Origin of the sequence: Rothia sp. HMSC073B08 (genome assembly GCF_001812975.1) — a bacterium.
In the GTDB taxonomy this organism is placed as follows: Bacteria; Actinomycetota; Actinomycetes; order Actinomycetales; family Micrococcaceae; genus Rothia; species Rothia mucilaginosa.
Genome location: NZ_KV811078.1, coordinates 35,417 through 80,614, shown reverse-complemented (window position 1 = coordinate 80,614; position 45,198 = coordinate 35,417). Strand labels below are relative to the sequence as shown.

Genomic DNA, 45,198 nt, shown 5'->3' with positions numbered 1-45,198 from the left:
CGGTCACCCACACTCAACTCGGAAGAGCCACTAATCCGATAGGAAGCCGACACAGTAGATCCGCCGTATTCGCTACGACCCGGGAAATACACGCCAAAGCACCCTCGTTGAAACAACTCTTCCGGCTGAGAAATATCTTTATCTACCTCAAGACCCCATTCCCAGCGCTGAGCTTGAATAAACGCACCGTCATCTTCTCCAAGGGATGCGTTTCCCTTCATCTCCCCTTGGTAGACACCACAAAAATACTCAGTGCTCTCCGTTGAGGCACCACGCGCACGAACCACCTTCAGACCCGAGTCTTCACGCACTGTCAGTGATGGTGCAGCCGGGTACCCCTCAGGAGAATGGCTTGTCAATCCCATAGAACCCGGCTGCCAACGGCTCATCTGCACCATGTATTCTTGCGATCCACTCAGCTGTTCAAGCTCAACCACAATCTGCTGACCCGAAGGAATTTTAGACAGCCACTGCCCTGTATCACGGTGAATATGGGGACGAATTACCTCATATAAGGCTGACTCTTCTTGATTCCCCATCAGTTCTACCGACGGAAGCGCATGCACCCCTACAAAAGGGCCCGAAAAGGGAAGAAGCTGAAACCACAGAATGACATTATCTGCACCATTAGTCGGCACCCATGCTTCACGAAGCGGGGCAACAGTGCATCCATCTATTTGCTGGGGAGACCCAACAGAGCCCTGAATACCCCATGCCGTGCTCTGAGGTGCTGCGAAGAAACTTACCAGGGCAAATGACGAAAGCCGGCACACATGCCGGCGTGACAGTTCAGACATGATAGTCCTTAAATTAAGTTGAGTGATGACAATAGTGTGTGGCGTTTACGCTTCGTCGACGCTCTATACACCACACTCCTTCAACCCTACTCTGAAAATTCACCGTTTCGAGTATTCACAAGCAAATATTTCATTCTCGTGAAAAAATATATATCAATATAAACTTGAAGTTTATTAAAATCTCACTTTAAACTTGAATATTTATGTAACTAGAACTTTAGAAATATCTTTAAAATCTGAACTTTCAGAAATATTACAAGCCCCACCGCGCAAAGTACTTGTTGAAATCGACCTCTACAAAGCCCTGGGCAACAACTCCGAGCACAACAAAAGGGGGCGTGCCCACCGCCTCCAGCACGTACGAAAACTCGCACGAACCAGACGCAGGGAACACGCCCCCTACAAAACCGGGTGCACCTAACGGTGCGGCAGCTTAGTGACCCTCAGCTGCAAAACGGTCGATAGCCTCCTGGACCATCTTCTCAGCAGCAGCCAGGTCTTCCCAGCCCTCGCCCTTAACCCACTTGCCGGGCTCCAGGTCCTTGTAACGCTCGAAGAAGTGCTGAATCTCAGCCTTCAGCTGCTCGGGAACATCAGCCAGGGACTTGATGTGGTCGTAACGCTTGTCGGTGGGAACGCACAGAACCTTAGCGTCGCCGCCAGCCTCATCGGTCATGTTGAACACTGCGACCGGGCGGGACTCAACCAGCACGCCGGGAACAACGTCAACATCCAGGATCAGCATTGCGTCCAGCGGGTCGCCGTCCTCACCGAGGGTGTTCTCGAAGTAGCCGTAAGCGGTGGGGTACTGCATGGAGGTGAACAGCACACGGTCCAGGCGCAGGCGGCCGGTCTCGTGGTCCACTTCGTACTTCACGCGGGAGCCGCGGGGAATTTCAATAGTGACGTCGAGTTCCATCGGAACCTTCTTTCTCGTGAGTTAGAGTCACTTTCGCGGCGACTTTGGCGCGCAAGGTGCGAAAGTTAGGTGTTGAACTCACCCATTGTAACCCGTTCACCCACACCGAAACCGCGTATTCGGCGCCAAAACCAGCGTAATTTACCACGCTCACACCACAGTTAACGTTCCGCCTAGTCCCGCGCCCGCCAGCGCACCCCGCCGCCACACCCGGCCGCCGTGCCGGGCGCCCCAGATAGGGTTTGTGAAGGGCAGCAGGAGCGTTGCATGAGCATCCCAGCACCGGCGCGTAAATTCGATAGGCACCCCATCTGCCCGCTATGCTCAAAAGATGCCTTCCAACAAGCACAACGCCCAGACCACCACCCTCACCCGCCGCGCCGCGCTCACCCTCGGCGGCATGCTCCTCCTCACCGCCTGCGGATCCGCCGCAACCGAACAGAAACGCCCCGAAGGTTCCGCAAGCCCCACCGGCAGCGCAACCGGCAGCCCCGACGGCACCGCCGAGGCGACCGCCTCCGCAACCCCCAGCGCCACCCCGACCCTCGCACCCGCACTACCCGAAGCGGAACTGGAACAGCTACGTGCCGCCCTCACCGCGCTCTTCGCGGACGGCACCTACCCGCAGTACAGTCTGCTCGTCACCGGCATGGACGGCAACCTGCCCAGCATCAAGGCAACCACCGCACCCGCCGACCTGTACGCCACCAACGCCGACACCGCGCGCGTGCCCGCCTCCACTTTTAAGGTGCTGACCCTGTTCGCGCTCAACCACTACGCGAACCTGCAGGCACGCCTGCGCACCCGCGTCACCCGCGACGCCGCCGGACTGTACCTCATGGCAGGCGGCGACACCCTGCTCGGTGCGGGCGCCTCCAACCCGAAGCAGATTGTCGGACGCGCAGGCCTCACCACCCTCGCCGAGCTGACCGTGAAGGCGCTTCTTCAGGGCGAGAAGCCGACCGCGGCGCTGCCCGTCTACCTTGACGGCACCTTCTTCACCGGCCCCGGCGTAAACCCCGGCTGGGATGACGCCGACGTGGCGTCCGGCCAAATCACGCCCATTCACCCGATTGCACTCGAATCGCACACGGTGCCGGGCAAGTCCACCGCAAGAAACCCGGTACGCCCGGACGATGCGGCGGTTGCCGCCCAGCAGGCGTTCGTGGATGCGCTCAACACCGCCGGCAAGGAATCCGGCATGAGCTTCACCCTCGCAGAGCGCCGCACCGCCCCCGCGGAAGCAACCGAAATCGCCGCGGTCGAATCGGCAACCCTGCTGGAGCAGGCACAGCACATGATGCTCGAATCCGATAACGCCCTGGCTGAGGTGCTTGGCCGTTGCGCCGCCATTGCCGCAGGTAAGGAAGGTAGCGGCGAGGCGGCACAGCAGACCGTGCGCCAGGCACTCGTGGATGCCGGCGTGAACATTGAAAACCTGGTGCAGGCAGACGTGTGCGGCATGTCGCTGACGGACCGCGTGACCGCCCGAACCCTCGTGCAGGTCGTGGCTCTGCTGAATGCTGATGAGCATGCGGAGCAGCTGATGAGCACGTTCCCGGTCGCGGGCGTGAGCGGCACTCTGTCCGGTCGTTTTGGTGCGGCGAACGCCGTGCACGCGCGCACTTTTGTACAGGCGAAGACCGGCACCCTGTACACGGTATCTTCGCTGTGCGGTGTGGCAACCCGACCCGACGGCACCCGCCTGATTTTCGTGATTATTCTGAACGATCTGGGCGGCTCGGATGCACTGCCCGCCGCGAAGGAACGCGTGGACGCGGCGGCGGCGGCGATTGCGAACCGTTCGACCGCGCCGAGTGCTTCTGTTGCTCCCTCTGCGGTAGCGCCGAGCGCTTCGGCGGCAGTTTCTACCGCGGCTGCGGCGGGTGCAGCCTCCTAGCGTGTATGCCCGGATAGCCCCGAAAGCCCCCTGAATCACCCCGTGCAGGTTGATTTTCTGTAGTGTTTCACGTGAAACCTGAAAATCAACCTCTCGGGGCGAGGGGGCACGGGGTGCCGATAGACTCCTCAACCGGGACTCGCGCCCGCTCCCTACGGCGGGGTTTCACTCCCGCCCTATTTCTCTCTCCTCCAGCAGAAAAGTCACCATGGACCTTACCTTCACCCTCGCTGATCTGACCGCCACCTCCACCTGCGAGTTGCGGCTCTACACCGAGCTTCGGGAGCGTGCGCAGAAGCAGTCTGCCCACCCGACCCCCGAGAAGTCCGAGCGCGCCCACGAAGTGTACCGCGAGTGCCTGCAAGTACTAACCGAAGGTGGCATGGTCGGCAGTGGAGTAGTCAGCGGTGAAGTAGTCGGCGGTGAGCACTCGGGCGGCACACCGCGCCCGGTGCCCCTGGTGGCGACCTCCGCGGCGGGACTGACCTACACGGTGGAGCTCGACCGTCTGGAGTACTCGCCTGAGAACAGCACCGCCGAGAGCAATACCGCCCGAATCGTCTGCACCCCGCATCTGAGTGAGGCGGCGCATCGGGCGCTATTGCGCGGTGCCCTGGCGGCTCACCTGCTGACCGCTAGTGCAACCGCGAGCACCGAGAATGCCGAGAATGTGAGGCGCCTCGACCTTCATCTGGAGCACGGCGCAAATGAGTACTGCGCGGGGTCCGAATCGGAACCCTCTGAGCACCACTCCCCCGTTCCTCAACCTCATCGGGTTGATTCGTCGCGTATTCTGCCGCTGATTCGCCTGCAGGAGCAGCGCCTCCTGCTGCTCACCGAGGCGCTGAACGAGGGTGTAGAACCGGCGGAACTTGCCGAGCGCATCCCCTATTTTCTGACCTGCGACGAGTGCCCGGCGTGCCTGAACGCGGCGGCATCTCTTGCCCTCGCGACCGAAGCCCCGGAACTCGTCACCGAAGACGCCGTTGAAGACACTGCCGAAGACCCCGAGACTGAGGAGCCTCCGGTCATGTACCGGGTACCCGCCGCGATGGAGAACGACAGCGAACAGTACCGCCTGCAGTGCCTGCTGGATGCCCAGCTCGCCTCCCTGGAGGAGCACGCGGCGGAGCACGGCTGGGGTGCCGGCGAGCTTGAGGCGGCGATGCTGCTGTCCATGACGAACTACCACCGCCGTGAGCGCGCCCCGTTCTGGCGGGAGCACATTCGCCGCCTGGAGGACGGCCCGACGGCGTGGGTGGCGAGCCGCGATTACGCGTACCTTGATCGAGTGCAGGTGCTTTCGGTGGAGCATGCGCATGCTCTTCTGAACACCCCCGCAGACCTGGAGGCGCTTGCCGCCGCCATGAAGGAGCCCACCGAGGTTGAAGACGCCCCCGGCTGGTATCGTGTGCGCGGCGCGCAGGTGCGCCTGTTGCGTGCGCGAATTGATGCTGACCCGAGCCTGGTGATTGCGCCCTCTGACCGTGCGGTTTTTTGTGCGTATGATGCGGGTTTGAGCCCGCAGATTGCGCTGGACCGTATGGAGTCGCAGGTGAATTATTTCCGTGCGTCGAATCCGGGTGAGCGTGTGCCCGCCGAGTTGGCGGCGACGGGCTTCTTTGGCATGCGTGTGCTGGCTGTGGCGCAGGGTGGTTTCGGTGCCGGATCCGAAGGCTCCGAAGAGGTAGCAGAAGAGTCGACCGGTGAGTTCCTGGAGGTGCTTCTGCAGGAGCGCATCCGCGTGAAGGATGAGCCGCACCGTGCCCTGCCTTCGGGTATTGGTCCTGGCGATCCGGTGTCTACGGCGACGATTGAGGCAGCTTTGCAGGCCGATGTGCACGGGCTGCTTTTCGATGGTGCGCTCATGCCCAACGACCCCGTGCTTAATGGCCCCGTGCCCGGCGAGGGTTCCGAAGCTTCCAGCGAGTCCGCCGAGACCTCTGACCCGCCCCGCGCCCTGCCGAGCGTACTCGATGCGGCGGCTTCGCTGACGGGGGTGAAGAGCGCCTCCGCGGATTTGCTGTTCCGCCGCGCACCGCGCCTCAAGAGGAGCGCATCTAACGCCAAAAATGCAGAAAATCTACCCCGTGAGGTTGATTTTTCCGGCTCTAACCTGCCCACGGTGGATGCCGTGCACGCGGCGGTTCGCGCTCTCGACCATTCCTATGTGGCGGTTCAGGGCCCTCCGGGTGCGGGTAAGACCTTCCTCGCCTCGCATGTGATTGCGTGCCTGGTGGCGGAGGGCGCGAAGGTGGGCGTGGTGGCTCAGTCGCATGCGGTGATTGAGAACCTCATGGCGGCGTGCTGTGCCCGCGATGGTTTTGATGTTTCGCGTGCGGTGCGTCTGCGCGGCAAGTCGGTGACTCCGGACGCCCCGTGGTCTGAGGTGTCTGATTCTGAGCTGGTGGAGCTGATTTCTGGTGCGGGCGGCCTGCTGTTTGGCGGCACGGTGTGGGATTACGTGAGTGAGCGTCGTGTGCCTGCCGAGTCGCTGGATGTTCTGGTGGTTGATGAGGCGGGCCAGTTCTCTCTGACGAATACGGTGGCGGCGGCTCGTGCGGCGCGTTCGGTGCTGCTGTTGGGCGATCCGCAGCAGTTGCCGCAGGTGTCGACGGGTGTGCACCCGTACCCGGTGGATGCTTCGGCGCTGGGCTGGTTGTCTGATGGGGCGGCGGCGCTGGATCCTCGTTTTGGCTATTTCTTGGGTGAGTCGTGGCGCATGGATTCGGCATTGTGCGAGCGGGTTTCGTGGCTGTCGTATGATGGCGCATTGGCGAGCGCGGCGGCGACGGCTGGTCGCGCCCTGCAGGGTGTTGCGCCGGGTGTGGTGTCGTATCCGGTGGAGCATGCGGGTTGTTCGGTGCGTTCTGTGCAGGAGGCGCAGGCGGTGGTGGATTGCGTGCGCGAGTTGTTGGGTCGTGAGTGGGTTCCGGCGGCTGGTGCTGAGCCGCGCCCGTTGGCGGCGGAGGATTGCATTGTGGTGGCGGCGTATAACGCGCAGGTTGATTGTGTGCGTGAGGCGCTGATTGCTGCTGGTTTGGCGGATTCTTCGGGTGCTGGCGTGCGTGTGGGCACGGTGGATAAGTTCCAAGGTCAGGAGGCTGCGGTGGTGTTGGTGTCGTTGGCATCGTCGCGGGTTGATTCTGGGCGCGGTGCCGGGTTTGTGCTGTCGCCGAATCGTTTGAATGTGGCTGTGTCGCGCGGTCAGTGGCAGGCGGTGTTGGTGCATTCGCCGTGGGTGGCGCGTTCGGTGCCGCAGGATGTCGAGGAGGTACTGGCTCTGTCGGGCTTCGCGGGCCTGGTGGAGTAGCACCCCCAGTGCGGCCCTTATTCTGCGCTCTTCTACACTCCCCCGCCAGCTACGTTGCGGGTCTGACTGTAACAGGGTCTGGCGGAGCCTGGTTGCGGGTGTCTTTGGTGTGCCCAGAATCGGGTTTAGCTGAGGTTCAGCCGAGGTTTAGTTGGGCGGAAACACCAAGAATGAATTATAGTCAAACTAACCCTAATGTCAATACTCAAAATGAGGAAAGTTTTTCAACTAGCGTTCATGTATATGATTCACATCTCTTATAGAATCTAAAGTATCGCGCGACACACTTCTTGTGCGGGGGCTCCCGATGAGCCGCCCCGTGCATCCTCAACCACCCCGTGATGACCGGCGGGCACAGGCAAAAACAGACGAATACAGGCAGGCGCAGCCGACTGTCTGGGTATTCACTCATACGATTGCGCGCTACGAATTGCGCACAATGAACTACGCACGACGGATTGCACGCCGCGCGACACCATAAACCCCATCGTGGAGGTCCCCCATGAGTGTCAACACCGAGCTACTCAAGAATAGAGATTTTCGAAATACTCTCTTCGCCATTGGAGCCAACCAGCTCTCAGACTCGATGAGTTATATCACCACGCCCATCATTATTTTGGCGCTGACCGGCTCCCCCGAGGCCGCGAGTATCACCCTCTTCGTCGCGGGTGTTCTCGCCACCTGCGCCGGAGCAGTATCTGGAACGTGGGTCGACAGAATCGGCCCCTCAAAGTGCCTGGCGCTGTCCTGTATTGGCCAGTCACTGTCCTGGGTGGCGATTCTTCTCTACCTCGTTTTCAACGTCACCAACATTTACGTTTTGGTGATCACGATTTCTCTCGCCGCCATCATTTCCACCTTCGACTACCCGAGCGAGCAGTCCATCATCACCCGTGTAGTCCCCAAGGAACACCTGGGGTACGCCTCCGGTATGGGCGAGACGCGTGAGTCCACCGCTAACCTGCTGGGCGGCCCGGTCGCCGGCATCATTATCGGCTTCTCGACCGTGCTCATGACCGCAGTTCACGCGGTCATCAACCTGCTGGCATTCATCGTCGCACCCAAGAGCTACGGCGCTAGTCGGCAGCCCGCGGAAGAGGAGGAAGGGGAGAAAACCAGCTTCTGGCAGGACTCAAAAGCCGGTTTCGAGTACATCCTGAAGAACAAGGTGCTGGTGTCCATTGCGTTCGTTTCAACGCTTGCAAACTTTGGAACGGTCGGTATTCCGCTCACCTTCATCTACTACTACACCCTGGAGGGCGCACACCCGCTCTTCATCGGCATCTTTGCGAGCGCCTTCGGCGTGGGCGTGCTGCTCGGCTCGTTCCTGGTCGGCCCGCTGACCGAGAAGTTTGCGCTCGGCCCGCTCGGTATCACCTCCCTGGCCATCATGTCGGCCTGCTACCTATTGTTGCCGGTGGTTCATTCGATGCTGTGGGCGGTGTGCCTGCTGATTGTGCTGGCGGGCATTGTGCTCCCCTCCTTCAATTCGAGCATCATTGCGTACATCAACGCATCCACCCCGGAACACATGATCGGTCGCGTGCACTCGGTGCAGGGCATCCCGAACATGGCGCTGACCCCGCTGGCTGTTCTGCTGGCAGGCTTCCTCATTGTTGATTGGGGTATTACGTACACGGCGCTGTTCTACGCGGTGTTCATTTTCCTGTCGCTGGTGGTGATGGTATTCCAGAAGCCGCTGCGTCAGCTGCCCCATATCTCGCAGGTAACGAACGCACAGTAGTTCCGCGGTAGCCCCGTCTATCAACTCCACTCAACGCCCCCGAAAGCGAATAATTCAACGTGCACTTGCATGAAAATTATTTTCCTTTCGGGGGTGTTCTACGTCCTTTCGAGGATTTCTGCACACAGTGCATTCTCACGATAATTCCCCTTATCAATGCGCATTTTTAGGGGTTTAAATGTTGCCGGTATTACGGCGAACCTTACGCCGCTTGTTGAAGGTTTTACGGCATAATAGGAAGGTGTTCGTTCTAACCTTTATTCAACGTTCCGCACAGCACTCACTCACTGCACTGTCGGACGAACTCGCAAAGCTCAACCCGCGTGTTGCCTTCGCCCAGACATACCCTGACGAAATTCAGGGCGCCTTCGACCGCGCCAGCGACGCACTCCACGCGGCGCTCATTGCCGCGCGCGATAACGGCTTCTGGGTCGGCATCGGAATCGGCGAGCTCAACATCCCCCGATTCGCAGGCGCACTCGGTGCCGTCAGCACCACCGACTGCACCGGCGACGCCCTCGAATTCTCACGCCTCGCCGTCGAAGAAGCACAAGGAGGCGCACCCGTACGCTGCATCAGCGTCAGCGCTGACAACCGCCACCTCGCCGACCTCGCCGCAGGCTCCGCACGCCTGCTCTACCGCGTATGTGCCGACCGCACCGACGCCGAATGGCGCGTAGTAAACCTGCTTGTACCCGGCGTGCGCGGCCAGCAGAAGGCCGCCGCAACCGCACTCGGCATCACCACCCAGGCAGTCAGCCGCACCCTCGTCCGCTCCCTCTGGCACGAGGAGCAGGCGGCACGCGGTGCGCTCATCGAACTGCTGACCCGTATTGACCGTTCGCGCCGCCGCGCCACCTAACCGCCGCCGCGCATCCCTCATTCTTTCGCGCCTGCCAGCCTTTCGTACCTGGTACCTGCCAGCCTTCTGTACCTGCCGGCGCGGAACCGAACACCTGATCCCGCCCGTGATGGTCGCCCCCTGCCAGGGGTGAACTATCCGGGCGGGACGCTTTTTAAGCCCGCGCTGAATACCCTGTAGCTCGACGGGCAAAACCAGAGAAAAGGTAAACTTATCTTTATGCCTCTTTCAGAACTTTCCGTCAGCACCCAGAACTACCTCAAGGAAATCTGGAGCCTCGAAGAATGGACCAAAACCCCTGCCACCGCATCCGCCCTGGCAGAACGCATGGGCCTGCGCATTTCTTCGGTATCTGACGGCCTCAAGCGCCTCGCCGCCGCCGACCTGATCGAGCATCAGCCCTACGGCGCTATTGAGCTCACTGAAACCGGCCGCTCCTACGCGCTGGCAATGATCCGCCGCCACCGCCTCATTGAGACGTTCCTCGTGGAGACCCTCGGCTACACCTGGGACCGTGTGCACGACGAGGCGGAGGTTCTGGAGCACGCGGTATCCGACTTCATGGTGGACCGCATCGACACCCTGCTGGGGCACCCGACCCGCGACCCGCACGGCGACCCGATCCCGGATTCTTCGGGGCATATTAGTTTTCCGCAGACCGTGCCGCTGAGCCAGTGCGAACCCGGCGAAACAGTCGTGCTCGAACGCATTAACGATGACGACCCGCGCCTGCTGCGCTACCTGCAGGGCCACGGCTTTGTGCCCGGCGTGCGCCTACACATTGAGGAGGGTGCGCCCTTCTCGGAGGCGGTGAACGTGAGCGTGGTCGGTGCCGGTTCCGGCAACCTGCACGAGACGGACGCGGCCGGTGCGGTGAAGCCCGGCGGTACCATTATTCCGTTGGGTGCGGAGGCGACCGCCTCCCTGTTCGTGTCCCGCACGGTGCGCTAGATACAGGGCGGTAGCGGCACCCTAGAATTTCAGAAAATAGCGCTAGGCGGAGGTCCCATGAAGGGCCTCCGCCTAGCGCTGTATTGAGTTAGTTTTAGGAAGCTGAGGGCTCAGTTTTCGTTGCGGCAGTGCTGAGTCGGCGGGCGCGCATCCTGCCCAGCAGACCGTAGCGCGGGGCGAATACGTACGCCAGGGCGAACAGTATGCCCTGCGTGACGACCACGGCACCACCGGGGGATACGTCCGCGTAGTAGCTGGCGTACAAGCCGGTCAGCGTGCCCACCAGGGAGACTCCCACGCTCACCGCGAGCATCGGCACGAACCGGTCCGTGATGAGGCGCGCGGTGGAGCCGGGGATGACGAGCATCGCCACGACCAGCACCACACCCACGATCTGCAGTGCCACCACGGAGGTTAGCGCCAGCATAATGAGCAGCAGCGCGCCGAGCAGACGCGGACGCAACCCCACCGCCTGCGCAAAGCCCGGGTCGAAGGCGTACAGCACGAAGTCGCGGCGCTTGACCAGCAGCACGGCGGCAACAATCACCGCGAGGATGGCGACCTGCCAGACGTCCGACCAGGACACGCCCAGCACGTTACCGAAGAGAATATGGTTCAGGTCGGTATTCGACGGCGTAACCGAAATCAGCACCAGACCGAACGCAAACATGGTCGTGAACACGATGCCGATCGCGGCGTCCTCGCGCACGCGGCCGCTGCGCCGCACCCCGCCGATAAGAGTTACCGCCACGAGGGCGGCAACCACCGCACCCACTGCGAAGGGCGCACCAAAAATATAGGCGAGCACCACACCGGGTAGCACCGCGTGCGAAATGGCATCCCCCATAAGTGACCAGCCGAGCAGCACGAGCCAGCAGGAGAGCAGAGCGCAGACGGCGGCGGCAAGCACGGTGACCACGAATGCGCGGAGCATGAAGGGCAGGGTCAGCGGCTCCACCAGAAAGTTGAGGATGTCCATTTAGTTCTTCCCTTCCGCAGAGCTGTTCGTAGTAGTGCCGGAGGTAGCCGCGCCGGGGGCAGCGGCACCGGTAGCGACCGACGCGCCGGCGTCCACTTCCATGCCGAAGGCACGCACCAGGTTCTCGGGGGCGAGCACCTTCTCGGGGGTGTCGTGCATCAGAATATCGCCGCGTAGCAGTAGCGCCTCGTCGGCGAACTGGCGCAGGCTCGCCAAGTCGTGCGTGGAAACCAGCACGGTCGCGCCCTCGTCACGCAGCTGTTCGATGACCTGAATGAGCATCGCTTCGCTACGCTTGTCCACGCCGGCGAAAGGCTCATCCAGCAGCAGCAGCTGGGCGCCCTGAGCGATAGCGCGTGCCACGAAGGCGCGCTTACGCTGACCGCCCGAAAGCGCCCCAATCTGACGGTCGGCAAGGTCGGTCAGTTCCACGCGGGCGAGCGCCTCATCCACGGCGGCACGGTCTGCGGCACGCAGGCGGCGGGTGATGCCGAGGTTGCGGTAGCGTCCCATGCTGACCACCTCGCGCACGGAGATGGGGAAGGTCCAGTCGATTTCTTCGCTCTGCGGCACGTAGCTGACGAGCCCGGCGCGGTGATGGTGCGCGTTCTTGCCGCGGCTGCCACGGTTACCGCCGACGGGCTGCCCGTCGAGGGTGATGCTGCCGGCGTGCATGGGTACGACCCCCATGATGGCTTTGAAAAGGGTGGATTTGCCGGAGCCGTTCATGCCGATCAGGCCGCAGATACGCCCGGTGTCCAGGGTGAAGGATGCGCCAGTGAGGGCGCGGACTGGCCCGTAGTTCACGTGCACATTTTCGCAGCTGAGAAGAGTGCTCATTCCTTGTGTTCTTTCTGGTGGTCACCGTATGCGTGGGGCGGGTGTACTTGCTTGCGTGTTGCTGAGTGGGTGCTGTGTGAGCGAGTGTTAACGGCGTGGGAGGAGCGGAGCCAAGAAGGCGACGCCCCTCCTATCCTATCGGGGGTTTGGGGTTTACCCAGGGTTTTCGATGCCGGGGTTGGCCCGGGTTTATGCCGGGTTTATTCGGGGTTTATGCCGGGTTTAGGAGTTGCCCTTGAGGCCCGCAACGATGGTACGTGCGTCGTAGCGGATCATGTCCAGGTAGGTGGGCACGGGGCCGTTCGCTTCGGAGAGCGAGTCCACGTAGAGCACGCCGCCGAATCGTGCGCCGGTGGCGTCTGCGACCTGGCGCATCGGGTTGTCAGAGACGGTGGATTCGCAGAACACAGCGGGCACCTGGTTCTCGCGCACGTAATCGATCGCGGAGGAAATCTGCGAGGGGGTCGCCTGCTGTTCGGAGTTGACCGCCCAAATGTACTTTTCCTTCAGGCCCGCGTCTGCCGCCAGGTAGGAGAAGGCGCCTTCGCAGGTGACGAGTGCGCGCTGGTTCTCGGGCAGGGTGGAGATTTCCTTGACGAGCTCGTCACGCACGCCCTGTAGCTGCTTCTTGTAGGCTTCGCCGCGGGTCTTGTAGTCGGCGGCGTGGGCCGGGTCGAGGGCGCTAAATTCGCGAATCATCACGTCCACGTACTTTTGCACGTTGCTGGGGCTCATCCAGGCGTGGGGGTTGGGCTTGCCCGCGTAGGCGTCCTCGGTAATGGAGATGGGCGTGACCCCCTCGGAGACAGTCACGTGCTTAGCGTGGGATTCTTCAACGAACTTCGCGAACCAGGATTCGAGGTTCAGACCGTTGTCGAGCACCAGGTCGGCGGCGTGCGCCTTCTTCAGGTCGGAGGGGGTGGGCTCGTACTCGTGGATCTCGGCGCCGGGCTTGGTGAGAGATTCGACGTTCAGGTCGTCGCCCGCCACGTTGCGGGCGATATCTGCGAGCACGGTGAAGGTGGTGAGCACGGTCTTCTTGCCGCTACTGCTCTTAGCGCCATCGGTGGTGCTGGCAGTGCTACCGCAGCCGGTGAGCACGAGTAGCAGGGTGAGTGCGAGGGCGGCGCAGAGCGCCTGGATGAGGCGGCGTGCGTTGCTGCCTGCGGGGGTGAGAGCGTTCATGAGGCATCCTTCATTGGAAGTCACGGGTTTGAGTATGTGGTTGATGCGTTTGCCGCGCCGGGACGCTAGGGACACGGTTGTGTCTGCGCAGGCATCATAATGCGCTTTTGCCTGTCGTCCCGGGCGGAATTTAACAATAGTTCGGCTAGCCGAACTTTTCAACTAAGCCACACAGAAAACCCCGAAATATTGGCAGAAACCCAGGAGCAGGCGCGCAGAAACCCAGGGCAGAAGCACCAGCAGATACAGTAAGGAGGCGAGGGATCCCTCCCCCGCCTCCTTACTGCACGCGGTTCTACGGCAAGCTATGCGCTCGGATTAGTCGGCAATCTCAACCACGACCGGCGTGTGGTCGCTTGCGCCTTCACCGGCGCGTTCCACCTTATCGATCCAGGCACGTTCCACGCGCGCGGCAAGCGCAGGCGAGAACAGCTGGAAGTCAATGCGCATACCCTCATCCTTGGTGAAGCGTCCCGCCTGGTAGTCCCAGTAGGTGTACTCGCCCGGAGTGTGCGGGCGCACTACGTCCACCATGCCCTCTTCGAGTAGGGCGGCGAAAGCGCGGCGTTCGGGTTCGGAAACGTGGGTCATTTCGTTGCGCAGGAAGTAGTCAATATCCCACACGTCGGCGTCTTCGGGGGCGACGTTCCAGTCACCGACCAGGGCGAGCTGCGATTGCGGGTTAGCCACCAGTTCGTTGTGCACGTTCTGGCGCAGCGCCTCCATCCAGCGGAGCTTGTAGTCCATATGCGGGTCGGTCAGGCCGCGGCCGTTGGGCACGTAGAGACTCCAGACGCGCACGCCGCCGCAGGTCGCACCGATAGCGCGCGCCTCCAGCACCTCGGGCTCGCCGGGCTTGCCGAAGTGCGGCTGGTTATCGAAGCCGCGCTGCACATCTTCGAGGCCAACTCGGGAGGCGATTGCCACGCCATTCCACTGATTCAGGCCGAAGTGCGCAACCTCGTAGCCCATGAATTCGAAGAGGTCGAAGGGGAAGGTTTCGTCCTTGGTTTTGGTTTCTTGCAGGGCGAGCACGTCAACGTCGTGTTCGTCGAGCCAGTCTTCGACGCGGTTCTCACGGGCGCGGATTGAGTTGATGTTCCAGGTGGCAATCTTCATGCCTTCTAGCTTAGCGGGTGCAGAGCATGCACCTTTCATTGCACGGAAGCGATTGCGCGGCGGCACGGGCGCTCGCAACCTGCCAGAACAGCACAGCACCCGGAACAGAGCACCGCCCGCCTGCGCAACCTTCGGGTCGCACCGGCGGGCGGTGAATATATGCGCTAGTCAGCACTGCATCTAGTCGGTATTACCCCTAGTCAACGGCTTCCTAGTCAACGGCGGGAGTGCCCACAACCTTCAGACCCTTATCGCCGTACGCCTTGAGCATGTACAGGGCATCGGAGAAGTACAGGGGGCTGGCGGGGTCCACCACGTCTGCCGCGCCGTCACCGTCGCGGTCCACTTCGGGGTAGGTGCCGAGCGTGCGGGCTGCCCAGCGGTTTTCGGTCTTGAACTGCTCAGCCTTCTTGGCTTCGGCACGTAGTGGACGGCGGATCTGTCGCAGGCGTGCGGCACCGTCGGGGCTACCTGCGGCACGATACAGGAACGCGGCGAGGGTGTGGCGGGTGGCGTACTCGTCCGGGTGGAAGAGCCCGTCATCCCAGCCGGAGGTGATGCCCGCATCCGCCGCCCAGATGTAGGCGGGGTAGTCCGGGTTAGTGGTTGCCACATCCTTGTAGGGGGAGGTCTTGGGCAGGTTCTTGACGGTCGGCGATCCCGCCATGCGGTAGAGCATGCGCACCAGCTGGCCGCGGGTGACGGTTGCGGTGCTGTGGCGGCGGGTGACGGTGTATTCTTCGCTGTCGAGGTAGCCGTGGCAGACCGCCCACACGCCGGGGGTGGCGCTCATGGTGCCGAGGAAGTTGGCGACGCATTCGACGTAGCTGGGGTCGTCCTTGGGCTGGTGAAGTTTGATGAGGCCGTTGGCTGCGGCAGGTTCGGCGGCGTGAGCTACAGCCTGGTGGGAGGCGATGGCGGAGGTGCCTACGGGCAGGGCACCGAGGGCGAGGGCGAGGGCGAGGGTGAGAGCGAAGGTGCGGCGTGCGCGAGTGGTGGGTGTGAGGACTCGGGAGATAACCGGAAGCATGGGCTGTCCTTATGTAATTGTGGTTGGGAACCGGCCGGAAGGAACCGATTTTTGGGTCGACCGCGGGGTCGCCAATGGAGCGAATAAGAAAAGGGGAAGGGTAGTGGTCGTTGAGGAATAGTGAGAAGCGGCAATGAATAGGAGCTGACGTGCGGCGATACGCGGTTTTGATGTGTACCAATGATGTGCGTGTTGCGCATGCTGTCGCACGGCTATGGTGGTGCACAGTGAATGGACTGTTTTACACCGCCATAGAAAGTTTAAAGTACATATTAATATTTTATTCAATATTTAATTGAGACTTTTATCAACTAAAAATTAAACATTGTTCTAAACGACAAAGCAGCTGCGAATGGTATGTATTCCATTCGCAGCTGCCCTGATTCTTAGCCGACATGTGGCGGTATAACGCGCCCACTAGGGCACACGCGCCTCCCTCACGATTCACAGGAAAGTCCTGGACCGGTTCGGGCGTGTCTACTAGCCTCTACTAGCCGCGCATCACGTTATAAGCTTCCTTGGTGAGCTGACCGGCGGGCGAGGTGGAGTGGCGCAGTTCCTCAACCTCAATGACCACGTTTGCGCCAATTGCGCCAGTAATGTACACGCGGCGGCCGAGCATATTACCCTCACCGATGCGGTCGTCCTTGGCGGTGCCTTCGGTGATGCGCAGGTCGTAAATCTTGTTTTCAATGTAGAAGCCGTACAGGGAGGCGGGCTTCTCCGGGGGGTTGTAGGAGACAGGCGCGACCATGCGGGTACCGCGCGCGTTACGGCTGATGTACCAGTTGGCGGCCTCGTCGGCGCGGGCGGCGCCGCTGACGGTGCCAGCCCAGCTGGAGCCTTCCGCTTCGCATCCGATGAAGATGTTGTGCGCCCACTCAACGAGCCAGCCGTGGCCCGCGTTGGAGCGTGCGGTGCAGCCGATGAACATGTTGCGTTCACCCTGCACGATCCAGCCTGCGCCAGCGTGGCGGGTGGCGGGCTCGTAGAGGGCGTTCTTGTTGCTGGTGCGGTGGTTGCTGTTGCTGGAGCAGTTCTCGAACTTAGCCTGCGCCGCGTACACCTCAATACCGGCGTAGGAGCCGCCGCTGAGATTCGCCTCGGCAACGTCGATACCGCGCAGCTTGTTGTCTGCCGCGCCGGAGTTCTGGCCTTCGTTGGGGCGGCGGGGGTGGCCGGCGGGTTTGCCGAGCAGCAGGCCCTGGTTGAGGGTGCGGCGGATGGTCACGTCGTCAATTTTCATGCCCTGGTCATCCAGGCCGAGCACGGCAACGCCGATGGCGGTGTCCCAGACTTCCACGCCGGCGATAACGGGCACGATGTCCGGTTCGTTGAGCATGTCGCCGGTCAGGTGGGTGTGGAAGATGACGCCGGCGACGTTATTCAGCGGGGTGGTGTGCGCATCGAGCGGGTAGCTGCTGATGGGGGTGTTGGCGGCGTTAGTGCGGATGTGCAGGTTGCGTACGCCCATACGCATGGGCTTGTTGGCGTTGTAGTTGCCGTAGACGGGGGTGGTGTAGCTGCCGACGTGGAACACGCCGGTGTATTCGGTGTGGCCGTTGGCGGTGGTGGGGATGGCGCGGTCGGAGTGCGCGATGACGACGGTTGAGGAGCCGTAGCCGAAGATTTCGACACGGTGCTTGATATCGATGAAGGGGTAGGAGACGCGGTAGATGCCGCGGGGTAGTTCTACGGATCCGCCGCCGCGTGCGGCGACAGCGTCAACGGCGCGCTGGATGGCTGCGGTGGAGTCTTTGGCACCGGTGGGGTCTGCGCCGTAGTTGATGGCGTTGATGCTCATGGGCGTATCGGGCATGAGTGGCTCAATTCTTTCGATGGGTACCGCGTTCGGTGCTGAAGGCGGCGTGGTGAGTGAATTGAGTGAATACGGCAGTATGCGGTGAATACGGTGCTGCGTGGGTGCAGTGTTGAGTTTGTGTGGTGCGGTGTGTTGGGCGCATTTCTGCGGGTGTTTTGGCGTGTGTGGGTCTGTGCACCGGCAGACCTGCCTTCTGCTCAAGGGTACCGCATTGAGCGTGTGGAGGCGATGACCGGGCACTGTGATGCCCGCTCCCCTGCCCCGTTTTTCTACGGTTTTTCGGCTGTTTTGGGTGCGGGTTAAACAACTGAGGGGCGGGGAATAATCCCCGCCCCTCAAGCGTATGCGTCGTATTTTATTTGTGGGTTCCGACAACCTGGTACCCGGAAGTATGAAAATCTCGAATCATTGAATATACCGTCCTCCTGTCAAGGATGGTGGTGGGTTTAGCGGTCTTGAGATTATCCGGTTCGTTTTCATTAACAGGCACCTTGGGGTACGGAGCGATAGCTACGGTGTACCAGGAAGTTTCTTTCCAGAAAGGTTTTCCGATGGGGGTAATATCTTTAGCTGCGTAGTTGTAATGTTCCCATGTGCGGTACCACAGCTTTTGTGGGCTACCGGCAGCACGGTAGAGGAAAGCGATAACGGTGCTGGTAGTTGCACGATCATCGGGATGGAACTTGCCATCAGACCAACCATTTGTAATTCCCTCACGTGATGCCCAAATAGCAAGAGGGTAGGTGGGCTCATAGGTCTCCACGTCTGCGTATGGGGATACTTCAGGTAGGTTTTTGACTTCAGGGTATCCTGCTAGACGGTATAAAGCAGCGATAACGTCCATTCTGCTGGCAGAACTATTGGGAATTTCGTAAACGTTTGTAGAAATCAAGCCATTACAATATGCCCAGATATCTGCTATCTGGCCGCGTCCGTATTGCTTATCCAGGAGACAGTCACTAACTGCGCCAGTATAAAATTTACTGGGGTTGCGGTAGAGGTTGTTCCCTTCCGCATGTGCGGGGAGGGGCGCCAGCATCAAGGATGCGGCAATACCTGCTACCCCCAATGCTTTGAGGGGGCGAGGGAGGGGGGTCATGTTACTCTCCAGAAATCGGTGATGTGAGAACGACATGTTGAGTGAATCAGCTAAATACTAGCACCACATCAAGGAATCTGAACCCCGTTGTATGTAGGCAATGTGTCACTTGTATCTTTGCTTATTGAAACGGCTGTCCGTCCCAGAAAAGCTGCGTTCGGTAGTGGGAATAGCCAAAAAAGTTACCCAGCAATCTTTGGAACTAAAAACTTCAACGTCTGAGGGGCGGGGATTACTCCCCGCCCCTCAGACGTATGCGTTTTAAGATTTTGTAATCACGAGCCTCAGCCCGCGTAGCTCAACCCGTGAGGGTTAGCCCATGAACACGCCGTTGCCGCGCTTCTCCAGCTGCTTCGGCGCGAAAGTCGCGTGGCGGATGTGGTCCACCTCAATGAGCACGTTATCGCCCATAGCACCGGTCACGTGAACACGGCGGCCAATCATGTTGTTCTCACCAATACGGTCATCCTTCGCGGACGCAGTCGTAATGTGCATATCGCGAATGTTGTTCTCAATGTAGAAACCGTACAGGGAAGCCTTCGCCCAGCTGTAAGGGTTGTGCGAACGAGGAGCCACGAAGCGGCTACCGCGTGCGTTACGGCCAATGTACCAGTTCGCCGCCTCGTCACCTCGAGCAGCGCCGGTAACAGCGTCCTGGAAGCTCGAAGACTCACCCAGGCAGCCAATGAACTGGTTGTTACCCCACTCCACGAGCCAGCCGTGACCGGCGTTCTCCTGGGCGGTGCAGCCAATGAACATGTTGCGGGTGCCCTGAATGAACCAGCCTGCACCCACGTGGCGGGTCTTCACCTCGTACAGGGCGTTCTTACCCTGGTTACGCTTGTTGAACCAGCTGGTGGATGCCTCGAACTTGGACTGAGAAGTGTAAATCTCAATACCCGCGTAGGTGCCGAAGCTCATGTTTGCGTCAGAGACGTCAATCATGGAGAACTTGTTATCTGCCGCGCCGGGGGTGTCACCCTCACGGCGGCGCAGCGGGTGGCCGACAGGCTTACCGACCAGCAGGCCCTGGCGCAGGGTCTGGCGGATGCGGATCTTGTCAATCTTCATGCCCTGGTCGTCCAGGCCCAGGATCGCAACGCCAATGGCGGTGTCCCAGATTTCGATGTTGGACAGGGTGGGAACTGCGTCCGGCTCACCGGGGTTAGCGTCCGCAATGCGGGTGTGGAAGATGACGCCTGCAACATTGTCGACGGGCTGGGTGTGTTTCTCCAGGAAAATCTGGTTGCTCTTAGAATCCAGCGGCAGGTTGTACTTGTTGGTGCGGATGAACAGGTCACGCACGCCCATACGCATGGGCTTGTTCTGGTTGGTGCCACCGCTCATGGGGGTGGTGTAGCTACCGGTGTGGAAAACGCCGGTGCATTCGTAGCTACCGTTCTTAGACGACGGGATGCTCTTGTCGGTGAAAGCGACGATTCGGGTTGCCTGACCGTGGCCGAAGATCTCGACGCGGTGCTTCATTTCGATGAAGGGGTAGGAGACGCGGTACATGCCGCCGGGAATCTCCACGGAGCCGCCGCCCTGCGCAGCAACATCATCGATAGCCTTCTGGATAGCACTAGTGGAATCTCGTACGCCGGTGGGGTCAGCGTTGTACTTGGAATCGCATACGTTCACGCTCATGATGGTAGCCATGGAGTGTCCTCTTTCTTGGCGGATACAAACAGCGATTAGCGCATAGATGGAATCTAAGCGCGTCATTAAGCTGAGTGTATCCAGTTGTGTTTGAGTGAATAAGTGGTTTTGAGCTTCCTTCCGGTTGAGTGAGTGAATCTCTTCCGATGTGGGATGCGGGCGGGGAGTGAATCCGCTACATCAACGCTCGTGGGCGGTGTGAGGGAGTGAATCTCAACCGTTCCCATGTGAGTCATAAATTCTTGCATACAGGATGCGAATCTGTCTAACCCACGACAAAACATTCTAGGGCAAATTTGGGGCTTTTTCGCCGCTCAACGCCCGATAGTGTTGATTGTCTCCTCGGTCACTTTTATGCAATAGAGTGCACATACCCCACAAAAACCCAACTGACCAGTACAAATACCACATTTTGCACATAAATGCACTAGTCAGGGAATTTTTGGCAGTGCGCGCCAAATCACTTCATAAACCGATTGATACGACCCAAAGTCCCCCATTAAAACCCCTCATCAGAGGCTTATCTCACAGACTCAGAGGCCCCCAATAGCACCCGCCAGAGAGCCCACTAGGCACCCTGGCGAGCACCCCGGCAGACACTTCTAACAGACACCCGGCAAGCAACCCCAGCAGATAGGATTCAAGCCCCTACTGAACTTCCTTCGCGGAGGCGGCACCCACCACATCCAGGCGCGCATAGCGGCCCGCGAGCCAGGTACAAATCATCAACTGAACCTGATGGAAAATCATGATCGGCAGCATCATCAGACCCAGCGAGCCCGCACCAAAAATAATGATCGCCATCGGCAGGCCAGCCGCCAGCGACTTCTTCGAACCGCAGAACTGAATCGTAATGCGGTCGGCACGGTTGAAGCCCAGACGCTTAGCCAACTGGTCAGTCAGCCACAGCATGAACACCACAATAATCGCCATGAGCACGACCAGCAGCACGATCTGCCACCACGCCACGCGCGTCCACACACCCTGCACCACCGAAGCGGAAAACGCCGAATACACAATCATCATGACCGAGAACTTATCCAGCCACTTGGTCGTCGGCTTCTTAGCGAACTCCCCCACCCAGCGGCGCGTCAGCTGACCGAGCACGAACGGCAGGAACAGCTGAACGGCGATGTCCAGGAAGACCGTTCCGGAGAACTCAATATGGCCCGTGTTCATCAGTAGCATGGCGAGCAGCGGGGTCGCCACCACACCCACAATCGAAGAGAGCGAAGCGCTCACAATCGCCGCCGCCACGTTACCGCCCGCAATCGAGGTGAACGCAATCGATGCCTGCACGGTCGAGGGCACAAAGGTCAAGAACAGAATGCCCATGTACAGCCCATCACCGAGCACAAAACGCAGTGGTGAAAGCGCCAAACCGACCAGCGGGAACAGCACGAACGTGCAGCTCAGAATCATCAGGTGCAGACGCCAGTGGGTCAGACCGCGAATAGCCTCCGCGGTGGAGAGGCGAGCGCCGTACAGGTAGAACAGCAGGGCGACCGCGAACTTCGTTCCGGTGCTGAACCAGTCGGCGAAGTCGCCGCGCGCCGGCACGATAATTGCGAGGATGACCGCGCTAATGAGCATGGTCAGCAGCGGGTCGAGCTTGATGGAGCGAAGTGATGAAAGCATGCTGTCCATTCTATGCCTGCGGCATGCAGCGGATGCCGTGGCGGGCGCACCTTCTCACCTGGGGGTCACGCAGGGAGAGCTTAGGAGTGTGCAGGAGGCGGTTAACAGCCGAACCCGCCGGAGTGCGTTAGCACCCCGGCGGGTTCGTGAAGGTTATTGAGCTGTGCGGCTCAGATGAGGCGTTCAGAGCGCACCCGGGTGGCTACTGGCTACTTCTTATCGCCGTCGAAGCCGTAACCGTACGAGCCACCCTCAGAGGAATTGTTGCCGTACTGGCCGTAACCGTACTGCTCGGGAGCAGACTGGCCATTAGAAGACTGACCGTTAGGCTGGCCATTAGAGGGCTGCTCAGGGGCGGGCTGGCCTGCACCGTTCTGGGCTACACCGTTCTGACCTGCGGCAGGCTGACCGAAGCCGGGCTGCTGACCGTACGCAGGCTGATTGGGTGCGGGCTGACCCGGTGCGGGCATCTGCGGGCCACCGGGAGCACCCGGTGCCGGCACGCCACCGGCGGCAGCGTACGCATCCCAACGCTGGCCGTGGAAGGCACGAGCCTGCTCGGTGAGCCAGCCAGCGAACAGCGTAGAGTTCGCGTCGAACTCAGGGGCGTTCTCGGGCTTGGAGTACACGTCCACGGTTTCCAGGGTGTGGTCAGCCCAGGTGTCCTGGTGCTCACGCATGAACTCGGTGGACTGAATCGGGTCAGGCCACATGTGCACCGGCTCAGACGCCGGAATCAGCACAGGAACGCGCGGTGCGGCATCCTTGACCGGGTTCTCCGTCGGGCGCCAGAACAGGCGGCCCGGCTGGGTGCGGTCACGCAGCGCGTGCGCACGCCACGTGAGGATGGGGTGGCTTGCCAGCAGGTTCACGTACCAGACGGCAAGACCGCGGTCGGTCACGGCACGGTCGGCAAGCTCATCGAAGTTGACCTGCTTGTTCAGGTACTTACCTGCCGCAAGCACCTTGACGGCACCCTCAGCGCCCTCGGGGCAGAAGCGGTAGCCGAAGTTGTCGGCGGTGTATTCCTGCGAGCGGGACAGCGCACTCGACAGCACCGGAATCTGGTTGAACAGAGTAGTGAAAATCAGACGGAAATAACCGACGTGACCTGCGGCGATGTGGCCAACCTCGTGGCCAATGATGAAGCGCAGCGCCTGCGGGTCACGAGACTTACCGCCAATCTCGAACAGGTCGGAGTACAGGCAGATGTAGCGGCGGAAACCGTGACCTGCCGCGAAAGCGTTCATGGTGCCGTTACCGAGGACGACGTACGCATCCGGCACGCGGCGCAGACCCGCCGCCTCCGCTGCTTCGGCGAGCATCTGGTACGCCTCAGGGAACTGGGTCGGGGTGATGCGCACACCGCGAACACGCTGCTGCGCGTAGTAGATTGCACGAACAATGAAGATGGCAATGGGGCCCAGGATGAGCAGACCAACCGTCTGGAAAATCAGGTCTTCCAGGCTTGCGGAGGTGCTGCCGGAAGGTACTCGAACCGAGCCTTCACCGGTTGAGTTGAAGACGTAACGCATCATCGAGCTGAACAGGTCAGCCAGCGCCATGAACAGCACAATGTAGCCGACCGCGGTGACGGCGTAGGCGGCGACCAGCCACGGAATTTCGGAGGGGTGACGCAGCGCGTGCAACACCTTCGGTGGCAGCATCGACTGGTAGGCGAAGAGCTTCGGCTGGGGCAGGGGGCTGACCGGCTTCTGGCGCTCGTCTTCGGGGAGCCAGCCGGCGGAGAGGTCCTGCGGGAGGGGCTCACCGGGGGCGTGGAATGCCTGCTGGCCGGGCTGGGCGTTGAACTGTCCGCCGGGCTGCTGGTGGTTTTCAGGGGGTTGAGTCATGTCTCGTCCGCTTCGTATCGAGTGTTATCTGATTCCACTCTATCGTTTTTGGGCACTTACTAGTGAATGTGAATGCGCTTTTTCTCACGGAACGCTCACCACTTCTCATCTTCCCTGCAATAGCCCGCCAAGAGATACAATGCTTAGCTTTTCTCCCTATTGATGCATGCAGAGGGGCCGGTTCCGCACACGTGGTGCGGAACCGGCCCCTCCAAAAGCTGACAGAAGAATAGCGTCTACTTATTAGGGACACCACTCCCTAATACACTAAAAATCCATCAACTTTATACTCAAATAAACATCACAATATATAAATCTCAATCCAAGATTGAAGTAGGTCGAATGGGTCACTACTCCATTCAGACCTAATGCAAGCTGATATTAAACAGCTGCCGAAAGATAAGTGACAGTACCCCAGGGGGAAGTCACAATAACGCGGTACTGCACCGGAATGACCTTTGCCGACTGATGCGCGGGGTCACCGTAGGTGTGCTTACGCAGGTAGGTCATGTACGACACAACGTCTTGACCAGCATTGGGGTGGGTAATGTTAGCCATCACCTGAATATCCCAGGACCAGCCGTCGCGGCCTTCAGCAGTCGTGTAGTGCTTACCGTATGCGTAAGTCCACAGGGGGCTGTTTTCCTTGGGAGGACGGGGACCATCCGGGAAGTGCAGGTAGTTGTACTTACCGTGAGCGATGTAGGTAGAGCGGCTGCCCTTGTAGTTGTCGTTGAGGCGAACAACCGGGGGGTTTGCGCCCTTGCCCTTGTAGCCTTCGGCGTAGTACATGTTGTTCTTGCGGTTTGCGTCAGACTCACCGAATGCGAAACGGTCCGCACCGGTGGGGGTCGGTGCATAGGAGACGTCACCTGCAACGTTCTCAACACGAACGTTGATGATAACGCCGCCACCAACGCCACCAACGCCGTCCTTGGAGGTGTAGTCAGGGGTGTCCTTGCCGTTCGGGGGGTAAATCGGCGGGAAGTCGCTCACACCCTCGTAACGACCCCAGGGGTAAGCAAGCTTATTTTCGGGGGTGGTGTTGTCGATGAAGTAGGTCTGCGGCTGGGGGCTGCAGTTGGAGGTGGGCATTACTGCCCATTCGTATTCTTCATTCACGGTACCCTTGTAGCGGCGACGGTTGGCACGTTCACCCCAGGGCACGGATACGATGGTGCCGTATTCGCAAGGGTTCTTGGATGCGGCGTAGGCGGGCACTACGGCGGTTGCTGCCACAACGGGCGTTGCCCATGCTGCACCCTTGACCAGGGTACGACGGCCCATCAGCTTTCCACTTTGTTCGGAGTGGCTCTTAGTCGAGTGAATATCCATTACCAAGTCTCTCTCAATTGGAATGAGTTTTGCACATTGATCCACTTTATTTCTGCATAAAATATACAGATATAAAAGTTATCGCAGTATGTGTTTAACGTACAGTTCAGAGTGTGCTCTCAGAATTCTTTTGCGGCTATAAGTCCGCTTCAGTTCTTTTCGATGAACACTCGTTATATGAACACGCTTTATATGGAATCACAAAAATTTGTATTTATTGTTTCATATTGTGCAACAACTTGGATCGATAAAAAATTCCTAACAGAATTAATCTAGGATTATCAATCTTTTTTCACCCTCAACCTTAACTGCCATCAATGTTGGAATGTTGCGAATCAATGCACTCAACCCCCCCCCTTGCACAACTTTCCCAAGCAAGCAATAAGTTTACACTTTATGCAGCATCTAAACCCACACTTTCAACTAACTTTCATTCTTGTTCCCAGTGTGATGAATGATACATATGTAATACATGCTATATTGGCGTAATGTTGTATTGTAAAGTGAGTTGAATCATATGCATTTACTCTAATGGATGTTCAAAAACAAGTCCGCTGCAGCACCCGTACGGAACGGGAACTGCAGCGGACTGCCTATATTCAACCGCCTATACGGCGGGGTGCGTGGGGCTTAGAGGCTCTTGACGAGTTCCTCGGTAGCCTCAGCGATAGCCTTCTCCTCGTTGGTGGGGATGACCAGCACCTTGATAGCGGAATCCTCGGTGGAAATCACGCGCGGCTCGGGGGAACGCTTAGCGTTCTCCTCCTCGTTGTACTTGATGCCCAGTGCGCCGAGGCGGTCCAGGACCAGCTTGCGGAAGTCGCCGGAGTTCTCACCGATACCAGCGGTGAAGATCAGTGCCTGCGCGCCGCCAACAACCAGGTTGTAGCCGCCAATGTACTTCATCAGGCGGTAGGAGGTCATGTCCAGTGCGAGCTGTGCACGCTCGTCGCCGGACTGTGCAGCCTCAACGACCTTACGCATGTCGTTGGAGCCAGCCAGTGCGAGCAGGCCGGACTCCTTGTTCAGGATGGTGTCCAGGCGTGCACCGTCGATGCCCTCACGAATCAGGATGGTGGTCAGTGCCGAGGGGTCAATGTCGCCGGAGCGGGTACCCATGATCAGGCCAGCCAGCGGGGTGTAGCCCATGGAGGTGTCGACGGACTTGCCGCCCTTCACAGCGGTCACGGACGCGCCGTTACCGAGGTGAGCAACGATGCCGTTGAACTCGTCGCGTGCAATGCCGAGCATGTCAGCTGCAACGTGGGAGACGTACTCGTGGCTGGTGCCGTGGAAGCCGTAGCGGCGGATGCTGTACTTGTCAGCCAGGTCGTAGGGGATTGCGTAGCGCCATGCTTCTTCGGGCATGGTGGAGTGGAACGCGGTGTCGAAGATAGCGACCTGCGGCAGGGAGGGCCACTTGTGCATTGCTGCGCGCATGCCCTGAGCGTGTGCGGGGTTGTGCAGCGGTGCCAGCGGGGAGAGGTCGTCGATCTGCTGGACAACTTCCTCGGTGAGCAGGGCGGGGTGGGTGAACTTCTCTGCACCCTGCACCACGCGGTGGCCGACTGCCTGCAGCTCACGGCCTGCCAGGACGGGCTCAAGCTTCTCAGACATGATGTCGAATGCGACTTCGTGGTTGGGCACGTCGGTGCCGATGTTTTCGACGAGGCCGGAGGTCAGCATCTGCTCTGCCTCGGGCAGGGAGGTGTCACGCACCTGGTACTTCAGGGAGGAAGAACCGGCGTTCACAACGAGAATAAGCATGAAAGTATCTTCTTTCGTAGTTTTCTTTTCTGCTCCATTCTCGCACTTTTCGAGCCTGCGTGCGAGACGGCCCCAACTGTGTTTTTAACGGGGGTTTTTACGAGGGGTGGTATAGAGGCATTATCGGGTGCAGGAGGGGCGGGTGTGCACAGTGTGGCGCCGTACTCGTTCAGAAGTGCCACCGACGAATCGGTCCAGGCTATAGGTTTGGCCCTATAGATTCGCGTTTCGTCCTCGATAGTTCTTGGAGAAAAACGTAGTACTTGGGTCAGCTCACGCATCTAAATTCACCACTTCTTTGAAACGATTAAGGTTAGAGCGCGAGTGAAGGACAATCACAACCTGCTTGTCACTGCCCTCGATAGCGCACGCCATCGATTCGAGCTCAGTGCGCTCCTCTGACGGAGTGAGACTCTTCAAGGTCTCATCAAGCAACACAAGCCGGGCAGCGCCTTCACGTAACACGGAACGCGCAAGCATGAGCCCGCTCGAATTCGATGCTTCAGATGCGAACGGATCGATATCCGGTACGATTACCACTTCGCCTTGGGGATACCGGCGGTATAGAGCATCAAGCATGACGGACTTCCCCGCGCCAGTTGGTCCAATCAAGGCAACCATAGAACACCCAGAGTCAAGAACGCTCTCAAGCAGAGCCAGGTCAGCAGACCGCACGGGCGGATAAGAACGGTCGGCCCGGTGCTCTTCAAGCATCCGAACACGCTCCGCAGTCAAGCTGACTACACCAACCTGTTGCAGCGTCTCCACCGTAGATTGGATGCCAGATGACAGAGTTACTGCAAAATATATTACGACCGCGGGAGCAACCACTGAGTTCGATCCTTCGACCATCAGTGCCAATACCACTGCAGAAACATTCAGTGACAACACAAGCGACTGAATCAGTCCCGTACGCAGTGCGTAGGCGTTCGCCAACTGAATCGAGCTGCTGACGTATGCAGCCTCCGAATGAGCGTAGGCTTCTTCTCCAGCCCGACGTAGCCCTGCACTGACGGGCGCAGCGTGTAAGCCAGCCTGGGCACCAACCACCCCGATGAAGTCACCTCGGCGATTGGCAGCCGTCGTCGAGGCAGGGAGAATCCACTTTGAACCCTGACGCATAGCAAGCATCGCTAGGGGTGCTACCGCCAACACAACGATTATGAACAGCGGGGCGCCAGCCACTGCGCCTCCGATGAGCATAAAGGTCTGTAGAATGACCATAAATACCGAACCCAGGGCGCTAGGCACCGACATCTGAAGGTCGGAGAAGTCTTCACCCATCCGCCCCATGACCGCACCGCTTGTTCTAGGACTAGCGAATCGATCGAGCCTCCGTATAACCCGGTCGTGCAAATCGCTCAGCCTAGCGATGGGAGCCCAGTAGAGCGGGCCAAAGAACATGACGGACCCAACAATTGCTGCCAGTGCGCAAGCAGCTGACACTCCAGCAACCTGAGCAGACAGCCCATCACTGTGAGCAATCGTCAATGCAAAAGCAACTTCGGATCCGCTCAAGAGTAGGGCGCCACACGTAATCCACACCAAATGCGGTCCAAACAACAACAGGGCCGATCGTCGGAATGTGGCACGCTTCGGCTCAGGGTCAGGAAGGTCCTGTCCCTCGCTCACATCCGTCGAACCAGCATCTGCCTCCTTAGCTGCCCCGGGGCTATGAGCCTGCAACTCAAGAGGGTCTACCCTCGCATCATTGCCGGAGGTGAAGGCACTCGGTACGTACTCCTCCGAGCTTGCCAGAAGTGTGCACGTTGGCACGCACTCTAAGATCCTCTCGGCAACCACTTCTCGTGTTACAGGATCAAGCGCTGCGAACGTATCGTCCAAAATTAGCCAGTCCGGTTTGTCTGCCAAAACGATAGCGACAGCAGCACGGTGTCTCTCTCCTGACGACAAGGTTGTTGCGTCTTGCCAGAACCGCCCGATCACATCCTCAGTGAGCCCCATACCTAAAGCGAGGCTAGTGAACCGGGATACCTGATGTGGCGAAGCAGAAGCTCGCCACGCTGACAACACCGAATGGGACACTTCCGGGTTGCGTGGTACGAAAGCAGAATCGGGGGTGGTCACGGATGTGCGCAATGCTTCAGCGCGCTCAGACGTAGATGCAAGCACCTCTCTAGAATTTGAAGGCTGCCCCACCAAGTCCTGCTGTTTAACCGTGCAATTTGGAGACGACTCGAGCTTGTCGAGCTCACGCATCATTGGCACAGCGAGCCGAATAACCCGATAGTTTACGATGTTGTTCTGCACCGCTGCGTACAGGTAGCGGGCTGCCAAAATAATTCCAATACCGAAATGAGCGGATGGCCAGAGCCACGCGCCGAGAACCGCAACCACAGCGAGCACCGCAGTTAGTGCTCCCCGTTCAAGGAATCCATTCAGGACCTGCAACGGGACCCGTCTGCGCAGAAGCTGCTCTTCGGTGTTTCGGATGCTAGCGACCTTGTCCAGGGCGGTACCCCAGCTGGGGATGCTTCGCCCTCGAGGCAACGCGTTTGCTACACGCTGGATCCACTGCCTACGCTCTCCCTCTAGAGCGACGTACTGTTCCCATAGTCGGCCCACCAAGTTGATGAGACGGACGCTGACGAATACCAATCCAGTGATGAGCAACGCAGCGATGGCGCCGCTTGCACCATATAGCGCGAGCGAAGCCGCGAGAAAGGCAATAATCTGAACGGTTGAAACGGCGAAATCAACAACGAAGGCAAACTGGCTGATCTGTCCTGGGTATGTGAGAACATGTCCGTGAGCTTCCGGCGGATGGGATGACCTACTAAAGATGTCCCGGAAACGGCGGTATGTGAGCTGTCGAACCGCGATCGTGAGAATAAGCTCTTGGCGTTCCTTCACCCAGTACCCTAGGCTTTCAGCCAGGAAAGCGAAGATGAGTAACCAAATAGCACTGCCTGGGGTCCTCTCACCTGACGTTACCTGGCCGATACCTGCCGTAATCATCAGAGCCCCTGCAACATTCAGTAGGCCAGCGGTGAAGACGGTGAAACTCGTGCTCGTTGGCGCGAATACCAAAGCAAGCCAGCGGATCCGTCTCGGCAGGTTCCGCGCTATCCTTTGATAGCGCACATACAAGTGCTCGATGGGCATGTCTCTCAGATGCAGGCTAGGAGCGCTCTGTGCTTCGCCCCGTCGCTTGTGATTAATCACCATTATGTTTCCAGTCATTCGGTATTCGAGTTCAGGTGTACGGCCTCGTTAAACCGCAAAATAGATAGCCAGAATACTTTCTGGTGTTCTGAGTGGTGGAAGCACCCGGAAGCATTATGTCGCCTGACCCTAATGTAGCAGACATGGGATGAATCACACGGCGGCTACAGGAGCCTTACACAATGGTGGCGTGAGCAGATGGATTACCACATACCGATACTTATGTCTGCAACCGGCCCGTTCCGCTACTGCAAAGATGGATTCCACGATTCTGCCAGTTATAGGCGGGATACATTCCGGTGCGGCCCCTCCCCTGTTTCTTATGCTCGTGGTCTATTCTTCGTCGTCATCAACGGCGGGCAAGCCCAGCAGGGCGGTTCCCGCTTCGGTGAGGGACCAGCGCATCGTACGGCCAGCCTTCACGCCCTCAACAAAACCAAGCCCCTGCAACAGTTTGAGCCTATCGCGCAGAGTCGGCGCCGTAACCCCCAGCACCTCCTGCAACTCGCTCGAAGTGGGCGCAACCGGCGCACGGAAAATCTGCACCTGCCCCAGCAGGTACAGTAGCCGCAGAACATCATCGAGCTTCTTAGAAGTCAGCCCGGGAGTGCCACCCGTCCAGGTGCGGCTGCCCTCCAGCTCAGCGATACGCTTGCCAAGACCACGCCACGCACGGTCGCGTGACTCCAGTTCGTCTACCAGGTGCTCCTGAGCCTGCTCGATCAGCCCCAGAAAAACATGCAGAAAACCGGTCACCTCACCGTAGTTGAGGGGTTCTTCCGCCGTGCTAAACGCCTTGTAGTAGCGGCTCTTCTGAATGTTGAGCGTGCTCGGCAGGGTGAGGGTCGTCAGCCGGGTGAGTGTCTGCCCCAGGTGGGCTACCAGCAGGTACCTGCCCAGGCGGCCGTTGCCGTCGTAGAAAGGATGCGTGTATTCCACCATGAAATGCGCGGCGATTGCGGAGAATAGCGCCGGCACGTTCGGGTTGAGGGCATGGTTGAGTGCCGCCTGCACGTTGGCGATGATGGTTGCTTCACTGTCAGGGGCGCGGTGAATTTCGCGTGTGTTGTCGTGAATAACCACGGGTTTGGTGCGGAATAGAGCCCCGTCTGGGCGGTCTTCTTCCGCGAGGTGCCCTTCGAGTAGCGTGTCGTAGAGGCTGCGCACCTGCTCGACTGTGGCGGGTGGGCGGCCTGCCCCCAGGTCTTTGAGGAGGTTCACAAATTCGACGGCGCGCTTGGCGCGGGGGTCCTCGCTATCGCCGGAGGTGAGCGCCTCAGAGATGAGCTGGCGTGTGGTGTGCACGCCTTCGATACGGTCGGACGCCACGATGCTGCGTACTGCCAGGTCGAGTAGGTAGCTTTGCATGGCGATGCTGGGCAGTTGGGAGCTCAGCTGTTCAATGTGCCGTTCACGGCGCATGATGCGTTCGAAGGATGCGAGCGCGATGCGGTCTGCCAGGTAGAACAGGGGGTGCTCCCCCACCGTGAATTCGTTGAGGAGGTAGGTGGAGTGGCCGTTGCGGCGTGCCTGCAGTTCGGTTTGTGCGGCGGCTTTGCCGCGTTCGTGGAAGATGCTTTTGAGGGTGCGGTACCTTGTGCCGGTGGTATTCACGTGTGCCCTCCTTGATGGTGTAAAAAATCGCGGTTTTTTTCATTATCCTCCCAATTTTCAGGAAATAGTGAAAAAATCCGCGATTTCTTTCATAATCCAGGTCACAAATAGGTATTTTGGGTGCTAGGAAGGCTCCCGAACACCCTCACTACACCCGCTAAAGCACCTCGGGGTGGACCGCCACCTCTACGGCGGCAGGCAGCACGCGCGCGCTAATGCGGTACGCCGACGGTGCCGGGTCACCATCCACCTCAACCGGCTGCGCACCATCCGGGAACTCCAACACCACCTCAGACCCCACCAGGTGGCGAATCACCGGCAGCTCAATGCGCGGCGAACCCAAAATCGTGCGGCGCGTAACCTTCGCCATCAGCAGCCCCCACTCCACCAGGTCACGCGGCGATGCCACAATCACCTCAAGATTACCGTCGTGCACATCCGTCATATCCGCCAGGCGAATACCACCCTGCAGGCGGCCACAATTCGCGATCAGCACCGACCGCATCGGCAGAGTACGAGGCTCCCCACCGTCCACGCTAATACGCACCGGGTGCGACCTGCCCAGCATGTGCTTCATGCCGGACTGCACGTACGCAACCCAGCCGAACTTCGCCTTAATATCCTCGTTCGTATCATTCATGACGAGCGCATCAAAGCCGGCACCACTCATTACAAAGAACGTGTGTTCGGTTTCTTCGCCGGGGGTGCTCGTCGTCGTCATCTCAATCGCATCAACGGCCTGACCTGCACCGTTGAGCGCAATATTCACGCACGCCGCCACGTCACTCACCGGAATATACAGGTTACGCGCCAGCAGGTTACCGGTACCCATCGGCAGAATACCCAGGCGCGGCTTGCGCCCCTCATGATGCGCCAGCGCCGCCGCCACAGCACGCACCGTACCGTCACCACCGGCAGCGATCAGCAGGTCAACACCCTCAGCGATCAGCTCGCGGGCAGCCTCAGAACCGGGCTCGTCCACGCGGGTGGTGCGCACCAGCGCCTGCGGGTGGCCGTTCGCCGCGAGAGTACGTTCCAGAATCTCGATAGCCGCCGCAACGCCAGGCTTACTCGGGTTGTACACCACGCCCACGCGCTGCGCCTCACCGGTGGGTAGGGTCGGCAGAACGCCGAAGGGCGCGCCCAGTTCGATAGCGCGTCGGCGCGCTTCACGGCGGGCACGAGTGACGGAGGCGGTCAGAGCCGCCGCCGCAGAAACACCAAGGAGTTTACGGTAAAGAGGCATAGTTCTTAGACTACCGGGATACGCGAAAACCCGCCCACCGTTTACGCGGTGAGCGGGTTTTTCAGCTGGTTTTGATACGCCTTAGCGGACGGGCAATCCCTTACTCAGCAGCTACTGCCGGGATGACCTCAGCGCCACCCATGTACGGGCGCAGTGCCTCCGGGATACGCACAGAACCATCAGCCTGCTGGTGAGTCTCCAGGATGGCAACCACCCAGCGAGTCGTCGCCAGGGTACCGTTCAGGGTCGCTACGGAGCGGGTGCGGCCCTTACGCACGTTACCTGCCTCGTCCACGGTGTCCGGGGTGCGCTCGCGGATGTTCAGGCGGCGCGCCTGGTAGGTGGTGCAGTTCGAGGTGGAGGTCAGCTCGCGGTAGGTGCCCTGGGTGGGGACCCACGCCTCGCAGTCGAACTTGCGGGCGGCGGAGGTGCCCAGGTCGCCTGCGGCGGTGTCAATCACGCGGTATGCGAGGCCGCAGCGCTGCAGCATTTCCTCTTCGAGGGACAGCAGCTTCTCGTGCATCTCTTCTGCCTGCTCGACGGGGCAGTAGACGAACATTTCAGCCTTGTTGAACTGGTGCACGCGAATGATGCCGCGGGTGTCCTTACCTGCGGAGCCTGCCTCGCGGCGGTAGCAGGAGGACCAGCCCAGGTACTTCTTCGCACCCTTCTCGAAGTCGAGAATTTCGTCGGTGTGGTAGCCGGCGAGCGCCACCTCGGAGGTGCCGACCAGGTACAGGTCGTCGCGTTCGAGGCGGTAGATTTCGTCGTCGTGCTTGACGTTGAAGCCGGTGCCGTTCATGATTTCGGGGCGTACCAGGGTGGGGGTGGTCATCATGGTGAAGCCGTGCTCGGTTGCGAGGTCGAGCGCCATCCACATGAGTGCCTGCTCCAAGCGTGCTACCTGGCCCTTGAGGAAGTAGAAGCGTGCGCCGGAGACCTTCGCGCCGCGTGCCATGTCGATGCCGTCGACGAGTTCGCCGATTTCGAGGTGGTCGCGCGGTTCGAAGCCTTCGGTGGTGAAGTCGCGGGGGGTGCCGACTTCCTTGACGACTACGTAGTCGTCTTCGCCGCCGACGGGTACGCCGTCGATGATGAGGTTTTCGATGCTGCTGATCAGTTCCTCGTATTCGGCGGTTTTCGCTTCGGAGGCTGCCTTTGCTTCGTTGACGCGGGCTGCCAGTTCCTTCGCCTGTGCGACGAGGGCGGGCTTTTCTTCCTTGGGTGCCTTTGCGACGGTCTTGCCGAAGGCGTTCTGTTCGGCGCGCAGGGTCTCGTATTCGCCGATGAGTGCGCGGCGTGCGGTGTCGGCTTCGAGGATGCGGTCGACGTGGGTTTCGTCCTTGCCGCGTGCTCGCTGGGAGGCGCGGAAGACGTCGGGGTTTTCGCGGAGGAGGTTAATATCAATCACTGTTTTATCCTACCTAATCTTGCGGTGGGTTGTGGGCGGGGTTTGCGCTGGTGGGGCGCGGGTAGGTGCGGGGGTGTCTAGCGGCGGGCGGCTTGTGGTGCCGCCGGGGTGTTGTTAGCGGCGCTGCAGCTGTACGGGGCGGCCGTTCGGGAAGAGCGACTCGACCCATTCGTGTGCGGCGTCGAAGGAGCCGTCGGAGTGGATGGCGTCGACTTCGGTGTTTTCGTGGTCGGCGCGCGGGTAGGAGCCGAGGAATTTCAGCGTCGGGGAGACACGGTGCAGGCCGCGCAGAGCGTCGCGCATGCGTGCCTCGTAGATGTGGCCGTCGGCGTCGATGCTGAACGAGTAGGAGCCCATGCCTTCGCCGGTGGGGCGCGATTCGATGCGGGAGAGGTTCACACCGCGCACGGAGAACTGTTCGAGCAGTTCGAGCAGGGCGCCGGCGCGGTTGGTGGGTAGCGGCACGGTCAGGGTGGTCTTGTCGGAGCCGGTCGGTTCGGGGATGTCGGCGGTGCGGGAGAGCAGCACGAAGCGGGTCACGGCGTTCTTGTTGTCGCCGATGTTGTCCTGCAACACGTGCAGTTCTGGGTGGTAGTTCAGCAGCGCCGGGGAGCAGATTGCCGCATCGTAGGTGCAGCCCTCTTCGAGCAGGCCGACAGCCGCCGCGGCGGTGGAGGATCCGGGCAGGTAGGCGGCGGTGGGTACGTTCTCCTGCGTCCAGCCGCGCACCTGCGCCCAGGCGTGCGAGTGGGTGGAGATGGTCTTGACGTCTTCGATGCTGATGGGCTTCGCGGCGACCAGCACGAAGCGGATCGGTACGAGCACCTCGCGGATGATGCGTACACCCTCGCTGGCTGCGATAGCGTCCAGAGTGGCGCTCACGCCGCCCTCCACGGAGTTTTCGATGGGCACCATGGCGGCGTCCGCCTCGCCCGCGTTCAGGCGTGCGAGCGCGTCGGGCACGCTGGTGGCGGGGATCCGTTCGGCGTCGGATGCGCCGGGGACGCTCAGCAGGGCGGATTCGGTGAAGGTGCCGGAGGGGCCAAGGTAGGTGTATCGCATGCCACTATAGTAGCGTCTGCTGTGGAGGGGGCGCCGAATTCGGTGATAGGTTACGGTCTTTGGCGGTAGTTAAAAACCCCTACCGAAGTCACTAACCTATCACCGAAAAACTTAAGTCATTACTGAAAGACCTAAGCCACCACTGAAAATCCAGGCAACAGCTGAAACCGCTACCTCACGAACTGGCGTACCCGCGCGGTGTCCCAGTACTGGGCGGGTACGCCTCCACCCATGAGCTCACGGGCGATAGCGGCAGCCTGCACGGAACCAGCCTCCGGCAGGGGCGCATGCGAACCGGCGATAATGACGTTGCCGCGGCGGCGGCCCTTCAACATTGCCGAATCCGCCACAATGCACACGTACTCGAACACCTCAAGCAGGGCGGACGCCTCCGCGCGGGCACCGGTCAGCGCCGGCCCGTCACCGCAGTTCAGGATGTACAGGCCACCGGGTGCCAGCGACTCGGCGACGGTGCGGGTGAACTCGACGGTGGTGAGCGCCTCGGGGGTGGTATCCCCGGCGAACACGTCACGAATCAGCACGTCGCGGGATGCGGGCGCGAAGGTTGCGGTGACGGCACCCGCCTCGCCCACGCGAATCTTCACGCGCGGCGCCTTGGGGATGTCGAACCAGGCGCGCACATACTCGGCGAGCTTGGCATCCAGCTCAACAACCGTGTTGCGGCTGGTCGGGTACAGGTCAGCGAAATAGCGTGCCATCGAGCACGCGCCACCACCCAGATGGGTGATGCGCAGCTTCGCGGCGTCCAGGTGCTCCTCCACGTGCGAGGAGACGACCGCCGCAATCCAGCGCATGTACTCAAAATCCAGCTGGCGGGGCTCACCCACGATCACGTGGGAAGACTGCACACCATTAATGAGCAGTAGCCAGCCGTCAGCGTGGTAGCCGTCAGGGACCAGCTCCGCCTCACCCGTAGAGATTGGGTACACGCCAGCGGCGGCACCCTGCACGGGGGTGTTCTCGGTATCGTCGATGCGGTTCTTCTGCTGCTTCTGGGTCTTCTGCGCCTTTTGGGTCTTCTTGGGTGCCCTGCTCTTTTTCGCCATACCCACTAGCCTAGCCGACAGCCCGCACGCCCCTAGCGTACGCACCCGCAAGGAACCGCCTCCACAGGGGCCGGCTGAGTAGACTAGAACCCATGGGATTTGTATGTCAGGGCCGCTATGCGCTCGCACCAATTGAACCGACCGACGCCGAAAAATACGTCAACCTGCAGCTGGACTGCATGGAGCAAACCTACGACCCGATCTACTTCGACACGCTCGGGGAAAGCTTCACCGCCCGCCACCGCGCCGAACGCAACGAATACCTCGAAGACTTCCACCGCCACCTCTCCTCCCCCACCGTGCGCGGCTTCTTCGCCTATGAGGTGCCCGGCTGGACCCCCGACGGCGGGCTCTCCTGCTCCATCGGCGCACGCATCAACTGGGATAAGCCGGTCGGCCTGGCGCTCTCCCTGTGCGAGCCCTCCTCCTGGGAACTCGAACGCGCCGACAACCTCCCCGAACTGCCCGCAGACACCCGCAAACTTACGCACCTGTACACTCTCAACCACACGCACGGCACCGGCCTCGGTCAGGCGCTCTACGAATCCGTCATCTACCCGGACGAAAACTCCTACTTGTGGGTCATGGCAGAAAACGAACGAGCGCTCTCCTTCTACGAGCGGCTCGGCTACCGCAACGAAGGCGTGTACTTCCAAGCACGCGGCTCCTGGGAACCCGGACGCAGCGTACGATACGCGCGCATCCTCAACCCCTAAACGACACACCCCAACAGGGAAACAGCCCGCCCACATGACGCAGCGCACCGCACACCCTGTTAGGCGCCACCCCCACAACGCCTTAAGATAGAAGAGACCTATAAGCTCGACGCACCCGCGCACAGGAGCACATACACCCCTGCGCAACCGCGGGACCCAGCGCCGAACATCGCATAGAAGGACAGTAAAACAATGACCACCGGTCTTTACCTCTCCGCTATGTCCCAGAACTCGGGCAAGTCCCTCGTAGCCCTGGGTCTAGCAGACTCCCTCATCAAGCGCGCAGACCGCGTCGGCTTCTTCCGCCCCGTCTTCGACGGCGCAACCATCTCCGACGACCCCATGGCACGCCTCATCCGTGAACACTTCGGCCTGACCGAAGAGCAGGTCGGCGGCGCAGTCTCCATGACCGACGCACTCGCACTCATCGCAGAAGGCGACACCGAAGAAATCTCCGCACGCGCAGTCTCCGCCTACGAAAAGGTCGCTGCAAACAGCGACGTCGTAATCGTTGACGGCGTCTACCTGCCCGCCAACGCGCTCGCAGTCGAATTCGACCTGAACGTCCAGATTGCACGCGACCTGGGCCTGCCCGTCGTCGCTATCGTCGGCGCACAGGAAGCAACCGTTGAGGAAGCAGTCACCGCCGTTGACGTGGCACGCACCGAGCTGCTCGCCTCCAAGGCAGACCTGCTCGCAATCATCGTCGGCCGTGCAGAACCCGAACTGCGCGACGAAATCGAGAACTCCGTCAAGCGCGGCGACGCAAACCTGCCCGTCTACGTGCTGCCTGAAATCCCCGAACTGAACGCACCCACCGTCGGTGAAGTTGCCGAAGCCCTCAAGCTCGACACCGAAGGCATCAAGGCTGAGGACCTCAGCCGCGATATTCACGGCATCAAGGTCGCAGCAATGAACGTCTCCAACTTCCTCAACCAGTTCGTCGACGGCGACTTCGTTATCGTCCCCGGCGACCGTGCAGACATTGTTGCCGCAACCCTCGCATCCGCACTGGCACCGACCTTCCCCGCACCCTCCGGCGTGCTGCTCACCGGCGGCCTGGACTCACTGCCCGGCAAGAACACCGCAGTCGGCTCCCTCATCGACAACGCACCGTTCCCCGTGCTGTCCACCACCAAGGACACCTTCAAGTCTGCACGCGCAGTCTCCCGCGTCCGCGGCACCCTCGAAAGCGGCCACCAGCGCAAGCTCGCAGCAGCAATGGGCGGCTGGGACGAGCACGTCAACAAGGACGAACTGCTCGCACGCCTCGAAATTGAGCGCCCCGCATCCATGACCCCGCTGCGCTTCCTGCACAACCTCATCGAGACCGCACGCGCAAACCGCCGCTCCGTGGTCCTGCCCGAGGGTTACGACGTGCGAATCCTGCGTGCATCCGAAATCATTGCACGCCGCGACTTCTGCGACCTGATCCTGCTCGGCAACCCCGCCAAGATCGCAGAGATCTGCCAGGCCGAGGGTATTGAACTGCCCAGCACCGTTCGTATCATCGACATCGAAAACAACGAGTACACCGAAGACTTCGCAGCAACCTACGCTGAGCTGCGTGCACACAAGGGCGTCACCATTGAGGCTGCTCGCGAGCGCATGACCGACCCCTCGTACTTCGGCACCATGCTGGTTTACAAGGGCATCGCCGACGGCATGGTTTCCGGTGCAGTGAACACCACCGCGAACACCATCCGCCCCTCGCTCGAGTTCATCAAGACCCGCCCCGGCACCAAGATCGTCTCCTCCGTCTTCCTGATGCTGATGGAAGACCGCGTTCTGGTCTACGGCGACTGCGCAGTGAACCCGAACCCCAACGCAGAGCAGCTCGCCGACATTGCGAAGGCATCCGCGGAGACTGCACGCCAGTTCGGCGTCACCCCCAAGGTTGCTATGCTGTCCTACTCGACCGGCACCTCCGGCGCTGGCGCAGACGTGGACGTTGTGCGCGAGGCAACCGAGCTCGTGCGCGCATCGAACCCCGACTTCGCGGTTGAGGGCCCGATCCAGTACGACGCTGCTTCGAACATGTCCATTGCGTCGACCAAGCTGCCCGGCAGCGAGGTCGCTGGTCAGGCTACCGTGTTCGTCTTCCCCGACCTGAACACCGGTAACAACACCTACAAGGCTGTTCAGCAGTCTTCGGGTGCTGCCGCTGTGGGCCCGGTTCTGCAGGGTCTGCGTAAGCCCGTGAACGACCTGTCGCGCGGTACCACCGTTGAGGACATCATCAACACCGTTGCGATCACCGCAATTCAGGCACAGAGCCTGTAAGCCGGTTTTTGACCGCTGAATGAGGCCGCCCCGGCCACTGCACCCCGTGTGGGTGCGGTGGACGGGGCGGTTTATTGTATTGACTTTTACTTTTAATGCGCCGAGAAGCCACATGTGTTTCGAAAAGCAACATATTACGTGGCTTCTCGAAACACATGTGGCTTTTCGAGGAGGGGTTTTGGTGCCACTCTCCCGGTTAGTCCTTGCGGGTGCGGCGGAGGCGCACATAGTTAATCACGCCAAGACCAGCCATGCCCACGGCGGTCAGAACCGGGCCGAGGGCGGGCGGGAAGAGCCAGGTGAGCCCCGCCTCCACGGTGTAGGCGATGAGGCGGCAGATAAGGTAGGTGCACACCGCCACGAAAAGCGCGTAGGCGACGATGATGCCGACCGGGCGGGGCTCGTAGCCTTCTCGCCGGGCGCGCAGAGCGGCACCCAGGGCATTACCCAGATACAGGGCGAGAGCACCGACGACGACCGCGGCGGTGAGGGCACCGTCGAGGAGCGTGCGCGGGGTCAACGGTGCGGTGCCTGCCTCAGAGAAGAGGTTGAGGATGCGCACCGCGGCGTAGGCGTAGCAGAAGATGACTGCCGCGCGGATGGTGAGGGATAGGTTAGTCCAGAAGGTTTTCATGCGGCCCCTTTCGAGGTGGAGGGCGGGCTTCTGTCTGAGTGTTACCCCAAGGATACCTAAGAACGCCGGTGTGTGATGCGAATCAATAGCGTTTTGACTGGTGCGTTCTGCGTGCGGGGCGGGTGTTTGGTGCGCCGAGTTTAATCGCCGAGAAGCCACATGTGTTTCGAAAAGCAACATGTTACGTGGCTTCTCGAAACACATGTGGCTTTTCGAGGAAGATGCAGGGCAGAATTTTTGTAATTACAGGATTCCACCACCCCTACCCCGTGAGCCGGTGACCGCCCAAGCAGCGGCAAACCGCCCGGGCTGCTAGGCTGCTGCTATGGACAACAACTCAACGCCCTCACTGCCGGACCTCGTTCTCCCGTCCGTGGTGACGAGCCTCAGCCTCCCGAGCAAACACGCCGCAACTGATATGCGGCTCCCGCAGGCGTGGCTCCTGCGCTCCGTTCCCGACGAAGAGAACCGAAGCGCCGCCAGCGGCAAAATCTACGATGACGCCCTGGAGTTCCGTTACGTTTACGACTCGAAAGTTCGGAACTACACAAACGTTCGAGAGGGTGACTTCGTGCTGATTCGAGATAATTCGATTCTTCTCGGGTCGGCTGTTATTCGAAAAATTGAGTCATACGAGGCCGATAAGGTCATGACGTTTTGCCCCCGCTGCGGGAGTAGCCGCATCACCTTCAAGTCCGATGGGCTGTGGCGTTGCGATGGAAATTGCTTGAGGAGAGATAAGCTCAAGCCCGAGAAGCGCCTGTATAAGAATCCTCCGCAGAGGACTGAGAGAGTTCAGCGTTTCATTGCCTACTATGGCGATACCTGGACTGAACTTATCGGTGCGTTGGACAAAGATTCTTTTGAAGGGCTTTGCGCACCGGGCAAATATAACCGACAGAACAGCATTGTTGCCCTCGATACCGCGAAGGTCCTCACCTGGCTTGAAAGCCTGAACACTTCGGGTATTCACCAGCTTCCCCTGAGCGATGCTCACGGGGTGCCAGTGAATCCTCGGGGTGGTTTTACGGAGCGCACGGTTTGGTCTCGCAACGGCCAGGGACAGTTCCGACAGGAGCTGTTGAACCGTTTCGGAAGCATGTGTGCGTTTACGGGTGCTTGCCATACGGCGGCGCTGGATGCGGCGCACCTGTACAGCTATGCACGCGAGGGTGAGCACCGAGTGGATGAGGGTCTTCTGTTGCGCAAGGATCTGCATAAGCTTTTTGATAGCGAGTTGGTGGGTTTGAGTTCTTCGCGGACTCTTCTTCTGCACCCCGGTTTGGGGAATACTCAGTATCAGTCGTTGGCGGGCGCCCGCCTGAAGGTTGAGTTGCCTAACCGAGCTCTTGAGTTGTTGGATGAGCACCGCTCAAGTCTGAGCTGGCTTGATGAGGCGCTGGTCTAGGCCTGCTCTGGTTTAGGCCGCCGGGCGCGCAAAAGGAGGTGCGGTAGCTTTCGGGCTACTGCACCTCCTGTGCGTTTACTGGTTGTGTCTTACTGGTTGTGTCGGCGGGCGATAGCCTTACCAATTTCGTGCGGGATACCCACCACGAGAGCGTTACCCATGCAGAAGGCACGGTTACCGTCACTCATGCCGGTGTCAGTCCAGCCGCGGGGGAAGCCCTGCAGCTGATCCAGTTCATCGGGAACGAGGCGGCGGTACGCACCGGAATCACCAATCACAACATGCTTGAAGCGGGAGGCTCCTGAGCCTCCTTCGCCGGTCAGGATGGTACGCGCCGGACGGTCGAGCGGGTCAGGGAAAGACATTGAGCCTTCGGTGTAGAAGTATTCAAAGCCGCTCGCCTTATTGATGCGCTTTTCCTTCTTTGCGCCCTTGAGGTATTCCCAAGAAGGCACCTTGTCAGGGGCGATAAAGAACTGTTCCGGCACCTCAGAGTCAGGAAGAACTACGTCACCGAGCGTCTTAAATTCGCCGCGGTAATCGGGCTCTACCTTGCTGGTGAGCACGGTGCCGTTCTGCATGACACCGGCAATCTGGAAGGGTGAGGTCTTAGCGCCAATTCCAAAGTGTTCCGTCTCGTAGTAGGGGTCATCGGAGATGGTGAACTCATCGGCCTCATTGAGCTCTTCGAAGACGGAGAGAAGACCCTCAGATTCTGCAGTTTTGACCGGGAACGCTTCTGCCAAAACACCGGTGTGGGTGATGCGGCGCGACAAATCCCATTCGGGGGCGTTGTGTTCGGCGTAAATGTAGACGCGCTTACGCTTCTGCGGGTGGCCGTACTCTGCCGCGTTGATAACACGCCATTCGACGCTGTAACCGAGCACGTAGAAGCAGGAGAGCATAATGGCGAAGTCGCGGCCTCGCTGCTTAGCGGGCGACTTTAGCAGGCGGTCAACGTTCTCCAGAACAACATATTTGGGGGTCTTAAGTTCGAGTGCGCGGTGAATATCCCACCAGAGCACGCCCTTCTTACCTTCAATGCCGTGCGACTGCGAGAGGGGCTTGGTAACCGAGTAATCTTGGCAGGGGAAACCGCCGCAGAGCAGGTCAGCGTCGGGAATTTCGTAGAGACCCGCCTCCACATCATCAAGTACGGCGTGGATGTCGCGGTTTTCAAGGTTTGCTTCTTCGCCGAAACGTTCCTGGTAGCAACGTGCCGCGAACTGGCGGCCAACCGTTCCCGGGGGCTCCCACTGGTTCGCCCAAACAGTCGTGAAGGGACCCGCGGAGGGCAGGGTCATGCCGTTGGCGTTATAGCCTTCAAATCCTAAGCGGAAGCCACCTACACCGGCGAAAAGCTCGATAACTCGGATAGGCTGGCTACTGCTGGTGGTTTTCTGATCCATGAGTCAGTAGTCCTTATAGTCCTCTGTAAATATGTTCGAATACTAATACTATAACATAGAACAGCTATTCAGATCAAGTGGGTTCGGGAAAAGCCAGTGACGCGCCAAAGAGCGCAGCTGCGCTATCTGACGTAGCATGAGAGCAAGAAACAGCACCGCGCCACCCCTCTACTTCCGGAAGGAACACCGACCATGGGCCTTTTCGACTACGACAATTCGAGCATTGATAGCATCCTCAAATACACAGCGGAGAATCTCGTTGGTCGCTCACTCTATGACCTCTTGGAGGAGTACCAGAACTCCGAGTACAAGACCTATGAGGATAAGAAAAAGGGCACTCCCTCAACGATTACTCGCAAGGAAATTAGCAAGCTCTCCAAGGGAATCTACGGTAACCTCGTTGAAGAGCTGCTCTATGGGATTAACCCCAATAATTCCCCGGACCCCGATATTCCCGCGGCAAGGGTCGAAATCAAAACGACCCCTTACCGAGTGAACGCGAACGGCACTATTTCTGCCAAAGAACGTCTAGTCCTCAGCATGTTTAATTTTCATGAGGAAAACCTAGACGATTTTTATCAGACGCACCTTTGGCATAAGTGCCAAAATATTTTGCTTCTATTTTATAAATATCAAAAGACTCGCGATATTTTGAATAATATCACCGATAAATTTTTCCTTTTTGACTGGCCCGAAGAGGATATGCCGACCATTCTCGAGGACTATAAACGCATTACCCAGAAAGTTCTGGAAGGACGTGCACACGAGCTTTCCGAATCTGACGGCATGTATCTTTCGACCTGCCGCAAGGGTGCCGGTAAAGACAAGGATCGCACTACTCAGCCCTATGGCCCCGAGCTGGCCAATAGGCGCGCCTGGTCGCTAAAGAGTAGCTACATGACAACCCTCCTCCGCACCAAGGTTTTCAGCCAGGAGGAACAGGAGAGTATCGCTCGCGCAGCACAAGACACTTCTAAGCCTTTTACCCAGATTATTGAAGAAAAGCTTCTGCAGTACCGGGGCCAGAGCGAGAAAGAACTCTGTAAGAAGTTTGACGTTAACTTTAACGCCAAGGGCCGCAACAGCACTCTTGTGAGGAAAATTCTAGGCCTTTCCTCGGATATTGACAGTACTGCCGAATTTAAAAAGGCAAACATGAATATTCGCGCTATTCGTGTTGATAAAAACGGGCTCCCTAAAGAGGATTCTCCCTTTAAGAACTACCGTTTTATTGAACTAGCGAATGAAAAAGAGTGGGAAGAGTCCCATATTTACACCGAGATTTTCTCAAGGAAATTCATGTTCGTTGTTTTCCGTGAGAATGAATCCGGTGATTTCTGCCTGGATCAGATCAAGTTCTGGGGTTTCCCCGATTCACTCGAGCCTGAGCTGATGAGGGTATGGCAAGAGACGAAGGAAATCATTAATCGAGGTGTTGAACTGACGGTCAAGCCGAATGGTGAGGATGGCTTTAAGGTTTCCACTAACTTCCCGCAGAGCAAGGTGAACAAATACCTCTTTACGAAGGTTCACGCCTCCCAGACCTACTACGAAGTTAAACCTGGCGAGTATGTCGGAAAAGGTAAACTCAAGGACACCGACGAGTTACCCGACGGTAGCCGCATCACGAAGCACTCCTTCTGGCTGCCCAAGAAATTCGTTCAGCAGATTTTGCGCGGCGAATGGGACTAATAACCGAATGTAAATAACCGCAGCAGGCGGCCCCGGATACGGAAGTATTCGGGGCCGTTTGCTTTTTAGACAGAGGTTTTCGATAGGTTAGTGCCTTCACCGTGGGTCTTTAACCCGCAGTGAAGACACTAACCTATCGACGAAAAGGCAAGGCATAACCCATAACCGGCTCCCACCTACCTGACGCAGCCAGAGATTCGGTCATGGGTTCCAGATTTGTGCCATAGGTTAGTGTCTTTGGTTGTAGTTAAAAGCCATGGTCGAAGACGCTAAACCATGGCATAAATTCTGCAGAGACGATACCTCCGCGGGCGCAAAGATATTTGATACATAAAGCATTGAGAAGCCCGAATAATGATCAACCACCGCCACCACCCTCAAAAGAATGCAAACGACGGCAAACATGCGGTAGGGTGGTAACTGTGGTACTCCACAGCGCATTGATGCGCTTGTTGGGCGTACTACGGGGCTGTTTTCCTTCCGGCAGTCAGTTTGGCCTGTGAAAAACGGCCCGACCAGTAACTAAACAACACACCATCACCGACGATAGGAGCGCATCTTCTATGGATTCGACCATCTTCAACCGCCGTACCCTGCTGGGCAGTGGCGCACTTGTGGGCCTGGGTGCCCTGCTTGCGGCGTGTGGCCAGCAGGCAAA

32 protein-coding genes are annotated in these 45,198 nt (G+C 59.5%); 10 read left to right on the top strand and 22 right to left on the bottom strand.

Annotation, left to right across the window (positions count from 1 at the left end):
- Together HMPREF2884_RS09180 and ppa are read right to left on the bottom strand one after the other, a co-directional pair.
- On the bottom strand, nucleotides 1–797 hold a 797-nt coding region (locus HMPREF2884_RS09180; RefSeq protein ID WP_141753509.1), incomplete at its 3' end, for a hypothetical protein.
- 433 nt (nucleotides 798–1,230) lie between these two features.
- Nucleotides 1,231–1,716, bottom strand: a complete 486-nt coding sequence (ppa, locus tag HMPREF2884_RS06140; protein WP_005504328.1) for an inorganic diphosphatase — start codon at nucleotides 1,714–1,716, stop codon at nucleotides 1,231–1,233.
- Between the two features lie 331 nt (nucleotides 1,717–2,047).
- Between ppa and dacB the strand changes: the two genes are divergently transcribed.
- From dacB to HMPREF2884_RS06115, 5 genes are all read left to right on the top strand, one after another.
- The gene (dacB, locus tag HMPREF2884_RS06135; RefSeq protein ID WP_070616286.1) at nucleotides 2,048–3,616 is read left to right on the top strand and encodes a D-alanyl-D-alanine carboxypeptidase/D-alanyl-D-alanine endopeptidase; all 1,569 of its coding nucleotides are present in this window, start codon (nucleotides 2,048–2,050) and stop codon (nucleotides 3,614–3,616) included.
- 208 nt (nucleotides 3,617–3,824) lie between these two features.
- Nucleotides 3,825–6,929 carry a DEAD/DEAH box helicase gene (locus tag HMPREF2884_RS06130; protein WP_070616285.1) on the top strand — a complete coding sequence of 1,035 codons (3,105 nt, stop codon included), beginning with the start codon at nucleotides 3,825–3,827 and terminating at the stop codon, nucleotides 6,927–6,929.
- Between the two features lie 502 nt (nucleotides 6,930–7,431).
- Nucleotides 7,432–8,673 carry an MFS transporter gene (locus tag HMPREF2884_RS06125; RefSeq protein WP_070616284.1) on the top strand — a complete coding sequence of 414 codons (1,242 nt, stop codon included), beginning with the start codon at nucleotides 7,432–7,434 and terminating at the stop codon, nucleotides 8,671–8,673.
- Between the two features lie 241 nt (nucleotides 8,674–8,914).
- Nucleotides 8,915–9,535, top strand: coding sequence for a hypothetical protein (locus tag HMPREF2884_RS06120; RefSeq protein ID WP_005507641.1), 621 nt, complete (start codon nucleotides 8,915–8,917; stop codon nucleotides 9,533–9,535).
- 219 nt (nucleotides 9,536–9,754) lie between these two features.
- On the top strand, nucleotides 9,755–10,486 hold the full coding sequence (locus HMPREF2884_RS06115; protein ID WP_005504316.1) for a metal-dependent transcriptional regulator: 732 nt from the start codon (nucleotides 9,755–9,757) through the stop codon (nucleotides 10,484–10,486).
- A 94-nt stretch (nucleotides 10,487–10,580) separates the two neighbouring features.
- On the opposite strand, the gene HMPREF2884_RS06110 is transcribed toward HMPREF2884_RS06115, so the two are convergent.
- From HMPREF2884_RS06110 to HMPREF2884_RS06050, 13 genes are all read right to left on the bottom strand, one after another.
- Complete coding sequence (locus tag HMPREF2884_RS06110; protein ID WP_049346253.1) at nucleotides 10,581–11,465, bottom strand: metal ABC transporter permease; 885 nt, start codon at nucleotides 11,463–11,465, stop codon at nucleotides 10,581–10,583.
- Nucleotides 11,466–12,305: a metal ABC transporter ATP-binding protein gene (locus HMPREF2884_RS06105; RefSeq protein ID WP_070616283.1), complete on the bottom strand. Its 840-nt coding sequence runs from the start codon at nucleotides 12,303–12,305 to the stop codon at nucleotides 11,466–11,468.
- A 222-nt stretch (nucleotides 12,306–12,527) separates the two neighbouring features.
- Nucleotides 12,528–13,490: a metal ABC transporter substrate-binding protein gene (locus tag HMPREF2884_RS06100; RefSeq protein ID WP_070616282.1), complete on the bottom strand. Its 963-nt coding sequence runs from the start codon at nucleotides 13,488–13,490 to the stop codon at nucleotides 12,528–12,530.
- A gap of 318 nt (nucleotides 13,491–13,808) precedes the next feature.
- Nucleotides 13,809–14,609 (bottom strand): exodeoxyribonuclease III, encoded by an 801-nt coding sequence (locus tag HMPREF2884_RS06095; RefSeq protein WP_070616281.1) that lies wholly within the window; start codon nucleotides 14,607–14,609, stop codon nucleotides 13,809–13,811.
- A 211-nt stretch (nucleotides 14,610–14,820) separates the two neighbouring features.
- Complete coding sequence (locus tag HMPREF2884_RS06090; RefSeq protein WP_070616280.1) at nucleotides 14,821–15,639, bottom strand: S-layer homology domain-containing protein; 819 nt, start codon at nucleotides 15,637–15,639, stop codon at nucleotides 14,821–14,823.
- 490 nt (nucleotides 15,640–16,129) lie between these two features.
- Complete coding sequence (locus HMPREF2884_RS06085) at nucleotides 16,130–17,458, bottom strand: glycosyl hydrolase family 28-related protein (RefSeq protein ID WP_070616279.1); 1,329 nt, start codon at nucleotides 17,456–17,458, stop codon at nucleotides 16,130–16,132.
- A 358-nt stretch (nucleotides 17,459–17,816) separates the two neighbouring features.
- The gene (locus tag HMPREF2884_RS06080; RefSeq protein ID WP_070616278.1) at nucleotides 17,817–18,560 is read right to left on the bottom strand and encodes an S-layer homology domain-containing protein; all 744 of its coding nucleotides are present in this window, start codon (nucleotides 18,558–18,560) and stop codon (nucleotides 17,817–17,819) included.
- Nucleotides 18,561–18,872: 312 nt separating this feature from the next.
- The gene (locus HMPREF2884_RS06075) at nucleotides 18,873–20,219 is read right to left on the bottom strand and encodes a glycosyl hydrolase family 28-related protein (RefSeq protein ID WP_070616277.1); all 1,347 of its coding nucleotides are present in this window, start codon (nucleotides 20,217–20,219) and stop codon (nucleotides 18,873–18,875) included.
- Nucleotides 20,220–20,867: 648 nt separating this feature from the next.
- Complete coding sequence (locus HMPREF2884_RS06070; protein WP_371325921.1) at nucleotides 20,868–21,866, bottom strand: bile acid:sodium symporter family protein; 999 nt, start codon at nucleotides 21,864–21,866, stop codon at nucleotides 20,868–20,870.
- A 200-nt stretch (nucleotides 21,867–22,066) separates the two neighbouring features.
- Nucleotides 22,067–23,710 (bottom strand): M48 family metallopeptidase, encoded by a 1,644-nt coding sequence (locus HMPREF2884_RS06065; RefSeq protein ID WP_070616275.1) that lies wholly within the window; start codon nucleotides 23,708–23,710, stop codon nucleotides 22,067–22,069.
- Between the two features lie 381 nt (nucleotides 23,711–24,091).
- On the bottom strand, nucleotides 24,092–25,045 hold the full coding sequence (locus tag HMPREF2884_RS06060; RefSeq protein WP_005507657.1) for a hypothetical protein: 954 nt from the start codon (nucleotides 25,043–25,045) through the stop codon (nucleotides 24,092–24,094).
- Between the two features lie 630 nt (nucleotides 25,046–25,675).
- Nucleotides 25,676–26,812, bottom strand: coding sequence for an acetate/propionate family kinase (locus HMPREF2884_RS06055; protein WP_005507659.1), 1,137 nt, complete (start codon nucleotides 26,810–26,812; stop codon nucleotides 25,676–25,678).
- A gap of 273 nt (nucleotides 26,813–27,085) precedes the next feature.
- A complete protein-coding gene (locus HMPREF2884_RS06050) occupies nucleotides 27,086–29,938 on the bottom strand; it encodes a hypothetical protein (protein ID WP_246827937.1) in 2,853 nt (950 codons plus the stop codon).
- Nucleotides 29,939–29,947: 9 nt separating this feature from the next.
- Here HMPREF2884_RS06050 and HMPREF2884_RS09505 point away from each other — a divergent pair, with 9 nt between their 5' ends.
- Nucleotides 29,948–30,136, top strand: a complete 189-nt coding sequence (locus tag HMPREF2884_RS09505) for a DUF4913 domain-containing protein (RefSeq protein ID WP_141753508.1) — start codon at nucleotides 29,948–29,950, stop codon at nucleotides 30,134–30,136.
- A gap of 195 nt (nucleotides 30,137–30,331) precedes the next feature.
- Here HMPREF2884_RS09505 and HMPREF2884_RS06045 read toward each other — a convergent pair whose 3' ends face one another.
- From HMPREF2884_RS06045 to HMPREF2884_RS06025, 5 genes are all read right to left on the bottom strand, one after another.
- Nucleotides 30,332–31,612, bottom strand: coding sequence for a Fic family protein (locus tag HMPREF2884_RS06045; protein ID WP_070616273.1), 1,281 nt, complete (start codon nucleotides 31,610–31,612; stop codon nucleotides 30,332–30,334).
- A 157-nt stretch (nucleotides 31,613–31,769) separates the two neighbouring features.
- A complete protein-coding gene (locus HMPREF2884_RS06040; protein WP_070616272.1) occupies nucleotides 31,770–32,858 on the bottom strand; it encodes a diacylglycerol/lipid kinase family protein in 1,089 nt (362 codons plus the stop codon).
- A gap of 100 nt (nucleotides 32,859–32,958) precedes the next feature.
- Nucleotides 32,959–34,269: a serine--tRNA ligase gene (gene serS, locus HMPREF2884_RS06035; RefSeq protein ID WP_070593245.1), complete on the bottom strand. Its 1,311-nt coding sequence runs from the start codon at nucleotides 34,267–34,269 to the stop codon at nucleotides 32,959–32,961.
- Nucleotides 34,270–34,383: 114 nt separating this feature from the next.
- Nucleotides 34,384–35,331 carry a prephenate dehydratase gene (gene pheA / locus HMPREF2884_RS06030; protein WP_070616271.1) on the bottom strand — a complete coding sequence of 316 codons (948 nt, stop codon included), beginning with the start codon at nucleotides 35,329–35,331 and terminating at the stop codon, nucleotides 34,384–34,386.
- A gap of 170 nt (nucleotides 35,332–35,501) precedes the next feature.
- A complete protein-coding gene (locus HMPREF2884_RS06025; protein ID WP_070616270.1) occupies nucleotides 35,502–36,398 on the bottom strand; it encodes a spermidine synthase in 897 nt (298 codons plus the stop codon).
- Nucleotides 36,399–36,490: 92 nt separating this feature from the next.
- Between HMPREF2884_RS06025 and HMPREF2884_RS06020 the strand changes: the two genes are divergently transcribed.
- Both HMPREF2884_RS06020 and pta read left to right on the top strand, forming a co-directional pair.
- Nucleotides 36,491–37,114, top strand: a complete 624-nt coding sequence (locus tag HMPREF2884_RS06020; RefSeq protein WP_070616269.1) for a GNAT family N-acetyltransferase — start codon at nucleotides 36,491–36,493, stop codon at nucleotides 37,112–37,114.
- Between the two features lie 192 nt (nucleotides 37,115–37,306).
- Nucleotides 37,307–39,397 carry a phosphate acetyltransferase gene (pta, locus tag HMPREF2884_RS06015; protein WP_070616268.1) on the top strand — a complete coding sequence of 697 codons (2,091 nt, stop codon included), beginning with the start codon at nucleotides 37,307–37,309 and terminating at the stop codon, nucleotides 39,395–39,397.
- A 196-nt stretch (nucleotides 39,398–39,593) separates the two neighbouring features.
- Here pta and HMPREF2884_RS06010 read toward each other — a convergent pair whose 3' ends face one another.
- Nucleotides 39,594–40,031 carry a hypothetical protein gene (locus HMPREF2884_RS06010; protein WP_070616267.1) on the bottom strand — a complete coding sequence of 146 codons (438 nt, stop codon included), beginning with the start codon at nucleotides 40,029–40,031 and terminating at the stop codon, nucleotides 39,594–39,596.
- Between the two features lie 325 nt (nucleotides 40,032–40,356).
- Here HMPREF2884_RS06010 and HMPREF2884_RS06005 point away from each other — a divergent pair, with 325 nt between their 5' ends.
- A complete protein-coding gene (locus HMPREF2884_RS06005) occupies nucleotides 40,357–41,439 on the top strand; it encodes an HNH endonuclease (RefSeq protein WP_070616266.1) in 1,083 nt (360 codons plus the stop codon).
- An 89-nt stretch (nucleotides 41,440–41,528) separates the two neighbouring features.
- On the opposite strand, the gene dcm is transcribed toward HMPREF2884_RS06005, so the two are convergent.
- Nucleotides 41,529–42,848 (bottom strand): DNA (cytosine-5-)-methyltransferase, encoded by a 1,320-nt coding sequence (dcm, locus tag HMPREF2884_RS06000; protein WP_070616265.1) that lies wholly within the window; start codon nucleotides 42,846–42,848, stop codon nucleotides 41,529–41,531.
- Between the two features lie 192 nt (nucleotides 42,849–43,040).
- Here dcm and HMPREF2884_RS05995 point away from each other — a divergent pair, with 192 nt between their 5' ends.
- Complete coding sequence (locus HMPREF2884_RS05995; RefSeq protein WP_070616264.1) at nucleotides 43,041–44,540, top strand: Sau3AI family type II restriction endonuclease; 1,500 nt, start codon at nucleotides 43,041–43,043, stop codon at nucleotides 44,538–44,540.
- Nucleotides 44,541–45,198 lie beyond the last annotated feature (658 nt).

Excerpts from the sequence above, each read along its gene's own strand:
- HMPREF2884_RS06085 (WP_070616279.1), bottom strand. The coding sequence starts at position 17,458 with ATGCCCGATACGCCCATGAGCATCAACGCCATCAACTACGGCGCAGAC.
- HMPREF2884_RS05995 (WP_070616264.1), top strand. The coding sequence starts at position 43,041 with ATGGGCCTTTTCGACTACGACAATTCGAGCATTGATAGCATCCTCAAA.
- HMPREF2884_RS06110 (WP_049346253.1), bottom strand. The coding sequence starts at position 11,465 with ATGGACATCCTCAACTTTCTGGTGGAGCCGCTGACCCTGCCCTTCATG.
- HMPREF2884_RS06075 (WP_070616277.1), bottom strand. The coding sequence starts at position 20,219 with ATGGCTACCATCATGAGCGTGAACGTATGCGATTCCAAGTACAACGCT.
- HMPREF2884_RS06005 (WP_070616266.1), top strand. The coding sequence starts at position 40,357 with ATGGACAACAACTCAACGCCCTCACTGCCGGACCTCGTTCTCCCGTCC.
- dcm (WP_070616265.1), bottom strand. The coding sequence starts at position 42,848 with ATGGATCAGAAAACCACCAGCAGTAGCCAGCCTATCCGAGTTATCGAG.
- HMPREF2884_RS06065 (WP_070616275.1), bottom strand. The coding sequence starts at position 23,710 with ATGACTCAACCCCCTGAAAACCACCAGCAGCCCGGCGGACAGTTCAAC.
- HMPREF2884_RS06020 (WP_070616269.1), top strand. The coding sequence starts at position 36,491 with ATGGGATTTGTATGTCAGGGCCGCTATGCGCTCGCACCAATTGAACCG.
- HMPREF2884_RS06080 (WP_070616278.1), bottom strand. The coding sequence starts at position 18,560 with ATGACCCCCCTCCCTCGCCCCCTCAAAGCATTGGGGGTAGCAGGTATT.
- ppa (WP_005504328.1), bottom strand. The coding sequence starts at position 1,716 with ATGGAACTCGACGTCACTATTGAAATTCCCCGCGGCTCCCGCGTGAAG.
- HMPREF2884_RS06090 (WP_070616280.1), bottom strand. The coding sequence starts at position 15,639 with ATGCTTCCGGTTATCTCCCGAGTCCTCACACCCACCACTCGCGCACGC.
- HMPREF2884_RS06070 (WP_371325921.1), bottom strand. The coding sequence starts at position 21,866 with ATGGACAGCATGCTTTCATCACTTCGCTCCATCAAGCTCGACCCGCTG.
- dacB (WP_070616286.1), top strand. The coding sequence starts at position 2,048 with ATGCCTTCCAACAAGCACAACGCCCAGACCACCACCCTCACCCGCCGC.
- HMPREF2884_RS06115 (WP_005504316.1), top strand. The coding sequence starts at position 9,755 with ATGCCTCTTTCAGAACTTTCCGTCAGCACCCAGAACTACCTCAAGGAA.
- HMPREF2884_RS06125 (WP_070616284.1), top strand. The coding sequence starts at position 7,432 with ATGAGTGTCAACACCGAGCTACTCAAGAATAGAGATTTTCGAAATACT.
- HMPREF2884_RS09505 (WP_141753508.1), top strand. The coding sequence starts at position 29,948 with ATGCAGGCTAGGAGCGCTCTGTGCTTCGCCCCGTCGCTTGTGATTAAT.
- pheA (WP_070616271.1), bottom strand. The coding sequence starts at position 35,331 with ATGCGATACACCTACCTTGGCCCCTCCGGCACCTTCACCGAATCCGCC.
- HMPREF2884_RS06060 (WP_005507657.1), bottom strand. The coding sequence starts at position 25,045 with ATGGATATTCACTCGACTAAGAGCCACTCCGAACAAAGTGGAAAGCTG.
- HMPREF2884_RS06040 (WP_070616272.1), bottom strand. The coding sequence starts at position 32,858 with ATGCCTCTTTACCGTAAACTCCTTGGTGTTTCTGCGGCGGCGGCTCTG.
- HMPREF2884_RS06025 (WP_070616270.1), bottom strand. The coding sequence starts at position 36,398 with ATGGCGAAAAAGAGCAGGGCACCCAAGAAGACCCAAAAGGCGCAGAAG.
- HMPREF2884_RS06050 (WP_246827937.1), bottom strand. The coding sequence starts at position 29,938 with ATGCCCATCGAGCACTTGTATGTGCGCTATCAAAGGATAGCGCGGAAC.
- HMPREF2884_RS06130 (WP_070616285.1), top strand. The coding sequence starts at position 3,825 with ATGGACCTTACCTTCACCCTCGCTGATCTGACCGCCACCTCCACCTGC.
- HMPREF2884_RS06055 (WP_005507659.1), bottom strand. The coding sequence starts at position 26,812 with ATGCTTATTCTCGTTGTGAACGCCGGTTCTTCCTCCCTGAAGTACCAG.
- HMPREF2884_RS06105 (WP_070616283.1), bottom strand. The coding sequence starts at position 12,305 with ATGAGCACTCTTCTCAGCTGCGAAAATGTGCACGTGAACTACGGGCCA.
- HMPREF2884_RS06010 (WP_070616267.1), bottom strand. The coding sequence starts at position 40,031 with ATGAAAACCTTCTGGACTAACCTATCCCTCACCATCCGCGCGGCAGTC.
- HMPREF2884_RS06095 (WP_070616281.1), bottom strand. The coding sequence starts at position 14,609 with ATGAAGATTGCCACCTGGAACATCAACTCAATCCGCGCCCGTGAGAAC.
- HMPREF2884_RS06100 (WP_070616282.1), bottom strand. The coding sequence starts at position 13,490 with ATGAACGCTCTCACCCCCGCAGGCAGCAACGCACGCCGCCTCATCCAG.
- pta (WP_070616268.1), top strand. The coding sequence starts at position 37,307 with ATGACCACCGGTCTTTACCTCTCCGCTATGTCCCAGAACTCGGGCAAG.